Annotated in this window: 53 protein-coding genes, 1 pseudogene and 1 riboswitch; of the genes and pseudogenes, 32 read left to right on the forward strand and 22 right to left on the reverse strand. The window is 53.9% G+C overall.

Translation table 11 applies throughout. The features are described from left to right. From GXP58_01480 to napA, 6 genes are all read right to left on the reverse strand, one after another. Positions 1-745, reverse strand: a 745-nt coding sequence (locus GXP58_01480; protein NOY52274.1) for a hydroxylamine oxidoreductase, incomplete at its 3' end; no start/stop codon positions are given. Positions 746-776: 31 nt separating this feature from the next. Then, the gene (locus GXP58_01485) at positions 777-1,130 is read right to left on the reverse strand and encodes a chaperone NapD (GenBank protein NOY52275.1); all 354 of its coding nucleotides are present in this window, start codon (positions 1,128-1,130) and stop codon (positions 777-779) included. A gap of 95 nt (positions 1,131-1,225) precedes the next feature. Next, positions 1,226-1,588 carry a nitrate reductase gene (locus GXP58_01490; protein NOY52276.1) on the reverse strand — a complete coding sequence of 121 codons (363 nt, stop codon included), beginning with the start codon at positions 1,586-1,588 and terminating at the stop codon, positions 1,226-1,228. A gap of 113 nt (positions 1,589-1,701) precedes the next feature. Continuing rightward, complete coding sequence (gene napH, locus GXP58_01495; GenBank protein ID NOY52277.1) at positions 1,702-2,529, reverse strand: quinol dehydrogenase ferredoxin subunit NapH; 828 nt, start codon at positions 2,527-2,529, stop codon at positions 1,702-1,704. Further along, positions 2,522-3,343, reverse strand: a complete 822-nt coding sequence (gene napG / locus GXP58_01500) for a ferredoxin-type protein NapG (protein ID NOY52278.1) — start codon at positions 3,341-3,343, stop codon at positions 2,522-2,524. Before napG ends, napH begins: the two co-directional genes overlap by 8 nt. 56 nt (positions 3,344-3,399) lie before the next feature. Beyond that, entirely contained in the window at positions 3,400-6,189 is a 2,790-nt protein-coding gene (napA, locus tag GXP58_01505; protein NOY52279.1) for a nitrate reductase catalytic subunit NapA, read from the reverse strand. A gap of 376 nt (positions 6,190-6,565) precedes the next feature. Between napA and GXP58_01510 the strand changes: the two genes are divergently transcribed. Genes GXP58_01510 through GXP58_01530 form a run of 5 tightly spaced genes read left to right on the forward strand, consistent with a single transcriptional unit; the run spans position 6,566 to position 9,235 of the window. Beyond that, positions 6,566-6,796, forward strand: coding sequence for a hypothetical protein (locus GXP58_01510; protein ID NOY52280.1), 231 nt, complete (start codon positions 6,566-6,568; stop codon positions 6,794-6,796). A 17-nt stretch (positions 6,797-6,813) separates the two neighbouring features. Beyond that, positions 6,814-7,230, forward strand: coding sequence for a hypothetical protein (locus GXP58_01515; GenBank protein ID NOY52281.1), 417 nt, complete (start codon positions 6,814-6,816; stop codon positions 7,228-7,230). A 29-nt stretch (positions 7,231-7,259) separates the two neighbouring features. Further along, on the forward strand, positions 7,260-8,408 hold the full coding sequence (locus GXP58_01520; GenBank protein ID NOY52282.1) for an FAD-dependent oxidoreductase: 1,149 nt from the start codon (positions 7,260-7,262) through the stop codon (positions 8,406-8,408). Next, positions 8,405-8,629, forward strand: a complete 225-nt coding sequence (locus tag GXP58_01525; protein ID NOY52283.1) for a hypothetical protein — start codon at positions 8,405-8,407, stop codon at positions 8,627-8,629. Before GXP58_01520 ends, GXP58_01525 begins: the two co-directional genes overlap by 4 nt. A gap of 9 nt (positions 8,630-8,638) precedes the next feature. Next, the gene (locus GXP58_01530) at positions 8,639-9,235 is read left to right on the forward strand and encodes a hypothetical protein (GenBank protein ID NOY52284.1); all 597 of its coding nucleotides are present in this window, start codon (positions 8,639-8,641) and stop codon (positions 9,233-9,235) included. Between the two features lie 673 nt (positions 9,236-9,908). On the opposite strand, the pseudogene GXP58_01535 reads toward GXP58_01530, so the two are convergent. Both GXP58_01535 and GXP58_01540 read right to left on the reverse strand, forming a co-directional pair. Beyond that, a pseudogene (locus tag GXP58_01535) lies at positions 9,909-10,169 on the reverse strand (hypothetical protein). A gap of 148 nt (positions 10,170-10,317) precedes the next feature. Beyond that, positions 10,318-11,268: a nucleoid-structuring protein H-NS gene (locus GXP58_01540; protein NOY52285.1), complete on the reverse strand. Its 951-nt coding sequence runs from the start codon at positions 11,266-11,268 to the stop codon at positions 10,318-10,320. Positions 11,269-11,520: 252 nt separating this feature from the next. On the opposite strand from GXP58_01540, the gene GXP58_01545 reads away from it, so the two are divergent. The 12 genes from GXP58_01545 to GXP58_01600 all read left to right on the forward strand — a co-directional run bounded on the left by GXP58_01545 (position 11,521) and on the right by GXP58_01600 (position 26,344). Then, positions 11,521-13,071, forward strand: a complete 1,551-nt coding sequence (locus tag GXP58_01545; GenBank protein ID NOY52286.1) for a TrkH family potassium uptake protein — start codon at positions 11,521-11,523, stop codon at positions 13,069-13,071. 10 nt (positions 13,072-13,081) lie between these two features. Continuing rightward, positions 13,082-13,804: a TrkA family potassium uptake protein gene (locus GXP58_01550; protein ID NOY52287.1), complete on the forward strand. Its 723-nt coding sequence runs from the start codon at positions 13,082-13,084 to the stop codon at positions 13,802-13,804. Between the two features lie 170 nt (positions 13,805-13,974). Then, positions 13,975-15,528 (forward strand): DUF202 domain-containing protein, encoded by a 1,554-nt coding sequence (locus tag GXP58_01555; protein NOY52288.1) that lies wholly within the window; start codon positions 13,975-13,977, stop codon positions 15,526-15,528. Continuing rightward, positions 15,515-16,747, forward strand: a complete 1,233-nt coding sequence (locus GXP58_01560; GenBank protein NOY52289.1) for a DUF202 domain-containing protein — start codon at positions 15,515-15,517, stop codon at positions 16,745-16,747. The genes GXP58_01555 and GXP58_01560 overlap by 14 nt, the downstream gene beginning before the upstream one ends. A gap of 20 nt (positions 16,748-16,767) precedes the next feature. Beyond that, positions 16,768-17,148 carry a response regulator gene (locus tag GXP58_01565; protein NOY52290.1) on the forward strand — a complete coding sequence of 127 codons (381 nt, stop codon included), beginning with the start codon at positions 16,768-16,770 and terminating at the stop codon, positions 17,146-17,148. 96 nt (positions 17,149-17,244) lie between these two features. Further along, complete coding sequence (locus GXP58_01570; protein ID NOY52291.1) at positions 17,245-20,229, forward strand: PDZ domain-containing protein; 2,985 nt, start codon at positions 17,245-17,247, stop codon at positions 20,227-20,229. A 98-nt stretch (positions 20,230-20,327) separates the two neighbouring features. Then, positions 20,328-21,011, forward strand: a complete 684-nt coding sequence (locus GXP58_01575) for a hypothetical protein (protein ID NOY52292.1) — start codon at positions 20,328-20,330, stop codon at positions 21,009-21,011. A 282-nt stretch (positions 21,012-21,293) separates the two neighbouring features. Further along, the gene (locus GXP58_01580; protein NOY52293.1) at positions 21,294-23,159 is read left to right on the forward strand and encodes a tetratricopeptide repeat protein; all 1,866 of its coding nucleotides are present in this window, start codon (positions 21,294-21,296) and stop codon (positions 23,157-23,159) included. Positions 23,160-23,258: 99 nt separating this feature from the next. Next, positions 23,259-23,990, forward strand: coding sequence for a 2-C-methyl-D-erythritol 4-phosphate cytidylyltransferase (gene ispD / locus GXP58_01585; protein NOY52294.1), 732 nt, complete (start codon positions 23,259-23,261; stop codon positions 23,988-23,990). Continuing rightward, positions 23,968-24,444 carry a 2-C-methyl-D-erythritol 2,4-cyclodiphosphate synthase gene (locus GXP58_01590; protein ID NOY52295.1) on the forward strand — a complete coding sequence of 159 codons (477 nt, stop codon included), beginning with the start codon at positions 23,968-23,970 and terminating at the stop codon, positions 24,442-24,444. The genes ispD and GXP58_01590 overlap by 23 nt, the downstream gene beginning before the upstream one ends. Positions 24,445-24,477: 33 nt before the next feature. Further along, a complete protein-coding gene (gene cysE / locus GXP58_01595; protein NOY52296.1) occupies positions 24,478-25,134 on the forward strand; it encodes a serine O-acetyltransferase in 657 nt (218 codons plus the stop codon). Positions 25,135-25,141: 7 nt separating this feature from the next. Beyond that, a complete protein-coding gene (locus GXP58_01600) occupies positions 25,142-26,344 on the forward strand; it encodes a U32 family peptidase (protein ID NOY52297.1) in 1,203 nt (400 codons plus the stop codon). Between the two features lie 8 nt (positions 26,345-26,352). Here the strand turns inward: GXP58_01600 and GXP58_01605 are convergent, their stop codons facing one another. The 4 genes from GXP58_01605 to GXP58_01620 form a co-directional block, all read right to left on the reverse strand. Then, positions 26,353-26,829, reverse strand: coding sequence for a flavodoxin family protein (locus GXP58_01605; protein ID NOY52298.1), 477 nt, complete (start codon positions 26,827-26,829; stop codon positions 26,353-26,355). 136 nt (positions 26,830-26,965) lie between these two features. Continuing rightward, entirely contained in the window at positions 26,966-27,244 is a 279-nt protein-coding gene (locus GXP58_01610; protein ID NOY52299.1) for an integration host factor subunit beta, read from the reverse strand. Positions 27,245-27,464: 220 nt separating this feature from the next. After that, entirely contained in the window at positions 27,465-28,016 is a 552-nt protein-coding gene (locus tag GXP58_01615; GenBank protein NOY52300.1) for a TlpA family protein disulfide reductase, read from the reverse strand. 11 nt (positions 28,017-28,027) lie between these two features. Beyond that, positions 28,028-28,492: a YbhB/YbcL family Raf kinase inhibitor-like protein gene (locus GXP58_01620; protein NOY52301.1), complete on the reverse strand. Its 465-nt coding sequence runs from the start codon at positions 28,490-28,492 to the stop codon at positions 28,028-28,030. Positions 28,493-28,782: 290 nt separating this feature from the next. Between GXP58_01620 and GXP58_01625 the strand changes: the two genes are divergently transcribed. Continuing rightward, on the forward strand, positions 28,783-29,157 hold the full coding sequence (locus tag GXP58_01625; protein ID NOY52302.1) for a hypothetical protein: 375 nt from the start codon (positions 28,783-28,785) through the stop codon (positions 29,155-29,157). 146 nt (positions 29,158-29,303) lie between these two features. On the opposite strand, the gene GXP58_01630 is transcribed toward GXP58_01625, so the two are convergent. Beyond that, positions 29,304-30,626 carry a DegQ family serine endoprotease gene (locus GXP58_01630; protein NOY52303.1) on the reverse strand — a complete coding sequence of 441 codons (1,323 nt, stop codon included), beginning with the start codon at positions 30,624-30,626 and terminating at the stop codon, positions 29,304-29,306. A 435-nt stretch (positions 30,627-31,061) separates the two neighbouring features. Beyond that, positions 31,062-31,517, reverse strand: a complete 456-nt coding sequence (locus GXP58_01635; protein ID NOY52304.1) for a DUF4388 domain-containing protein — start codon at positions 31,515-31,517, stop codon at positions 31,062-31,064. Between the two features lie 224 nt (positions 31,518-31,741). On the opposite strand from GXP58_01635, the gene smc reads away from it, so the two are divergent. Together smc and GXP58_01645 are read left to right on the forward strand one after the other, a co-directional pair. Then, entirely contained in the window at positions 31,742-35,332 is a 3,591-nt protein-coding gene (smc, locus tag GXP58_01640) for a chromosome segregation protein SMC (GenBank protein NOY52305.1), read from the forward strand. Between the two features lie 58 nt (positions 35,333-35,390). Continuing rightward, positions 35,391-37,430, forward strand: coding sequence for a response regulator (locus GXP58_01645; GenBank protein NOY52306.1), 2,040 nt, complete (start codon positions 35,391-35,393; stop codon positions 37,428-37,430). Positions 37,431-37,486: 56 nt separating this feature from the next. Here the strand turns inward: GXP58_01645 and GXP58_01650 are convergent, their stop codons facing one another. The 3 genes from GXP58_01650 to GXP58_01660 all read right to left on the reverse strand — a co-directional run bounded on the left by GXP58_01650 (position 37,487) and on the right by GXP58_01660 (position 41,273). Further along, a complete protein-coding gene (locus GXP58_01650) occupies positions 37,487-38,857 on the reverse strand; it encodes a sodium:alanine symporter family protein (protein ID NOY52307.1) in 1,371 nt (456 codons plus the stop codon). A 31-nt stretch (positions 38,858-38,888) separates the two neighbouring features. Beyond that, positions 38,889-39,368: an ATPase P gene (locus tag GXP58_01655; protein ID NOY52308.1), complete on the reverse strand. Its 480-nt coding sequence runs from the start codon at positions 39,366-39,368 to the stop codon at positions 38,889-38,891. Between the two features lie 211 nt (positions 39,369-39,579). Further along, positions 39,580-39,665: riboswitch (cyclic di-GMP riboswitch) on the forward strand. 255 nt (positions 39,666-39,920) lie between these two features. Next, on the reverse strand, positions 39,921-41,273 hold the full coding sequence (locus GXP58_01660; GenBank protein NOY52309.1) for a hypothetical protein: 1,353 nt from the start codon (positions 41,271-41,273) through the stop codon (positions 39,921-39,923). Positions 41,274-41,582: 309 nt separating this feature from the next. Here GXP58_01660 and GXP58_01665 point away from each other — a divergent pair, with 309 nt between their 5' ends. From GXP58_01665 to nrfD, 8 genes are all read left to right on the forward strand, one after another. Then, on the forward strand, positions 41,583-42,374 hold the full coding sequence (locus GXP58_01665) for a hypothetical protein (protein ID NOY52310.1): 792 nt from the start codon (positions 41,583-41,585) through the stop codon (positions 42,372-42,374). 38 nt (positions 42,375-42,412) lie between these two features. Then, complete coding sequence (locus GXP58_01670; GenBank protein NOY52311.1) at positions 42,413-43,168, forward strand: hypothetical protein; 756 nt, start codon at positions 42,413-42,415, stop codon at positions 43,166-43,168. Positions 43,169-43,176: 8 nt separating this feature from the next. Continuing rightward, positions 43,177-43,491 (forward strand): hypothetical protein, encoded by a 315-nt coding sequence (locus GXP58_01675; protein NOY52312.1) that lies wholly within the window; start codon positions 43,177-43,179, stop codon positions 43,489-43,491. A gap of 191 nt (positions 43,492-43,682) precedes the next feature. Beyond that, entirely contained in the window at positions 43,683-45,623 is a 1,941-nt protein-coding gene (locus GXP58_01680; GenBank protein ID NOY52313.1) for a HAMP domain-containing protein, read from the forward strand. Between the two features lie 9 nt (positions 45,624-45,632). Then, positions 45,633-46,991 carry a sigma-54-dependent Fis family transcriptional regulator gene (locus tag GXP58_01685; protein ID NOY52314.1) on the forward strand — a complete coding sequence of 453 codons (1,359 nt, stop codon included), beginning with the start codon at positions 45,633-45,635 and terminating at the stop codon, positions 46,989-46,991. A gap of 289 nt (positions 46,992-47,280) precedes the next feature. Next, entirely contained in the window at positions 47,281-47,754 is a 474-nt protein-coding gene (locus tag GXP58_01690) for a hypothetical protein (protein ID NOY52315.1), read from the forward strand. A 34-nt stretch (positions 47,755-47,788) separates the two neighbouring features. Next, a complete protein-coding gene (locus GXP58_01695; protein ID NOY52316.1) occupies positions 47,789-48,712 on the forward strand; it encodes a 4Fe-4S dicluster domain-containing protein in 924 nt (307 codons plus the stop codon). 28 nt (positions 48,713-48,740) lie between these two features. After that, on the forward strand, positions 48,741-49,997 hold the full coding sequence (gene nrfD / locus GXP58_01700) for a polysulfide reductase NrfD (protein ID NOY52317.1): 1,257 nt from the start codon (positions 48,741-48,743) through the stop codon (positions 49,995-49,997). 107 nt (positions 49,998-50,104) lie between these two features. Here nrfD and GXP58_01705 read toward each other — a convergent pair whose 3' ends face one another. The 3 genes from GXP58_01705 to GXP58_01715 all read right to left on the reverse strand — a co-directional run bounded on the left by GXP58_01705 (position 50,105) and on the right by GXP58_01715 (position 51,671). Next, the gene (locus GXP58_01705) at positions 50,105-50,551 is read right to left on the reverse strand and encodes a DUF3106 domain-containing protein (GenBank protein ID NOY52318.1); all 447 of its coding nucleotides are present in this window, start codon (positions 50,549-50,551) and stop codon (positions 50,105-50,107) included. 122 nt (positions 50,552-50,673) lie between these two features. Continuing rightward, positions 50,674-51,108 carry a hypothetical protein gene (locus GXP58_01710; GenBank protein ID NOY52319.1) on the reverse strand — a complete coding sequence of 145 codons (435 nt, stop codon included), beginning with the start codon at positions 51,106-51,108 and terminating at the stop codon, positions 50,674-50,676. After that, a complete protein-coding gene (locus GXP58_01715; GenBank protein NOY52320.1) occupies positions 51,105-51,671 on the reverse strand; it encodes an RNA polymerase sigma factor in 567 nt (188 codons plus the stop codon). The genes GXP58_01710 and GXP58_01715 overlap by 4 nt, the downstream gene beginning before the upstream one ends. Positions 51,672-51,817: 146 nt before the next feature. On the opposite strand from GXP58_01715, the gene GXP58_01720 reads away from it, so the two are divergent. The 4 genes from GXP58_01720 to GXP58_01735 all read left to right on the forward strand — a co-directional run bounded on the left by GXP58_01720 (position 51,818) and on the right by GXP58_01735 (position 55,333). Continuing rightward, on the forward strand, positions 51,818-52,147 hold the full coding sequence (locus tag GXP58_01720) for a hypothetical protein (protein ID NOY52321.1): 330 nt from the start codon (positions 51,818-51,820) through the stop codon (positions 52,145-52,147). 265 nt (positions 52,148-52,412) lie between these two features. Next, positions 52,413-53,768: a TrpB-like pyridoxal phosphate-dependent enzyme gene (locus GXP58_01725; GenBank protein ID NOY52322.1), complete on the forward strand. Its 1,356-nt coding sequence runs from the start codon at positions 52,413-52,415 to the stop codon at positions 53,766-53,768. Between the two features lie 42 nt (positions 53,769-53,810). Then, positions 53,811-54,527 (forward strand): TIGR00730 family Rossman fold protein, encoded by a 717-nt coding sequence (locus tag GXP58_01730; protein NOY52323.1) that lies wholly within the window; start codon positions 53,811-53,813, stop codon positions 54,525-54,527. A 185-nt stretch (positions 54,528-54,712) separates the two neighbouring features. Beyond that, positions 54,713-55,333: a peroxiredoxin gene (locus GXP58_01735; protein ID NOY52324.1), complete on the forward strand. Its 621-nt coding sequence runs from the start codon at positions 54,713-54,715 to the stop codon at positions 55,331-55,333. A 2-nt stretch (positions 55,334-55,335) separates the two neighbouring features. Here the strand turns inward: GXP58_01735 and GXP58_01740 are convergent, their stop codons facing one another. Both GXP58_01740 and GXP58_01745 read right to left on the reverse strand, forming a co-directional pair. Further along, entirely contained in the window at positions 55,336-56,214 is an 879-nt protein-coding gene (locus tag GXP58_01740) for a zinc dependent phospholipase C family protein (protein NOY52325.1), read from the reverse strand. 94 nt (positions 56,215-56,308) lie between these two features. Continuing rightward, on the reverse strand, positions 56,309-57,661 hold the full coding sequence (locus GXP58_01745) for a PhoH family protein (GenBank protein NOY52326.1): 1,353 nt from the start codon (positions 57,659-57,661) through the stop codon (positions 56,309-56,311). Between the last annotated feature and the right edge of the window lie 10 nt (positions 57,662-57,671).

Here is a 57,671-nt window from a genome sequence, read left to right on the forward strand (position 1 = left end):
AGTAGTCTTCCCCGACCACCCATTTTGCGCTTTCCAGGTTCATCTTCGTCTTGTTGTCGAAATACGCGATGCCGTGCCGGCTCTCCTCATAGATCTCTTTCTGGGGGTGGTCCGGCCCGAGATGACACCGACCGCAGGTCTCGGGCTGTCGGGCCTGGGCGGCGGAAAAGGTGTGGCGGAAGTGACAGGCCGTGCAGGAACCGCGTGATCCATCAATATTGATTCGTCCGATCCCATCGTTCGGCCAGGTATCCGTGGTCGGTTGTCCATTCTTGATCTTGATGATCGATCCGTGACACTGTTTGCAGCCATTAACGAGCAGGGCGGATCTCCCCTGAAAAGCCTTGTTCCCCTCCACCACCTCGGCCAGTTCGTTGTCCAAAGATCCGAGAATCTCGGCGGCCTTGGCGTGGTGGCTGTTCTCAAACTGGGTGTACTCCGTGGCATGACACCGACCGCAGTTCTTGGGGGTCACAATCACATGAATTCTGAAATTATAATGCTTAAGCGCTTCACGATCCGTGGTCTGTGCGCCATGGCACTCATAACATCCGACGTTTCCGCGAAAGTGTTTGCTGTTCCCCCACTGCTGATAAAGCCCGGGGGTAGAATCCTTGTGACACTCCACACAGGCCCTGCTCTCCTTGGACAGATGTGGATAGAAAACCGGTTGCGCACCTGCTATGGAACACCACAGCAGTGTGATGAGAATCCCAGCGCATAAAGTCAGTCCGTATCTCTTCATTTCCCGCCTCCTTTAATCGACCGATCCCGAATCAGTGCATTTTTCTCTTCAGATCACCATGATAGACAATCTCTTCCGCACGAACGCTATCATCCTTCAGGACGTCCGGTACGTCACCTCCTCTCTTTTTAAATTTTTCCCTGGCCCGATCCAGTTCCTCCTCACTGTATGCATATGCCAGATTAACGGAGATCACATGCGGAATTCTCTCCAGTTGTAGTACCTTCCGGATCTCCTCTTCGGCATACTCTCCTTCAAGGGTCACGATGATCCGTCCCCGGGGATCATGAAAGAAGACATCACACAGTGACCCCTTCCGCAGGACCGAAATCACCTCGTCCACCCGACCTTTCTCTGCCTGAATAACAATACCGGACACATTCATTTTACCCTCCGCTCGTTCGGTTCAAGATCGGCGCTTTTCCCGGGGATCTCTGCGCCATACCGCCCTCGCCAATTCAGCTTTGTCCTGCATCCTCGCTAAAAACCGTTTTTGATGAGAGGTTTCAGTTCCGCCTGCGGAACATGACACTGGATGCAAAAATATCTTCCCTGATAAAGTTTCCCGCCCAGATTCCTCCCGGTTCTCAAATCCACGAGGTGCGAACGGGGAACGGGCGTTGCTCCCATCCCGACCGCTACGTCCGGCATGTGGCAAGAAATGCAGAGATTTTTTCCTCTCTTGATCGGCAGCATGTCGGAAATGTCGTGAGGGATCAAAGGAGGGGCATTTTCAAAGGAACGATCGATTCTCCGACTGGTCCCCGGCGCATTGGAAGGATAGCGGACAGCAGGTACTCGTGTACCGGCATCATCCATGAGGGGCGCGTATCGATACCCCATTTTCTCATCACCTTTCGCTGCATCATGTTGAGACGCTGCATGTGCCGCCACGAAGCAAAATAGAACGATCATGCAAACTGAGGATATCCCCGTTCCATATCGTGCATACCTGTTCATGTTTTCCTCCTTTTCAAGATCTTCCGGATTCCGAAACGAAGAGCGTTTTCTTCACAAACTTCCACACACCGTCCGCAGAGCACGCACTCCCCATGGGAGATGGTGCCGCTTTGTTTCCCGACCTCACTTAAGATCTCTTTTTCCGGACAGACCGCGATACATCGGTCACAGCGGGAACAAAGATCCGCCGTGTGCCGGACCTGAATTAGTCTGTTACGACCGATCAGAGAATAAAATCCTCCCAGGGGGCAGAGATGTCCGCACCAGCCGTTCCGCACCGCCAGGAGATCAAAAAGAAAAATCATCCCAACGGCCATCCACCCGAAACCAATGCCGAAGATCAGTCCCCTGTGCATCATGGAAACGGGACTGATAAACTCAAAGGCTGCAACCCCCAGGAGCATTGAAAGTATTAGGGAGATCCCGATCATCCAGTAGCGTACGTTCCGACTCAACCGGATGAACCCGTCCTCGTCCTCAAAATCCATCTTCAACCCGCGCCGGATTCCTCCCGCCGCGTCCGTGACCAGGTTCACCGGGCAGATCCAGCTACAAAAACTTCTTCCTCCTAAAAAAACATAAAAAAGAGCGACGATAAGCGCACCCACAGCAACGGTTTGTTTCACGGAGGCGCCAGCCGCAAAAACCTGGAGCAGAGCAAAGGGATCGGTCAGCGGAATCTTTTCGAAGAGTTCCGAAAAGGTCAGGTTGCCGGTGATGATCTTCCACCCCCACCGGTTTGCCCCGATCAGGAGGACAAGCAGGGTGATTTGGCTAATTCTCCTTAGGATCAGAAACCTGTGTGTGAAGAAAAATCTACTCATACAGAATTCCCTCATCATTCAGATAATCCTGTGCTTTGCGACGACTCCTTTCCGTTCGGATGGTGAAACGATCCGGGATATTTAACAGACGCCGTTCATCCCGTTTGTCCCACCCTTTGATATACCTGGGATCCGCTTTTCCCATCACCCGGTCCCTCGGAAAAATCCGGACCGACGCTTTTTGGGTGATACAGACATGTTCACACACTCCACAGCCCGTACACTGTTCACAATGCACCTTCGGTATGAGGAGGGCGTGTTCCCCAGTTCTTGCATTCCGCAGATAATCAATGGTAAGTGCCTTATCCATCAAAGGACAAGCACGGTAACACGCGTCGCACTGAATTCCCCAGTAGGCGAGGCAGGAAGATTCATCCAGGACCGCAACCCCCATCCTGGCCCGGGCAATGTCCGGAATCTCCATGTTGCCCCGGTTCTTGGAAACCCGGTCAAGATCCAGCGCACCGGTAGGACAGACCGGGACACAGGGGATGTCGGTACACATCCGGCAAGGTGTCTCCCGGGGAACAAAATAGGGGGTACCCAGGGGTTTTTGATCCCCGGGAGCTGCCAGTCTCAGGGTGTCATAGGGACATGCTTCAACACATTTTCCGCATTTGATACATTGCTTCAGAAAGTCCTCTTCCGGTGGAGCGCCCGGGGGACGGAGAATCAACGGATCCGCCTTATTCTCTTCCACATAGGCACCCCATGCCGTCCCGGTGATCCCGGCCATGCCCAGCGACCGGACCATCTGAAAAAGAAACTTTCTTCTCGAACTAACGGGTTTCGGTTTCTCATCCCTCTCATGCATCCCGAACCTCCCTGTCAGCAGTCAAACCGCATGGATCTTCCGGACTTCTCCCATGTTTAGGCCTTATAGATCCTGACGGCACACTTTTTATAATCAGTCTGTTTGGAAATCGGACAGGTTGCATCGAGTGTAACCTTGTTGATATAGACCCGTTCATCGAACCACGGGACAAAGACAAGCCCCTTGGGCGGGCGGTTCCGCCCACGCGTTATTACTCGGGACTTGACTTTTCCCCGTCGGCTCTCCACCCAAACCATTTCTCCATCCCGGACCCCCAGCTTTCGTGCGTCCTCCGGATGCATATAACAGAGCGCCTCAGGGACTGCTCTGTAAAGCTCCGGGACCCGCATGGTCATCGTGCCGGAGTGCCAATGCTCCAGCACGCGTCCGGTACAGAGCCAGAACGGATAGAGATCATTGGGAACTTCCGGGGGCTCCATGTAAGGCCGGAAGAAAATCTTGGCCTTGTTCTTCAAGCTGAACTTCTCGCGAGTCCCGGGGCCTCGCAAATCTCCTTTCGGCAGTTTTTTTAAGGCGGGTCCATAAAAGGCAAAATCTCCGGTTCCTGCAGCGCGTGCATAGGGATCATACTTCGCGTTGAACCGCCACGGTGTTTCCTTCCCGTTTACAACGGGCCACCGGAGACCCCGCGCTTTCTTATGATAGTCATCGAAATATGCCAGATCGTGGCCACGCCCAGCTCCGAATTTCCGGTATTCCTCCCAGAGGTATTTCTGCAGAAAAAATCCATACCCCCGGAACGGTTTTCCATCAGTTCCTATGACATTCCGCTTGTCCCCTTCCGCCTCCGTGTTCTGGAAGCCTTTTCCGACCGGATCGGGCCAGGGATAGCTTCTGGCCTCGGAATCGGCGAAGAGAACATCAAAGAGCGTATCATCAGGTTTGTAACCCATCTTTTTCGCTTGAGCCAGCACATCCGGAAGAGTCAATTTCTCATCGATCTTCCACGCCTTCCAGACATCTTTCAGCCGAAACCTCTTTGCGAATTCCGTGTACTGCCAGAGATCAGGCATGGCCTCTCCCACTGGAGTCACTTGCTGTCTCCAGTGTTGTGTGCGCCGATCTGCATTTCCGTAGGCACCCCACTTTTCAAAAATCATCGCGCTCGGCAGAACCAAGTCGGAGACCTTTGCTGAAATCCCGGGATAGGCATCCGAAACCACCAGGAAATTGTCCATCTCCCTGGCAGCCTTGATCCAGTGGTTGGCGTTCGCTGCATCCTGCCAGGGGTTGCAGACATGTGCCCAGGCGAAGCGGATCTTTCCGTCCTCCAGATCACGCATCATCTTGACGAAGTGACTGCCCACCCGGGGGTTGATGGTTCCCGGGGGTAGTTTCCAGATCGATTCTGCTATTTTCCGGTGTTTGGGGTTTTTGACGACCATATCCGCAGGAAGACGATGTGCAAAGGTACCGACCTCTCTTGCTGTGCCACATGCCGAGGGCTGTCCCGTCAGGCTGAAGGCGCCGTTTCCAGGCTGAGCCTGCTTTCCCAGAAGGAAATGGACCATGTAGGCCTGTTCGTTCACCCAAGTCCCTCGGGTATGCTGGTTCATCCCCATGGTCCAGAAGCTGACGACTTTCCGGTTTTTCTCCAGATAAAGATCCGCCAGGGCCTGAAGCTTTTCCTGAAAAACCTTTAAAGGCTCATCGGGATTGCCCCTGGCCAGCCGCGCCGTGTACTCCAGGGTATAGGGGGCCAGCCCCTTTTTGAACTCCTCGAAGGAGATCATCCAGTGTGCCCCGGCCTTCCGGGAATGTTTCATCTTCATCATCTCCTGCGGTTGGACGCCCAGGAACTTCAGTCCTTCGACCTCATCCTCCGTTAGCTTTTTCAATCGTTGTTTTGCGGTGGTATCCAGTTCGGATTCCCGATACTTCGGGTAATGAATATCTTCCCGCATCCCGTAACCGATATCCGGGAAACCAGTGGCGAAAACCATGTAACGGTCCACAAAATCCCGGTCGATCGACTCTGGATGATGATAGACGATCTCGTGGGCGATGTAATTCCAGATGGCCAGATCCGTATTGGGTTTGAAGATGATTTCGATATCAGCCAAATCCGAACACCGCTGCGTAAAAGTACTTAGGTTCACGACCTTTACACGGTTCGGACGGCTCAATTTGCGGTCGGTCACGCGTGACCACAGGATGGGATGCATCTCCGCCATGTTGGCGCCCCACGTAACAATCGTATCGGTGAATTCAGTATCATCATAGTTCCCCGCGGGCTCATCAATCCCGAAGGTCTGGATGAATCCGGCCACCGCCGAGGCCATGCAATGACGCGCATTCGGGTCGAGATTGTTGCTCCTGAATCCGGCTTTCACGAGCTTGCTGATGGCGTATCCCTCCTCGACTGTATACTGCCCCGATCCAAAAACACCGATCCCGGTCGGCCCCAGGGTGTAATAGGCACGCCTGAATTGCCTTTCCATCTCGTCAAAGGCCCGCTTCCAGGAAACCGGACGGAACTTTCCCTTCTTATCGAATTCCCCTTTCCGGTTTACCCGAAGCAACGGCCGCGTCAACCGGTCCTGCCCATACATGATTTTGGCATTGAAATATCCCTTGATACAATTGAGACCACGGTTGACCGGGGCCTTGGGATCCCCCTTCACCGCCACAATACGGTCATTCCGGGTAGCGACCATGATTCCACATCCCGTTCCGCAGAAACGACAGACCGCCTTATCCCATCGCCAACCCGTTTCAGCGGTTCGAGCCGCAGCCTGAATGTTACGAGGAAGATTCATCCCCACGGTACCTGCTGCCGCCGCCGCTGCAGCCGCTTTGATAAAATTCCGTCTTGAAAGCAACATCATCGCCACCTCCTCCTCATTAGATCAATCCTCTATGGTTCCCCATACAACCCGTGCATCATTGTAGCCGCTATATTGTAAATCCGTTGTAAAAGGATGTTAAGATTTTACAAAATGAGTGAAAAATTGCTCAGACCGGGATCCGTGACGGCACGATGCGCCGAGAGAGGCACTCTAACCGATTTAAGAGTTTTTGCGTGACAGCCATTGGCGATCAGGGAAAACTTGGCGCCTCTACTCTACCTATCGCAAGATTATTTTCTATTGCTGGATTTGGGGATTTCAGTTGGATTTGACAGGATCTTTGATATGTTGTAATTTGCTAAAACGTTCTCGACGTTTTTATGTTGCACGCACCCGTATCGGGAGTCCTCTTATGAATCGAGAGATCCATGACCTGGAGAAAATTCTCGAGGTCTACGCTATTGCAGAGCAGCGCGAACAGGCAGCTTACAACTTCTATGTGGACGCCGCCGACAAGATCTCCGAGGAAGCTGAGAAGAAGGTTCTTCTCGATCTGGCAAAATTTGAACTGCAACATCTCAAAATGATGAAAGAACGTTTCGAATCGACACGGGAACGAATTGAGAAGCTCCGCAATAAATAAGGACCGAGAAACTTTTTATGGCCTCCGTTAAAATCCACCCTCATCCGATTGCCGTCCATTTTTCCAACGGGCTGATCCCCGTTTCGATCTTTTTTCTTTTTCTGTTCTTTTTCACTCGTAACCCTCATATGGAGATTGTCGCCTTCTACACCCTGTGGGTGGGAACCCTCGGTTCCGCACTGGCCTTGGGGACGGGTCTTTTCGACTGGAAGAAGCATTACCGGGGCGCCTGGGTGCCAGTATTCAAAAAAAAGCTGACGGCCGGGGTTCTTGCGATCCTGGGAGGAGCCCTCGCCTGCTTGATCCGTTATCTCCATCCCGGCCTTCTTTTATCCCTCTCGGGCCTGTCCGTTTTTTATGTAATGCTGAACCTTTTCGTCCTCGCCTGTGTCGGCATCGCTGGATACCTGGGCGGCAAGTTGGTCTTTCAGTAATCCCTTCCTCTGCCGAATGGGATAAATTTATGAGCCGTACTACGAAACAGATGATCCTGGTCGGAGGCGGCCATGCACATATGACCGTTATGCTTCGCCTGGATGAATACCTTTCCCGGGGGCACCAGGTTACACTGATCAATCGTTCTCCCTTCCACTACTACTCCGGCATGGGGCCGGGGATGTTTTCCGGCATTTATCGCCCCGAGGAGATCCGCTTTCATGTAAGAAAGATGGTAGAAGACCGGGGCGGAGAGTTCATTGAGGGAGAGGTCGTTCGGGTTCATCCCCAGGCGAACAAACTCATTCTGGCCTCCGGTGACGAGGTCGGCTATGATGTTGCCTCCTTCAATACGGGAAGTTATGTGCCGTTGACTTCTCTGGAAGGCGTGACGGAAGAGATATTGACCGTCAAACCAATCCTGAATCTCCTCCGTGCGAAACAGCGAGTTTTGAATCAGCTCTCACAGGGTATTCCCCGTCTTGTCGTGGTGGGAGGAGGCGCTGCCGGTCTGGAAATCACGGGAAACCTGGAACGGCTGGTCCGGAAACAGAATGGAACCGCACAGATTACTCTCCTGGCCGGCCGGCGGTTCCTCCCTGCCTTTCCTGAGAAGGTCCGGAGACTCGCGCTCTCCTCGTTCGTGAAACGGAAGATCTCCGTTATGGAGGGGGCACGGGTTCGTACCTTCGAGAAGGGGGAAGCAGTCCTTGAGGATGAACGCCGATTCCCCTTCGACCTGGCCATCCTGGCCCTCGGTGTTCGCCCTTCTCCACTCTTCGCCGACTCCGGTCTTGCCGTCGGTCCGGACGGCGGCCTTCTGGTCAATAATTTTCTACAGTCCACCGATTATCCGGAACTGTTCGGCGGCGGCGACTGTATCTCTCTGGCCGGCCATCCCCTCGACAAGGTCGGGGTCTTTGCCGTTCGGCAGAACCCGGTCCTTCATCACAACCTCATGGCCGCCCTCGAGGGAGGAGAGATGCAACCTTTCGTCCCGCAGAAAAACTACCTCCTGATTTTCAATCTCGGGGACGGCCGGGGGATTTTCTATAAGGGGCGAAGGATTTTTGCCGGACGCACCGCCTTCTTTCTCAAAGATTGGATCGACCGGAAGTTCGTAAAATCCTTTCAGGTTTCCGGCGAACAAAACCGTTCACTGCAAAGAGATTTATGATGTCCGTTTTTGATTATTTCAAGCCGGTTTCCTCCTGGACTGCAGAAGATCTGAAGTCTTTTCTTGATCGTTCCGCCCCCGGAGAACTCCAGTTGATTGATGTCCGTCAGCCTAACGAATATAAAGGGGGACACCTTCCCGGTGCAATCCTGATTCCCCTCGGAGATCTTCCCGACCGACTTAATGAACTCGATCCTGCGAAGCCGACCCTCACCTATTGAACGGCAGGCGTGCGCAGCCGGTCGGCTGCGGGATTGCTCGAAGGGGCAGGATTTCAACAGGCCCATACCCTCACCGGGGGACTCCTCGCCTGGGATGGCCGTACTGCATCGGGTCCGCCCGAAACGGGGATGCTCATCTTCTCCGATGCCGATACGCCGCAGGCCCTGGGACAATTGGCTATGATGCTGGAGGAAGGTTCCCGTCGATTCTATTCCTCCATGGCGGATGCGGCCTCGAATCCCTCGGTCAAGGTCCTCTTTGATGAACTGGTCCTTGCCGAGACGCACCACCAAGAGAAACTTCTGAATTTCTGCCGGCGTCTATCGGCAAAAGATCCGACCTCTCCCCTTCCGCAGTCGGACTATCCCGATCTCATGGAGGGGGGAATCCCGCTGACGGAAGGACTGCAATGGTCGAAAGGGAAATCTGCGACGGAGATCCTTCAGTTTTCCATGGCCCTTGAGACCAACGCCTGCGATCTCTATCTAAGGATGATCACAAGAATGAAAGAGGACCCGGAAAGCACCGCCCTTTTTGAACATCTTGCCGGGGAGGAACAGCTCCATTTGAAACGGATGGCAAAACTCCTGGAAAAGAAAAATTAAGGGATCGCTTTGAGCAATGGAATGTGCAGGGGTATGACTGATGGAAAAGAAGCGGAAAGGTATCGACTGCTTCCGATGCAGGCATTTTTATGTAACCTGGGACAAGAAGTTTCCCCGGGGTTGCCGGACTATGGGGTTCAAAGGGAAGGAACTTCCCTGTCGAGTGGTCCTGGAAGCCTCGGGAAGAGAGTGCCTAAAATTTGAGAAGAAGAAAAGAAAGATGTTCTCCTAAAAAGTCACGAAGCCCTTCGACAGGCTCAGGGCGAACGATGTAAGTTATTGATATTCCGTTCGTGTGGTTCGGCGAGCTTCCGAGCATGGTGAGCTTGCCGAACCACATGCTCGGTAGCCTGTCGAACCATGAGCGGGACCCGGGGAATGACTTTTTACGACATCATAAAAGAGAACGGGATGAAAATTATGATTGATGGCCTCGTAAGTGGAGCGTTTCAACCTGGAGGATGAGGAACAAAGCCGCAGTTCCTGTAAATCCGCCGGGCTTTCGAGGTGAAGAGAAAATTGATAAACGACAGCCCGGCATCGGGATGAAGAGACTGCTTCAACGGCGTCACGGTGGAGATCATCCATCCTTTCGGGCGGAATGATCGGGAGCAGACGATTCGGGTTTGGATTTTTCATGGAAGGCATTCGTCAGGAGGAGCCCGGTAAAAACAAACTTCGAACGTTCTTCGCCTTTGACCTGCCGGTAAAACTCACAATCGGTGCACATCTTGATATTGTCCACCGAAGTCTCGGTCAGATCTTCGTTGCAGTCCGTACCCGGCACCACCCAGCAGGCTCGACCGGCATTCTTCCCGTCGTGCACTCCGTTGAGCCGTTCCGCCTCCGCAGCAGGACAGAGCCCCAATTCTCCGACCTTCTTCCCGCCGGGTTCACGACCGCACTGGAAATATTCCCAACAGTTCTGTTTCATCGGCACGTTTGACCATCAACTCTATGCAGTCCAATCACAACACGTTTTCCACTTTACCCGCAAATAATCCTGCTGTAAAGTCCGGGACGATAGATTACGGCAATCTCCGAAAAAAAAAGAGGCGGCATTCAGGGCAACAGGGAGAGATTCAGTCCACTTCCGCAGCATTGGTCATCTGATCGTAGAATTTCGTCACCTTGTTCTTTTCGTCGGAATCCATATGAGCCATGGCCGTCCGGGGATGCTGGTTCAAGACCCCCGTGACCATATAAGGGACAAAGTAGCCCCAGTCGATCTTTTCCCGCCAGGGGAGGATCTGTTTTTCAATTGCCTGAATCAGGGGACGGACCTTGAATTTCGGGTTTTTCAGAAAAGAAACGAGCAGTTCCAGGGGACAGTTCCCGGCCCCCCGTCCGATCCCATAGAGAGTAGCATCGAGGTAATTCGCCCCGGCAATAATCCCGGAGATGGTATTGGCAAAGGCAAGCTGCTGGTTGTTATGGCAATGAACCCCGATGGTTTTGCCCGGCAGCTGATCCCTGTATTTTTTTGCCAGTACATCGATATCCTCGGAATAGAAGGCACCGAAACTGTCAACAAGATAGATCACCGGTACCCGGCTTTTCGCCAGATCGCTTAACCCTTCGTCGAGGTCCCGCAAACCGACCGTGGAGACGGCCATCAGGTTGATCGTCGTTTCGTATCCCTTGTCAATACAATGATGCGCCAGGTCAATGGCGGCATCGATCTGATGAATATAGCAGGCCACCCTCACCATATCGAGCGAACTGTCCGACTTCATGGGGATATCCGCGTGATCGATCCGTCCGATGTCGGCCATGGCGGAGAGTTTCATCCGTTTTTCCTCTCCTCCGACCACCCGCTGCAGGTCCGGTTCGGCACAGAACTTCCAGGGACCGACTTCATCCCGGGAGAAGGCACTCTCCGAACTGAGATAACCGATCTCCATGTAATCAACGCCCGCAGCGTTCAAGGCCCGATAGACGGTGCAGACAAAATCATCGTCAAACTGCCATTTATTCATAAGTCCGCCATCGCGAACAGTGCAATCAATTACTTTGATCTCGGACCTGTACATTCGGTTCTCCTTCTTCCCGTAGTGAAATTTGAATAAAATCGAATTTTGTATATTATTCCTTCAAACCCTCTTTGTCAATAAATATTCTCAACTTGCCGGGAAGGATGACGCACTTCCATAAATCCACCCATTATTCTTTCGGCCGGCTTTTCCATAAGCGGATCGGCAGGGGGAAAAATCGATTTCTTTCTCAAGTGATTCCACTCGTTACCCGATAAGGAAATTAGTTCCCCTGCAACATAAAGGACAAGGATGAATCAGACACTTATTTCGCATCCACTGTTTCTGCGGAAACACTCGGTCGGGCTGTGGGCCAGAGAGCATCTCTTTATTCTGAATTACCTCGGTGCCCTGCTGACCGTCATGGGGCTCCTCCTCTGCCTGGCCCTGATCCCCTACGAATGGTACCATGAAGGGACAAGGGCGGGTGTGCCGGTCAGCGCCTTCGCCCTGCCGGCGGCACTCTCCATCCTCATCGGGTTGATCGCCCAGAAAGGGATTTCCACACGTGCGCCCACCGTTCGGGATGCGATGATCATCACCGGTCTCGGCTGGCTTGTCATCAGCCTCGTCAGCGCCGTTCCTTTCATGATCGGTCTCCACGAATCCTTCATTAACGCCTTTTTCGAGTCGGTCAGCGGCCTGACGACGACGGGGATTACCGTTTTGGAAGGACTCGATACCATGCCGAAAAGCATTCTCCTGTGGCGCTCCTTTATCCAGTGGATCGGAGGTCTGGGGATCCTGACCTTTTTCCTCGCCGTCGGATTCCGGGGAGGTTCCGCCGCAGCGAGCCTCTTCGGCGCCGAAGGGCACAAAATCAGCACATCCCGGCCCGTTCCGGGGATCTTCAATACCGTTAAAATCCTCTGGGGAATCTACATCGGGTTTACCATCGCTTCCTTTTTCTGTTATTTCTTCGGCGGGATGAACGGCTTCGACGCCCTGAACCACTGCCTGACAACCATCTCCACAGGAGGATTCTCAACACACGATGCAAGCATTGCATATTACGGAGCCCATCACTATGCCCACGCGCGATTCTTAGAGTACGCGGCAACCTTCTTTATGCTTGCCGGCGGGATTAACTTTCTCGTCCATTACCAGGTTTTCACCGGTAACATACGGGCTCTCTACAGGAATTTCGAGATGCGCTGGTTCTGGACCCTGACCTTGGGAGCCGCGGGGCTGATCCTGATCGACCACTTCCGGCAATTTCCCCTCACGGGCAATCCGCTGCACCAGATGGAAGGCGCATTTCGGGCCAGCCTTTTTCAGACGGCATCGATGATCTCCAGCACCGGCTATTCAACTCTCGATATCAACAACCCCTTCTTCCCGGCCCTGAGCAAACAGATCTTCCTCATTCTCATGCTCATCGGCGGCTGCGTCGGGTCGACGGCGGGGGGAATCAAAGTCCTTCGAATCGGAATCTTAAGCCGGATGTTTAAAACGCAGCTTTCCCGGATCGCCGGCCCTTCCCGCTCCATCTCTCCGGTCGTCGTCGCGGGGAAGACCATCCCGGACAGCGAGATCCAGCGGATTGCCGCCTTGGCGTGTGCCTGGATGATTCTGATCGCCGTCGGAGCGGGGATCACCGCCTCCTTTTCCGATCTGAACGCCTGGCAGTCACTGTCGGGGATGGCTTCGGCCGTGGGGAACATGGGGCCTTTCTATTTTTCCGTACACAAGATGGCTTCGTTGAGCGGAATCATCAAGATCACCTATATCGTCGGCATGCTGGCCGGACGGCTGGAGATTCTGCCGATCGCCGTGTTGTTTTATCGTTCCACCTGGAGATAGGAGAGACATTATGTACATTGTCATCGGAGGAGGCGGGATTGCCGGAGCTGCCCTGGCCGGAGAACTGGTAAACCGGAAGCATGATGTGGTCGTCATTGACATTAACAAGGAGACCTGCGAGATGGCCTTTGCCCAAACCGGGGCCGTGACCATCATCGGCAAAGCTACGGAGATCGGAACACTGCAAGAGGCAGGGATCGAGAAGGCCGACGTAGCGATTTCCGCTCTCTACCGGGACGAAGACAATCTGACCTTCGCCCTGCTGGCACACAGCTTCAACGTACCGAATATTTACGTCAAGATGCGAAACCCGGCCTACCGGGATGCTTACCGCGTCGCCGGCGTCACCGTCATCTGCGACATTGTTGGGATGTTCAAGAACAAGGTGATCGCCGAGTTGGAAAATCCCGACCTCAAGGTGATCACCCCCCTCGAAGAGAACGGGACAAAGCTGGTCATGTTCCGTCTCCCCGGGAGTTGGCCCTCGGAGGGGAGACTGATCTATGAGTTGGCCAAGGAGCCGGCCTTCTGCGGAGATTGTCTCTTTACCGGGATTCTCAATGAGAAACACAAGGGAATTATCGTCCCACACGGGAATGACCGTGTCTATCCCGGGGACCGAATCTTCGTGGTCGCAGGACCGAAAAGTCTGAAGGCAATCACAAAATATCTGGCCGGAATCCGGAAGAAAAAGCTGCCCCCTCCTCTCCGAACCACCCCTTTGCACGTCTGAGTCGATTTTCCCGAATTTGATTTATTGATTGCTACGGATTTCAGTAAGTGCTAATATATTAAGTTACGAATTATTCGGCGGACGACAGGAACGCCGAATCCTCGGGGAGAAATTGTCTTACTTCCCGGTGTTGAGTGACATGAGATTACAATCCGACATTGAATCCGTAAATGGAAAATATCGACCAGAATTCCCCGGCGGTGGGGATCGACAGATTAGCCGGACAGGCGGCGGAACAGGGATGCCGCTGGGTCCGATTCAGCGAGGACATCGTTGCCGACCTTGAGATCGTTACCCCTCTCGACCTGAAAAAGCTGCAAGAGGAAGGGTGGTTCCCATGGACCATCTCCGGGAAGACGGCCACGGTGATTACCTGCACTCCCTCCTCAGAAATGGACCGTCTCTGCCGGAAGGTCCTCGGCGTGGATCATATCGAATTCGTGCTGGCCGACCGCGATAATCTGACCCGGATCATCGAACACAATCAGGACATCAACCATCGGTTCTCCCCGGATGCAGGGAGGACGCCGCTTGCCCGTGTCCGGACCTATCTTGCCAATCGCCGTTCCATGCTTTCCCTCTGCCGCACACTGCTGGCCAAGAGTCGAACCCATCTGGCCGTGGTCCGAACCGGATGCGCATTCATCGCCATCGCCATCGTTTTCCTCCGCATCTTTACAAAGCTTCCGGGCAACGCCCTTCTCCCATTTCTGATCCTGGAGGTCCCCCTTCTCTCCTTCGGAATTTACATGATCCTTGCCCACATGCTGAAGTATATGCCGGCCCGGAAGGTAAATGACCTTCTCCCTTCCTGCAAAGCAACCACCCCCACGGGAGGGAGTACGGTACTCCAGGTTTCGGATGAAGAGAAATCTCCGACCTTCCAACGCTCGGATGTCGTCCCGGAAGCGGATACCCTCCGGCGGGACTGGACCCGGCTTTCGCCGGTGATGCGTCGCCGTTTCCTGGCATCCGACCGGACCGATTTCGCCGAAGAACGGACCACGCTTGCCTGCTTCAGGACCTGGATGGCGAACGTCCGTACCTGGCTGGCCTTCGTACGCACCGGCGGCGCCTTCGTCGGTCTCGGTTCCGGGCTGATACGGGCCTTCCCGAACAGTTCCTGGTTCTACTTTGACCTGAGCCTGGCCGGGATCGGCTTCCTGATGATCTGCGAGGGACTCTTCTGGTATTTCCGGGGCTACCATTCCGGCAAGATCAGCTTCAAATCGGTTCTCCGAATGAATGCCGGGGAAACGATCTGGGACACCTTCTTTCCGCACCGCCATGACGATTCTCCACCGAACCGTGTGGGGCTGCCTCTCGAAAAAGGGCAGGCCCCCGGAATCTGGGCAACCACCGGGCTTGCGCTTGAACGGACCGTGCTGGCGGACAGGCGCAATACCATGGCCCGGCTGCGTACAGTAATGGCACGGATGAGAACCGGTTACTCCTTCATTCGGACCGGCCGGACTTTTTTCTTTATCGGTGCTACATTTGCCGTCTATTTTCACAAGAGCAACTTCTTCTGGTACAGCTATGAGGCTGTCATGATGCTGGGCGGTCTTCTGCTGATCGTCGACGGTCTCCTCTGGGTCCTCCCTGCGAGCAGGGTCCGCAAACAGTTGCCCTACTGCACCGCGGATGTGAATATCAACATACCGGACTACGGCATTCCCTGCTGTGACTGGAAGAAGATCGAGCTTCGTCATGATACACACTAATTCACAAAGCCCGTTCCAGGGTCTGGTCAAACACGGGATTCTGGATGCGAAAACCCTGGCCGAGGCACTCGGGGTCGCCGAACGTCATGGCCTGCCGCCGGCCGAGATCCTTCTACGGGAGTACGACCTTCCCCGCGCAGCGCTCCAGCAGGCCCTTGCCGATCATTACCACTGCGGGGTCCTTGAATACGATGAACGGCTGCCGATTCCCCCCGAGCTCCTGTCCGGGCTGGAGACTGAAAAACTGCGGGAGGAAGGATGGTTTCCGGTCATCAAAAAGGCCGACGGTACGGTAGTCGTCGCTTGCACGAATCCCGCCGACCCCGCCCTTCCAGCAGAGGTGCAGGAAATCCTCGGAACCGGGCCATTTGAATTCAAGGTCTGCCTCCCGGACGACATCCGATGGTTCACTGAAGACTTTCTCCATGCAAAACCGGGCAAACTGGTGGGTACGGAGCGAACCGGCCTGGCCTATTGGCGTAATAACATGGCCCAGTGGCGGACTGCTCTCGCCTGCTACAGGACGGACATGGCCCGTGCCCGCACCGCCCTGGCGATCATGCGTGCCGGACTGGGACTGATCACCATTTCCTTTGCTCTCACCCGGGCACACTACCTCGCACTCCCCGAAGCAGCGACGATTCTTATTCTGGTCCTGGGTTGCGTCCTGGCCGTCGGCGCCGTACTCCCTTATCTCGAAGTCCGCCGCAGCCGCCTCCGTCCCCCCGGCGACACGACGCTGGTCGAGGTCACCGCCACGGAAGTAAGCTTTCTGAAGAACTATCTCAACCCGGAGAAATCCCCCGTCAAAGCACCGCACCGGGAGAAAATGCTGGCCCGGATCAGTGACCGGCTTCTGGAGTACTGCACCCTGCTCTATCCGCCCCCCGGAAGTCTGGAGCGGACACACCTTGCTCGGGAGCGAAACGTTCTGGCCGCCCAACGGACCATCGCCGCCTGCAACCGGACCATATACGCCCGGGCACGAACCGGGTTGGCATTCATCCGGACCGGGATCTCCTTCATCAGCATCGGGATCGGTTTAATCAAATACTTCGGCCCCGGCAGAAACACGATCTTTGACGCCCTGCTCATCCTGATCGGCCTTCTGCTGACGATCGACGGTGCCCGCTGGTATCGTCCGGCACACCGGTCGCAAACCGTTTTCTCGGAACTCGGCAGCCGATTCCGTCTCGAAAATTTTGTCAGCCGGTCATAGAGAACCAAAACAGAGGGTATATGACAAGAACAATTCCGAAGATGATGGTCATCGATGGTCAGGCGACCCTGCGCGAGGAGATCCGTCTTGCACTGAAACGGGAAGGGTATGAGGTGGAAACCTTTCGGGGCGGGGCATCTGCGCTGAACCGGATGAAGCGGAAGCAATTCAATGTGGTGATTACCGACCTGCGGATGCACGGGACCGACGGGATCGAGGTCCTCCGTACGGTGAAGAGTCTCTACCCGGAAACGTCCGTCATTATCATCACCGCCTATGCCAGCCTCGGCGTGGTCACCGACGCCTTACGGGAGGGGGTCCATGATTTCTTCACCAAGCCGATACGAATCAATGAACTGAAGGCATCGATCCTGAGGGCGCTGCCGGGACAGAATGCCTGAAGGGCGAGAGATCCGAATCCCTCCTGCGAAAAACGGGCAGGCTCTTCTTTTCAAAACAAATCGACTCTCGGAAAAGATGAAAAATCGGGAGGTCTTATGATAAGATCGCTAAAAGCATCATTGATGATACTGATGATCCTCATGACCTGGAACCCTGCATCCGCCGAAGAAATTCCTTTGTACCGATTGAACGTGAGATTACTGCCCGGCATCCACACCATCGAGGGGCACGGCATCATCTCCGTGACCAGTGGGAACCGGTTCGAGATCGACCCGGCTCCTTTTTCCATGACCGGGTGGCGGCTGGACGGCAAGAAGATTGATTCCTTCGAAGCAGTCAACCGGAGACTCGCAGCGGATCCCGGCCCCCACGTCCTGGAATTCGATTACCGAAAAGTTTTCTCCGGTGAGGACGGGGAAAACGCTCTTAACCCGAAAGGGGTGATACTCCTCAGTCGGTGGTACCCGACAATTTCTCTCCGGAGCCGCTACAGGTTGACGGTAACCCTGCCCCGCTCCATGACCGCCGTCTCGGAAACGGAGTCGGTAAAAGAGAGCCTCGGCGAGAAGACCCGGACCGTCCGTTTCGTTTTCCCCCACGCCATCGGGGGGATTACCCTCGCTGCCGGTCCCTACAAGATCCGTCAAGAGCGGATCCACGGCATTACCTTGCGGGTTCTCTTCTTCGCGGAGGACGACACACTCGCCGGGCGCTACCTCGATCGGGCACGCCGTTACATCGAACTCTACGAGAAGATGCTCGGTCCATTTCCCTATCCGATTTTCTCCATCGTCGAAAACCGTTACCCCACCGGCTCTTCATTCCCGACCTACACCCTTCTCGGCGCTGCGGTCATCCGACTTCCCTTCATCCTCCAGACCTCCCTCGGACACGAGATCCTGCATCAGTGGTTCGGCAACAGCCTCTTCGTGAACAACGCTGAAGGAAACTGGTCCGAAGGATTAACGACCTACCTTGCCGATCACTGGTATAAGGCACAGGCAGGAAAGGGGGCGGCCTACCGGAAAAAGATCCTGACCGACTACCGCAACTATGTGACCAGGAAGAATGATTTTCCTCTCAAGGATTTCCGGGAACGCACGAACCGGGCCACGCAGGCCATAGGCTACGGGAAGGGGGCCATGTTCTTTCACATGCTCCGCAGAAAGGTCGGGGACGAGAAGTTCTTTGCCGGCCTGAAGGAGACGATTGCCGCGGAGAAATTCAAACGGCTCTTATGGCATGACCTCGAAAAACATTTTTCCACCGCCGCCGGAGAAGATCTTGCCCCCTTCTTCACACAGTGGCTCGAACGGAAGGGGGTTCCGGAGTTCCGGGTGAAAAACCCGAGGCTCCTTTACCGCAACGGGGCCTACCGGCTGAGTTTCGACCTCCGCCAGGAAGGAAAACCCTGGCGGTTCAAACTTCCCGTAACGGTCGTCACACCGGACGGCCGCAAGACTTACACATTCCCTGTCGAAGGTGCGACAGAACATTGGTCGCATACCTTCACCGAGAAACCTTCCCGGCTCATCATCGATCCGAACTACGACGTCATGCGGAGCCTGACGAAGGAGGAGACCCCGCAGGTTCTCTCCGGATTCCTCGGACGGCCGGGCTCCCTGGTCATTCTTCCCGATGAAGATTCCGATCTCTACAGGGATGCTGCAGACCTCTTCCGGCGAAAGGGCTTCAAGGTCATTCAGGCCAAAGAGGTCACCGAAGAAGATCTCAGGAACCACTCCGCCTTGATCTTCTCAAGGAAAAACCGGATCTATCAGCGCCTCTTCGCCGGTACGTCACTCCCCCGAGGCGACCTGGTCCTGAAAGTGACGGCCAATCCGCTGAACACGGAATTGACCGACGTCCTTGCAGGAGGAGATCGGCCCGGTTCCAGCCTCCCCGCCCTGAGAAAGATCTTTCACTACGGGAACGACGCCGAACTGGTCTTCCGCGACGGGCACGTCATCTCGCGTAAGGCCGGTACGGCGGAACAGGGGATCGTTGTCGACCTGGACCTTCATGTAGAGGCCGTTGAGCCGAAGAAGGACCTCGACCTGGATGCCGTCGTCACAAAAATCCGGGATCGGCGTCTTATCTTCATCGGAGAATCGCATACCGCATACGCCCATCATGTCGTGCAGCGTGAGATCATCCGGCGCATCTTTAAGGCCCGGAGGAAACTCATCATCGGCATGGAGATGTTTCAACGTCCCTACCAGGAATATCTCAATCAGTATATTCAGGGCAAAATCGACGAAGCGGAGATGCTCCGGAAAACGGAATACTTTTCCCGCTGGAAATATGAATATAACCTCTACCGGGACATCCTGCAGTATGCCCGGGCGAAGAAGATTCCCGTCATCGCTCTCAACCTGCGGGCGGAAATCATCCGCAAAGTCTCCCGCAAAGGGATCTCTTCTCTGACGCCCGATGAGGCCGAGGCCCTGCCGCGGGATATCGACATGACCAACCAGACCTACCGGCAATACATGCAGGAGATCTTCAAGGAACACCCCGAGGGAAAGAGTCAGGCTGCGGGCAAAACGGGGGCGCTTTTTGCTGATTTCTTCCAGTCCCAGGTCCTCTGGGATGAGACCATGGCCCACACGATTGCAGAAACCCTGCGAAAACACCCCGATACGCCGATGGTCGTCCTTGCCGGAAATGGTCACCTGCAATATTCCTGGGGGATCCCCGACCGGGTGCACCGGATCACCGGCATACGGGGAACGGTGATTTTAAACGATATCAATGACACCATTCGAAGAGACCTGGCCGACTACATACTTTTTCCCGATCCGATGAAAACGCCGGAGAGTCCGAAACTGATGGTCATGCTGTCAAAAAACAAAAACGGCATCGAAGTCGTAAAGATGCTGCGAAACGGTCCGGCCGACAAGGGCGGCATGCGGGAGGGAGATCTTATCTTAAAGATCGGAAAAGAAAAAATCCGGAAGATCGACGATGTTAAAATCGCGCTCCTCGGCAAGAAAAAGGGAGAAACCATTAAGGTAAAGATCCGGAGGAAACATCTATTCCTGGGAAGGAAGGAGACCCAACTGAAGGTCCATCTTTAAAGATTGGTTGGTTTTTTCGTCAAATTCCGTTATGATATAATTTGATCTCTTTGCACTGGGTTCTCCCCTCTTTGCCGGGCACAACACAAGGAATGTCCATGGAGTTTCACATTGAAAACCTGTTGCTGATTCTCGAATCGGTTCTGCTGGTCTTCACAATCATCCTGCTGCTCTACAGCATTCGGGAAGGAAGACACCGAGATGCCCTGATCGCGGAAGTCGGCCGGGCGACACGGATACTGACTCGGCAGGAATATTTCATGAACCTCACCGATGCCATGCTCGGGGCGAAGGAGGAGGTGATCGGGGCAATTACCGGAAGAACTCCCCAGAAAGAAGATGTCAAGAAAATTCATTCCATCGTCGCCCACATTGAGAAACTAGTCGAAAAAGGCGTCCACGTCGCCTACCTGATTCCTAAATTTCCCGATCGGCTCTATGTCGGATCCCATTACACCCGGGCCGGGGCGGACGTACGATACAGCAGTTGCCTCATGGTCCAGGACCTCCGTTACACTCTAATTGATCATCATCAGATCCTCCTCGGAGTGCCGGAAGGGACCGGCAACCAGGAAGCAACCAAAAAAGGGTACAACATCCCCTCCGAAGGGTTGGCGGCCATGCTGGAAGAGAACTTCTACAACTGTTGGGAACAAAGTCCCACTTACGAAGAATATGTCCGAGAGGTCCTGCAGGAAACCGGGGCCGACCCGAAGCTGTTGGCCCGGGAATTCCAGATCGATGAAAAAGAGATCGAACGAATCTCACGGGCCGGATCTTAAAGCACTCTACGGAACTAAAAAAACTTGCCCTTCTCTACCGAAACAACGAATAAGGGCGCAACCATGTGACCTGCAACCCGGTCTAAGTCTCCTCCAACCTCATCGTGGAGTCATCCGGAACGTCAGGCGCTTGGCGCTGCCGCCGGGGCTTGCCGACCTTGATTTCCTCGATCGAGAAATTTCCTCCAAATCCGAAAAGAATTTCTATTGTCACACTTTCCACAACTGTACTATGATAACAAGGAGAGTCTTTCCCATCACACTGCAAAGAACGGACCGATCATGTCCTCAAAAAACGATCAGGGAATTTCTCTGACGCTTGCACACTTCTCCTCGCCGCAGGTGGATCGGGCCGGTGATTATGTTTACCGGATTGCACAGCCAAACCGGGCGCTGGGCCGCCTTCCAGGGATCGAGGTAGTCGAGTTCTCCACCCTTTCCCGGCACAGGCTGCGTCTTTTGCTGGAAGCCGATGTTCTGATCATCAACCTGGTGGGAGATCCGGACCTTCTGCCGATTATCGCTGAACGGAAGACGGCCCGGAAACTGACGATCTATGAAATCAATGATTACTTCCCCGGGTTTCAGCCCTGGAACCCGGTCTATTACTTTTTCAAAGACCCGGAAAACCGAGCGATAATTCTTCAGTTGATTGGAACGTGCGATGCCGTTCAGGTAACTTGCCGTGAACTGGCTCGGCGCTTTGAACGGTACAACCCCAACATCTCCGTTTTCGAGAATCAGATGGAGCGGATCGGCTCTCTCAAAAAACCGGACACCCCCTTTCTCGTCGGCTGGGGAGGTTCCCACGGACATCTCGAAGATATGAAACGGATCGCTCCCCATCTGATCGGCTGGTTCCGTAAACATCCGGAGGCATGCCTTTCCATCATGGGGTCCCGGGAGATCTTCGATCTCTTCTGCGACCTGGATGAGGGACAGAAGGCCTATACACCGCCGGGCACCCTGGACGATTTCTATCGTTTCATCCAGACCCTCCATGTAGGGCTTGCCCCGCTTCTTCCGACGGACTACAATCTCTGCCGGTCCGATGTGAAGTTCCTTGAATACGGCGCCTTCGGAGCCGTTCCGGTCTGTGCCGACCTGGAACCGTACCATCATGTCATCGATGGAGAAACGGGTTTTCTCTTCCGTACACCGGAGGAACTCCCCCCTCTTCTGGACCGAATCACAGAAGATCCGGATCTGCGCCGACGGGTTGCAGCCCGTGCTCACGACTACGTTCAATCGGAGCGGATGGAATCCCTTCATGCTGCGGAGCGGTTGTCCTTTTACGTGGAGGAAGGGAGGCGTCTTGATCCGGACGGACGTTCCGGTCACCGGATCGAGTGGATCGCAGAAATCCCGGAAGCCCGGCGTGAAGAGAAATCGGGTTATATCCCTCTCGGTTTCACAACGGTGGAAAAGGATCTCTACAACGGTCTGGTTCACCAGTTTCAACATCAAAAGGTTACGGAGGCCGTAAAGTGTTTCAAAAGCGCCCGGGCCGCAGCGCCCGGCTTCTACCTGCCGAACCTCTATCTGGGAAATGCCCTGGAAGACTCCTCCCCGGAAAAGGCTGAAGCGGCCTATCGGGAGGCACTTACCTGCAATCCCTCCTCCTGTTTCACCGCCGCTCTTCTGGGCCGGGTCCGGCAAAAGCAGGGAAAGCATAACGAAGCCCTTGAAGCTTTCAGAGAATCCGCCCGAATTGCTCCACGCTATGCCCGGGCCTGGATGTCTCTTGCCCTGGCAGTGCAGTCTACGGGAGATGTATCCGCTGCACTGGCCAATCTGCAGCATTCCCTGGAGGCCAATCCCTACTATTCCCCCTCCTATACCCACCTGGGGCTCCTGCTTCTGCAGCAGAAGCGTAGAGGAGATGCCAGGAAGGCCTTTGAGTGTGCCTTGGCTCTCCACCCGGAATCGGTGGCGGACAACTTTTACCTGGGCAACATCCTGCTGGACGACGGGGAGCTGGAAGCGGCGGAACGGCTCTACCATCAGGCCCTCACTCTCCACCCGGAACTGGCCGCAGCGTATGTTAATCTCAGCCGGATCTACCACGCCCAGGGACGATCGGACGAAGCGGAAGCGGCCCGGGCGGAAGCTCTCCGGCTACAACCCGACCTGATGGGAAAAATATAACGATGAAGCTGTTTTACGTCGTGCACGACGTTGCCCCTTTCAAATCTGCAACCAGGATTTCAATTTTACTTCCCCCGACGAATCTGATATGATTTTTTCATGATTTCATCCACAGAGGGGAAGTGTATTGCCATTGTTCCCGCCGCCGGCGCCGGGACCCGGATGGGCGGACCTACGAAAAAACAGTTCCTCCGGCTGGCTGGGAAACCTATTTTGACACACACTTTGGAGAGACTGGAAAGCTGTCCGGAGATCGACGGCGTGATCCTTGTGGTCCCGTCGGAGGAGGTTCTCTTCTGTCGGGAAGAGATTGTTCAACCCTTCGGTCTGCAAAAGATCCTGTCGGTTCTCGTTGGAGGACGTGAGCGGCAGGATTCGGTCCGGACAGGCTTGCAGGCCCTGCCGGAATCAACGACGGTTGTGGTGATCCACGACGGGGTTCGCCCCTTTGCGGAAGTTCCCCTCTTCCGGCAGTGTATCGAAACCGCCCGGAAAGGCGTCGGGGCTGTCGTCGGCCTTCCCGTCGTGGAGACGATCAAATCGGTGGGCCCCAAACGGAGGGTTCTGCAAACCGTACCCCGGGAGAGACTCTGGTCCATTCAGACCCCCCAGGCCTTTCCCGCTTCCCTGCTTCACGAAGCCTACGACCGGGCAGGCCGGGAAGGGTTTTACGGAACGGACGATGCCTCCCTCGTGGAACGGATCGGGTACCCCGTGGAAGTTCTCAGGGGCAGTGAAAGCAACATCAAAATCACCTCTCCCGGAGATCTTCTCATGGGGGAGGTCATTCTGAAGGAGAGAACAGACCATGCGCATCGGACAGGGATATGATGCCCATCGGTTGACGGATGGCCGCAAACTGGTACTGGGAGGCGTTACCCTGCCCTTTGAGAGGGGATTGCTGGGGCACTCCGATGCGGATGTCCTGGTTCACTCCATCTGCGATGCCCTCCTGGGGGCGGCGGCAATGGGCGATCTCGGGACCCATTTTCCCGACACCGACGATGAGTACCAGGGCATCAGCAGTCTCGACCTTCTCTCCCGGGTCAACGAGATGTTGGAACGCTGCGGGTATCGAATCGGGAATATCGATGCCACGATCATCGCCGAGCGGCCCCGAATGATCGAGTTCATCCCCGCCATGCGGGAGAATATCTCGATCACCCTCGGGATCTATCCCTCGGAGGTGAACATCAAGGCGACCACCACGGAGGGAATGGGCTATACCGGAAAAGGCGAGGGGATCGCATCCATCGCCTCGGCCCTGATTCAAAAAACGGAGTAACCTCCATCGGCAACGAAAGGAATTTTCTTTCTGATGAAACAAACGTGGGAAAAAATCAAATCCGATTTTGATGCCGTCTTCGAGATGGACCCCGCGGCGACCAGCAAACTGGAAGTCCTCCTGACTTACTCCGGTTTCCACGCCGTTCTGGCCTATCGCTTCGCCCATTGGATCCATACCCGCCATGTCCCTTTCTTCCCCCGTGCGATCTCCCAGCTGGCCAAGTTCCTCACCGGTGTGGAGATCCATCCGGCTGCCCGGATCGGGAAACGTTTCTTTATCGACCACGGCATGGGGGTCGTGATCGGGGAAACCACGGAAATCGGCGACAACGTCACCCTCTACCAGGGAGTCACTCTCGGCGGTACCGGGAAGGAACACAAGAAGCGACACCCCACCCTGGGCGACAACGTCGTCGTAGGGGCGGGCGCCAAAATTTTGGGGAGCATGACCCTGGGGGACAATGTCAAGGTCGGCGCCAATGCTGTCGTCCTGACGCCGGTTCCTTCAAACTCAACGGTCATCGGCGTCCCCGGCAGGATTGTGAAGGTCGAGGGGGAAAAGGTCCGAAGCAGTCTCGATCACATTCACCTGCCCGACCCGATCATGGAACGCTTCCGGAATATGGAAAAAGAAATCGGAGAACTCAAAGAGAAATTAAAGGAGAAAGAGGCTTCTGAACAATCCTGACCCCACCCTGCCGGAACTCCTTGCGCCCGCCGGAAATCTCGAAAAACTCCGTTTTGCCCTTCACTACGGCGCCGATGCCGTTTACCTCGGCGGTGAATTCTTTAACCTCCGGGATCGGGCGGGGAATTTCACCCTTGATGAGATGGCCGAAGGGACGGACCTGGCCCACGGTCTGGGAAAAAAGGTCTATCTGGCTCTGAACGTCTTTCCCCATCATGACGATCTGGAGGCAATGGCCGTCTATCTCCCCGGGGTCGCCGCAACGGGTATCGATGCCGTCATCGTGGCGGATCCGGGGGTCTTCCGGCTTGTACAGCGGGTCCTTCCCGGAATGCCGATTCACATCAGCACTCAGGCCAACCTCATCAACGGCGATGCCGTTGCTTTCTGGGAGGACCAGGGGGCCCGCCGTGCCGTCCTGGCCCGGGAGCTACCCCTTGATGAAATCCGCTGGATCCGTCAATCCACAAATCTGGAATTAGAGGTTTTTGTCCACGGGGCGATGTGTATGGCCTATTCCGGACGCTGCCTTCTCTCCTCCTTTCTCACCGGCCGGGACGCCAACCGGGGTGACTGCGCCCAACCCTGCCGGTGGGAATATACCCTCCGTGAGGAGAAACGACCCGGCCAATCCTTCCCCATTATTGAAGAGGGAGAAAAAACTTACCTCCTCAACTCAAAGGACCTGAACCTCATCCGCCGGCTGCCGGAATTGATTGCAGCCGGCGTCAACAGTTTCAAGATCGAGGGGAGGATGAAGAGCCTTTACTATGTGGCCGCCGTCACGCGAGTCTACCGCCGTGCGCTGGATAGCTACCGGAAAAATCCAGCCGCTTATTGTTTTCGGGAAGAGTGGGAGGAAGAGTTGCAGAAAGTCAGCCACCGGCCTTACACAACGGGTTTTCTTTTACCGAAAGAGGAGACACGGCGGCAATTCACAACAGGCGCCGATTATATTCAACCGTACGATTTTGTGGGGATCGTCACGAAGATCGACGGACGGGAAGCTATGATCGAGGCCCGGAACAAGATCCGCCCCGGCGACCGAATCGAATGGATCGGTCCTGAGATGAAAATGTTCGAAACCGAAATAAAGCGTATGCAGGAGATCGACGGGACCCCCCTCTCCTGCGCACAGCCTCAGCAGACATTTGTCACCACGCCAGTGCCGCCCGTAGCCCCATTCTTCCTGCTTCGAAGAAAACGGTAATGAATCAATTATGCAAGCTTCCGGCAGAGTTCCGCCACCCGTCCCCCTAACTTGAAGCCGTTCTCCGAGGTCTCCGGATCAGGCGCCCCGACACAGGCGGTACCGTAGTGACCTGTGGCACTCATGGGATCTCCCACGAGGATCATCCCATAGATCATCATGCACTGAAGGATGGAAAAGATCGTGGTTTCCTTTCCGCCCGAGGCATGGCCGGAGGTGGTAAAGGCGGCCCCCACCTTGTTCTCCATCTTTTTGCGGATGCCGACAAAATCATCAAAGACCTTCTTCAGTTCCCAGGCCATGACACCAAAATAGACGGGCGACCCGGCAATCACCCCGGCGGAAGCAAGAAAATCCTCTTTCGTCACCTCCTCTGCACTTTTCAACAGCGCCGTTACCCCGGCGGATTCTACGCCCCGGGCGACCTCTTCCGCCAGTTTCTTTGTATTGCCCCCTTTGGAATAGTACACGATAAGCACCTGCATTTTTCGGGCTCCTTTCTTCAACGCCGGTCCAAGTTCTCCCAAAACCTATACGCCTGCATTTACACAAGAAACAACAAAAAACCCGGCGAACGGTTCACCGGGTCCTGAATTGTCCTGTAGAGAGACAACAATCCTTTCAACTGTCTACGCGAATCTTCAGTTCTTTTCCCGCTTTAAAAAAAGGGACTCGTTTAGCCGGAACCGCCACCATCTCACCGGTCTTCGGATTTCTTCCCTCGCGGGATTGCCTCTGTCGTATCTTAAAACTGCCGAATCCCCGCAACTCCACCTTGTCCCCCCGGGCCAGGGCATCTTTGATGCTTTCAAAGATGGTATTAACAATGACTTCCGTCTGCTTCTTGGTCAATCCGTTGATGTTTTCCACAACGGTTTCGACCAACTCTGCCTTGGTCATCTTTTCCTCCTTACCCTCTGTAATGGAGAAACCATCATGAACCCCATGCATCTCAGTATTTCGGCATCCTGACTTGATTTCTTTTTATTAATAATAACTTAGCATAGGCCCTCTTTTCTGTCAAGAAAAAATAATCCCGTTTTCCCAAACAAAACGGCAGGTTGTATGTCACGGGATCTTGTTTTACTACAGGAAAATGATGCAACAGTACGCAGAATAGCTATAACTTGGGCAAGAGTTCCTGAAGATAGGCAAGGGGTTTCCCTGTTGACCACTCTTCCGGTCCGATAATTTTATTTAAGATTTTGCCTTCAGGACTGATAATAAACGTCTCCGGCACCCCCGTCGTCTGATAGAGTCTGGCCGCCTTTTGCTGATCGTCGATGAACATGGGAAAGGTATAGCCCCGGCTCTTGCGAAACCGCTCCACCACACCGGCATCGTTGTCGACACTAACGGCCAGGATATGGAAAGGTTTCCCTTGCATCAGTTTATAAAGACGCTCAATGGACGGCATTTCCTCACGGCAGGGGGGACACCAGGTCGCCCAGAAATTCAGGAAAACCAGGCTGCCGCGGAAATCCGAGAGGGAAACCTCCTTCCCCTCAAGGTCACGGACGGTAAAATCGGGGGCCTGTATCTCCGCAGACGCAGGACCTTTGCTGATCTGTCTCCTTTCGCCATGGCGGCCTCCCTCCTGAACCATATACGCAAGGACAAGCCCGGCAATGAAGAGCAATGGGATGATAATTTTCTTTCGAGTCAAAGCCATTGGATCCGTCCTTATCGTAAACGTTTATAACGGCCGATCAGGACCGTTTCTCCAAGTATGTGTCCTTCCATCGCATGTAACAACGCCGATCTGTTCGCGCCGGGAGGCAGATCGAGCCTGCTGTCCAGCGCATATAACTTGAAATAATAACGGTGCGTTCCGGCCGGCGGGCAGGGACCGCCGTAACCGACCCGTCTGAAATCGTTGATCCCCTCGCAGGTACCATCGGCAAGCTGTCCTTGTGCCGGAATCGCTTCCGGAAATCCCCTGCTTTTCGCCGGAATATTATAGACCACCCAGTGGACCCACATCCCGGCCGGAGCATCGGGGTCCTCACAGATCAGGGCATACGACTCGGTCCCCGGAGGCGGGGAACGCCATGACAAAACGGGAGAGATGTTTTCTCCGTCACAGGTATACCGGGGAGGAATCATCTTTTCCTGCTGAAAAACCGGGCTGGTGATCTCAAATGCCATGGCGGCACCTCCCCTCTCCCAAACGCCGGCGCCCGGAAAACAGAGGAGATAAAAGACCGCAAGAAAAAACCATTTTCTGTTCATTACGGCACCTCATCGCCCCTCCCCGGATTTTAACCGGTCGGGACGCTCATATATATACTTTAAATCAATCTTTCTGTCCATGAAAAATGATGGATTCTTTCCGGTCCCTTATGAATAAAAAGGCCGCTCCCTTCGTATGCCTTGATAGAGATAAGACGGGAACGCCGAAATCGTTGAGTAATGAACTATCGAAAGGAGGGGAAATTATGACACGAATTACATCCATTTTGATCATGGCGCTGTTCATCACAACCCTGGCCGTATCGCCGGCCACAGCAGGAAACAGGAGCCGGCATCGTTGGCAGGGAGTAGCGATCGGTGCCGCATCAATGTTTTTATTGAACCACCTGATCGGCGCCCCGCCCGCCTACGGCCGGCCAGCCTGCCGGACAACCGTCCGGTATGTGGAGGTCCCTCCCCCGCCGGGGCATTATGAAAAACGGTGGGTCCCACGGGAGCGTTGGGAACGGTTCTGGGTCCCCGGACACTATACACGCCGAGGCCGTTACATCGAAGGGCACTACGAACAGGAGTCTATCGATGACGGCGGATGGGAAAGCATCTGGGTCCCGGGATACTAAGGGGTCCTGTTCGCAAGTCCTGTGACGCACCGAGAGAGTTGCAGGACGGCCTCATCAAGGCGTGCGAGAAAGTACACCCCTGTGGTACGATGAGGGAGCACAACAAGAGGAGGCCGCCCTGCGGCACTCAAATGCCGTTATCATGATTATTTTTTCTCACCTCGGACGGCAAAGTAAAGTGTGTTCGCTCCCCGTTTGACCCAGAAGAGCGAGGGCTCACCCTTCTTCTTCAAGCTCAGAGCCTTCCGATAGTCCTGAATCGTTCGGACCGGTTTCTGATTCACCTCCTGAATGATATCTCCCCGCCGGATCCCGGCCTCCGCTCCCGGACTGTATCGCTCCACATCGACGACGACAACCCCTTCATTCGTCTGCAGATCAAAATAATCGGCCAGTTCCGGTGTGATTCCCTGGACCTTGATCCCCAGATCACCGACGCTTTCCACTGCCTGCTGCACGGTCTTTTTCTCCTGCAATTTTCCGATTTTTACGACAAGGGTCTTGCTTTTCCCTTTGCGCAGCAAAACAACCTCGACTTTTTTCCCGACGGGTGTGGAGGCAACCAGCGAAGGGAGATCCCGCATCTTGCCGATCTTTTTCCCATCGAACTTGATGATCACATCCCCTCGCTCCAATCCGGCTTTTTCCGCCGGTCCCCCTTTGACGATATTCGCAACAAGGGCACCGTCGATATTCTTCAGATTCATACTCTCGGCAAGATCGGGGGTGATGTGCTGAACCATCACACCCAGCCATCCCCGGGTCACACTCCCCTTCTCTTTCAATTGCGGCAGGATCTTCATGGCCACATTGATGGGGATGGCAAACCCGATCCCCTGTCCACCGGCCACGATGGCCGTGTTAATGCCGATCACCTCTCCATGGACGTTGAAAAGGGGACCCCCGCTGTTGCCGGGGTTGATGGAGGCATCGGTCTGGATAAAGTTATCATAAGGACCGGATCCGATGACACGCCCCTTGGCGCTGACGATACCGGCCGTCACGGTCTGTTCCAGGCCGAAGGGGTTGCCGATGGCCACCACCCATTCGCCGATCTGGAGCTTGTCGGAATCCCCGATATTCACCACCGGCAGATCATCTTTATCGTCGATCTTGATCAAGGCGATATCGGTCTTCGGGTCACGCCCGATCAATTTGGCTTTAAACTCCTTTTCATTGGAGAGCTTGACCGTAATCTCCGTCGCGTTTTCGATGACATGGTTGTTCGTCAGGATATATCCCGCCTTATCGATAATGAAACCGGAGCCTAAGCTTTTCGATTTAAACTCATGGGGCGGCTGATCCCCGAAAAATCTCCGGAAAAAATCATCGCCGAAAAAATCATCCAGCGGGTTCCGGCCCTGCCTCATCCGGGGGTGGTTAAAGCCCCCCTGTTTCACCACCTGCGTTGTACTGATATTCACCACAGCGGGCTTTTCCTTCTTGACCAGCTCGACGAAAGAGACCATCCCCGTCGACCGGACCGGGACCGGGTGGGAGATCAGGGGCTTCACCACGGTATTCGCCAAAGGAGGGGCCGCCTTGTGAGGCTTGAAAAAATCAAAGGCCGCACCGGCAGGTTTGATCCAGCCCGGATAAGCGGAGATCAACAATCCGCACAGAAAGGACAGAACAATAGCCGCAAGGAAGGTTGTCCTTTTTTGATTACCCATCGTATGGTACCTCCATGAGGATGTTAAAAGATCCGGCCTGCTCCCTGCTGCAATCAGGAATGAGGATGCCGGGGATGTTATGAAACTTTATGTAGATATCGCAAAATAGATCTTTTGACAATCTTTTTTTTCAACCCGCGTGGAAGGAAAACTCGGAAGCGAATAAAAAAAACTGCCCGCGAAAATTCACGGGCAGATCCTTTTTCAGACACAAACAATTATGGATGATCCCTAATCGACGGCCATCCGGTCGATAATATCGGTGAGGCTGACATGGATATCATCGGAGGCAACAACCTCTTTTTCCTGGAAGGTAAAACAGACGTTCTTCCAGGTACTGAAATCCTGGATGGCCGAAAAGATCTGCTCCTTGACCATGGTCTGGATACAATAATTATCGACTTTCCCGTTTTCGACAAAGATCTTGCCGATTTTGCCGCTTTCCGGGTTGGTCCTCTGCTTATGCAGAGAGTGTTCAACATCCTGTAACGTAACCATTCCTTTCAAAACGAGGAGATCTCCGATGGCCGTTGAACTCGGCGCATCGGAATCAACGATATTGCCGTTGAGAAACCGCAGCGTCCCCTTCCCCCGTTCCGTCTCCAAAGTCAGTTCGCCTGTTTTCTGTTGCAAAGAGGTGATCAAGAGTATATCTTCCAGTGTGTATCCGTCAGCGAAATGGGCCATCTTTCCCTCCTCCCGTTATCCTCAATCCCTAAAATCATTATTTCATCCTTTTTCGGATATGTCAAAATATTTATTTCAAAACAATGACATAAAGAATGAAAAAATCCAATACAAGATATTGTGGTATTTGCCATGATGGAATCATCTTGTTGTATTTTTATCTTTACTTTGCTCCGGCTTTTATGTTATAGATCCATGCAAAATCACAGACAGGGAGACCGGCCATGCGATTTAAAAGCATCGAGGTTACGGGTTTTAAATCCTTCGCGGAAAGGACGAAAGTCAATTTCCAGCGGGGGATTACCGCTATTGTCGGCCCCAACGGGTGCGGAAAGAGTAATGTTTCCGATGCAATCCGGTGGGTGCTGGGCGAACAAAGTGCCAAACAGATCCGCGGGGAGAAGATGGAGGATCTCATCTTCAGCGGCACCCGTTCCCGGGCCCCCATGGGAATGGCGGAAGTCAACCTCGTGGTCACGGATCTCGACCCGAACGCGACGAATGACTTCTCCGTCTTTGATGAGATCCAGATCACGCGGCGCTACTACCGATCCGGAGACAGCGAATACCTGATCAACCGGATCCCCTGCCGGCTGAGCGATATCCGGGAACTCTTCATGGATACCGGAATGGGAGCCAAGGCCTATTCGATTATCAGCCAGGAGAGCATCACCTCCATCCTGAATGCAAAACCGAAGGAACGGCGGTACCTCTTTGAAGAGGCCGCCGGCATCTCCAAATACAAGGCACGAAAAGATGAAGCCCTCCGCAAACTGGAACGGACACAGGACAACCTCTCCCGGGTCCGGGATATCATCGCGGAGGTTACCCGCCAGAGAAATTCCCTGAACCGTCAGGCGAAAAAGGCCGAACGGTACAAAAAATACAGAAAGGAAATCCGTGAAGTGGAACTTCACCTCTCCTCTCACGATTATGCCTCCCTGCAGGAAGAGTGGAACAACCTGGAAAAACAGTTTGCGGAAAACAAGCGGCAGGAAACGGAGCTGCTGACCCTCTCCACGGCCAAGGAGACACAGATTGAAGACCTGGAGCTGGACGTACTGGACCGGGAGAAAGCGTTGGGTGTGCTGCGGGATGAGGTTCGGGAGGTTGAGTCGAAGATTACCGCTGAAGAGAACCGAATCGAAGTATTAAACGGAAATATCGCGCACCTTTTCTCCACGACGGAAGGAGCAGAAAAAGAGATCCGTCGGTTGCAGGAAGAGATCATCGAGATAGAGAAAAACATCGCCCGCTTAGAGGACGAACGACGCGTCCTTGCCGCAAGAAACGCCGAGCAGGAAGAGACCCTCCGGGAAAAGCTGAATGCCTGTGATGCCCGCCGGGCCGTCCGTGATGAAAAGGAACAGGTCCTGGAAAACGAGAAAAACCGTCTCTTTGAATTAAAACAGCAGATCAGCGTTCTGCAAAACCGGATCGAAAACCTGATACAGCGGCAGGAGACGCTGATCGAGGAGCACCGCGGCTATGACCGGAACCGGACGGAACAGATGGAACTCCTCGCCGGGAATCGCCGGCGCCTTACCGAAAAAGAGGAGAACCTCCGGACGAAGAAAGACCGGATGGAAGCCGTACGCAGCGAATACGATGCCATTCTCCATCACCTTGAAGAAAAGCAGGAGTCTCTATCGGTCGTCATGGAAACCGTTTCCCGACTTCGGGAACAGATCGGCCAGGAGAACTCCCGGCTGGAGACCCTGCAGGAACTTCAGGAAAACATGGAGGACTATGATGACGGGATCCGGACTCTTGTCCGGGAGACATCGACGGCGGAAAACACTGATCTGCCCCACTTTCACTCCTTTGTGGCGGACCTCTTCGAGTCCGATCCGAAAGTGGAAACCGCCATCGAAGCCGCAATCAGTAACCGTTATCAGAGCCTTGTGATCGATGATCTGGACGATGCCCTCCGTTCCGTCGCCCACCTGAAGAAGCATCAGATCGGCCGGGGCTCCTTCATCCCGTTACAACCGAAGCTCAGGGAACGCGCTCCCTTCGTCCCCCGGGAAGGAGCGGGGATCGTCGGCGAGGCACTTCAACTGGTTCGGTTTGCTCCTGAATACCGCGGCGTCGCGGAGTACCTGCTGGGTGATGTCGTCGTTATGGAAAACCTGGATCAGGCGGTCTCCCTCTTCCGGACGAACGGTTTCCGCCGTACCCTGGTAACGCTGAACGGAGAGATCCTTGATCCGTCAGGTGCGATCGAAGGGGGGATCTCCCGACAGAAGGGGGGTGGTTTTATCCGTCGGAAACGGGAAATCCGGGAACTCACTCATTCCCTGGCGTCTCTGAAAACCCGGTTGCAACAGGCGGTTGAAGAACGGGACGGATTGCAGCAGGAAATTGCCGCAATCCGGCAACAAAAGGGAGAGCTTTTTGCAACCCTGGAAAAGATGGAACAAGCCGACCGGGAAGAAGAAAAAGAAATTGCCTCTCTCCATCATGAAGCGGAATATCTCGAACGCAAGATCGAGAGTCTCGCCCGGGAGGATGAAATAAGATCCCGGGAGATTGAATCGATCCGGGAACATCTTGCTCTCCTGCGGAGCGAAGGAGAAACATTGGAGGAGAAACAGAAACTGCTGGAATCCTCCACAGCGGCCCTGCTGCAAGAGATCGGAGAATTACGGGCCGGAATCGAAGAACAGCGGAAAACCATTACCGAGGCACGCATCAAAATCGCAGCGGACCGGGAACGAAATGCTTCTCTGGATTCCCATGCCGAGAACAGCCGCCGGAACCTTGAAAATCTTCGGAACCTGATCACTGCCCGTCGCCGGGAAATTGAAGAGGCTCAAAGGCGAATCGTCCAGGTCAAAGAGGAAAAGACGGCCACCGAAACGAAAATCCATCACCTCATCGACAAACAGGAAGAAGTCCGCACCCGCCTTGCAGCGGAACAGGATCTCTTCGAAAACAGACGGGACGAATTGCACGGAGAACAGGAGGCCTTCAAGGAGTTACGCCGCCGAACGGAAACGCTCACCCGGGACATCTATAACCTGGGTGTCCGCCGGACGGAACAGTCAATGAAAATGGAACAGTTGCACGCAAAGATTGAGGAACGATATCAGATCGACCTGGAAGAGATTTTCTCCTCTTATCAGGAAAAAGAACTCGATCGGCCCGTGGCCGCTGAACGGTTGGATGAATTAAACCGGAAGATCGACCAGATGGGTGCCGTCAACATCATGGCCATTGAGGAATTTAATGAGCTTCAGGAACGTTTTGATTTTCTGAGCGAACAGGAGACAGACCTGCAGGAATCGGTCAACAGCCTGATGGCCGCCATACGGAAGATCAACCGGACCTCGCGGCAACGTTTCCAGGAAGCCTTCGATGCCATCAACGAAAAATTCAAAACGGTTTTTACAACCCTGTTTCAGGGAGGGCAGGCGGAGCTGAAACTGGATGCCGGAGAAGATGTGCTGGATGCAGGAATTGACATTATCGTACAACCTCCCGGGAAAAAGCTGCAACAACTCTCCCTTCTTTCCGGCGGAGAAAAAGCATTGACCGCCGTGGCACTCATTTTTGCAGGTTTTCTCGTTAAACCGAGCCCTTTTTGTCTGCTGGATGAGGTTGATGCTCCCATGGATGACACCAATGTCAACCGGTACACGGAGATGATCAAGGAGATGAGCGAGAAGACCCAATTCATCGTTATTACCCATAACAAAAATACGATGGAACAAGCGGACGCTCTCTACGGTATTACCATGCAGGAACCCGGGGTCTCCAAGATGGTTTCCGTCCGGTTCAACGACGGGCACGAGGCACAGATGACTGCATAGTCGTGTTTTCTGTTGGGAGGCCCGCCATCCAGAAACCCTTTGGGAACTCCATACAACCATGGACTCCGGCAAGCATCTACACCGAGGCTCAAACCTTTCCGATCTTCAAAATCGTCTTTACGCCGAACAGGTAGAACAGATTGAGAAGGTCTTTCCCCTCGGACTGCTGGCAACCCTGATCAACGCCACGGTTCTCGTAGTTCTTTTCTGGGAAGTGACGTCCCACATCCGGTTACCTGTCTGGTTTTTCATGATTCTGGTCCTGACGATCCTGCGGCACCCGAAGATCTATCAGAAACACCCGCTCCTGTCGGGGCCCTCTTCCCTCCTCTTCCGCGGCAGAATTCTAATGATCGGCGCCGGACTCTCCGGGATCCTCTGGGGGTCCACGGCGATCTTTCTCTTCCCGGAAAACTCTCTGGTACACCAGACCTTTCTCGCCTTCATTCTGGGCGGCATGGTCGCGGGTGCAGCAGGGGCCTATTCCGTCCTGATGCCGGTATTCTTCTCTTTCAGTTTCCCGGCCCTGGTCCCCTTGATCATCCGGTTTTTTATTCTCGGCGGGAAATTCCATTTCTCCATGGGGGGAGTGCTCTTACTCTTTGCACTGATCATGTGGGGAACGGCGAAACGATACAATCAAACTTCCACGAACAATTTTGCCCTTCGTCTCCGGAACAGCGATCTCGTCACGGTCCTTGCGGAATCGAAGGACCGGGCGGAAAAGTTCAACGAGGAACTGCAACAGGAAATTCAGACGCGAAAAGTTGCGGAAGAGGAACTGAAAAAACAGGAAGAACAACTGGCCGACCTGGTGGAAGAGCGCACAGCAGAACTGGTTGAGGCTCACCGGGAACTACAAAAGGAATTTGACGAACGGAAACGGTTGGAACTGGAACTGATCAAATCAGCCAAACTGGAATCCCTCGGTGTGCTTGCGGGCGGCATTGCACACGATTTCAATAACCTTCTGACGGGGATTCAGGGGAACATCTCTCTGGCGACTCTCGACGCAGTTCCCGGCAGTCCGCAGGAATCGACGCTGAAGGAGGCGGACAAGGCCTGCACACGGGCCACGTCTCTGACCCATCAATTGCTGACCTTCTCCAAAGGAGGAAACCCGGTCAAGACCACTCTCCACATCAACGAAATCATCACGGAAACGGCCGGATTCGTCCTGCGGGGCTCCAACGTGAAGTGTGTCTATCATCTGCCCGAGGATCTCTGGAATGTGGAAGCCGATGAAGGGCAGATCGGGCAGGTCATCCAGAACCTGGTGATTAACGCCGATCATGCCATGCCGAAGGGAGGGACCCTGAACGTCCGGGGGGAAAACATCCATCTCGACCAGGAGAACCCAAACGGTCTGCCGGAAGGAAACTATATCCGGATCACCTTCCGGGATGAGGGATGTGGAATCGACGGGGAGGATCTATCCCGGATCTTCGATCCCTACTTTACGACCCGGGAAGGGGGAAATGGTCTCGGCCTCAGCTCCGCCTATTCAATTCTACAGAAACATGGCGGCAGCATCACCGTGAGATCCGAACCCGGAAAAGGCGCAACCTTTGCGATCCTGCTGCCGGCTTCCATGAAGAAGGAGCTTCCAACCCAGCCGGAACGAGGGAGTTTGTCCGTCGGTTCGGGACGGATACTGGTCATGGATGACGAAGAACTCATCCGCAAAACCTTAAGCCGGATGCTGGAAAAACTTGGATATAAAACGGACGGCGTCGGCAATGGAACGGAAGCTCTCGAATCCTACCGGAAGGCCCTGCAGGAGGGGAACCCCTACCGTGCCGTCATCATGGACCTCACCATCCCCGGCGGCATGGGCGGCAAGGAGGCCGTCCGGAAACTGCTCAAGATCGATCCCGGAGCAAAGGTCATCGTCTCCAGTGGTTATTCACAGGATGAGATCCTCGCAGAGTATCGTCGTTACGGTTTCTCCGGGATCATGACGAAGCCTTATGAGACCCGGAAACTGTCCGGAGTGCTCGAAAGGGTTCTGCAGGACTCCTCCGCTCCGGTCACCGCCGAACCTGAAGATCATCATCGTCAGTCGCAGTCTTTCCCGGATGATCCGTATCAGTCATGATTGCCCCCCCCGGCTTTTCATCGGGACTCAGCCGATCAATCCCCTGGATCAAGGAATCATCGGTACAACTCGGATTTCTTCGAGGCGGAAACCCGGGACGGATCGGAAAAATATTCCCGAGTACTTCGGGCAATCACGGGGCTGAGCAGGATCAGTCCCACCAGGTTGGGCCAGGCCATCAGGGCATTGCCGATATCGGAGATGGTCCAGACCAGTTCAAGCCGGACATAAGCGCCGACGGGAAGGAGAATGCAGTAAAGGACACGATACGGCATGACGAACTTTTCGCCGAAGAGATAATCGACACAGCGGTCTCCGTAATAGGACCAGCTGATGGCCGTGGAGAAGGCGAAGAAGACGAGACCGGTTGCAACAATATAACCACCGGAACCGCCCATTCCGAGTGTAAATGCCTTTGCCGTCAAATCGGCGCCGGTCAATCCCTCTTTGTATGCGCCCGTGAGAATGATCACCAGTCCCGTCATGGTGCAAATGACCAGGGTGTCGATAAAGGGGCCGAGCATAGCAACCAGCCCTTCCCGCACCGGCTCCCTTGTTCGGGCGGCCCCGTGGGCGATGGGCGCACTCCCCAGCCCCGCTTCGTTGGAAAAAACCCCGCGGGCGACACCGAAACGGATCGCCTGAGCCACGGCGGCACCGGCAAACCCGCCCGTGGCGGCCGTACCGGTGAAGGCTCCGGAGAAGATCTCGGCCAGGGCGGCGGGGATTCCGCCGAGATGGCGGAAGATTACAATGAGAGCACCCAGAACATAAAAGATCGACATGAAAGGTACCAGTCGTCCGGCGACCCGTCCGATCCGTCGAATGCCGCCGACGATCACCGCAAAGACCAACCCGCCGATGATAAGCCCCGTGACAATCTTGGGAATATGGAAGTAGGTATGAACCGGCTCCGCCACGGAATTGGCCTGGACCATGTTCCCGATCCCGAAAGAGGCGATCGTCGCGAAGAGAGCAAAGAGGATCCCCAGCCACTTCTGTCCGAGGCCCCGTTCCAGGTAGTACATGGGGCCGGCGCCGACGGTCCCGTCTTCATGGATCACCCGGTATCGCAGCGAAAGGAGACATTCCCCGTATTTGAGCCCCATACCGAAAAGGGCCGTGATCCACATCCAGAAAATCGCCCCCGGACCGCCGAGGGCCACGGCCGTTCCGACACCGGCGATGTTGCCGGTCCCGATCGTGGCGGAAAGGGCGGCGCTCAAAGCCTGAAAATGGGTAATCTCCCCCTCATCTTCAGGATTATCAAACTTCCCCGAGATGAGCTGACAGGCGTAGATAAATTTCCGTGTCTGAATACCCCGGACAAGGAGTGTGATAAAAATACCCGTTCCGACCAGAAGAATGATGGTAACCGGTCCCCAGACAATCCCGCTCAACCTGGACAAAAATGAATATGAAAAGATAAGACGTCTCCCTGCAATAACTTCCGATCCATTACCACCGCAAGGTTGCCAGCAACCGCTTCGGCTTCAGAAGAAGGTCAAGGGCCTGGTGGACATGATGGACGACGATGTCGGCGGCCTCCACGGCCCGGCGGGAAGCGCCCTCCTCTCCGATCACGCAGATTCCCACGCGGGCATTCCGGAGCATGACCACATCGTTGTTTCCGTTTCCCAATGTCACGGTCTTATCGCAACCGACCCTTTCAACGAAAGCGGACTTCTGTTCATCTTCCCTTCCGGGTTCGAGCCTTTCAACCCGCATGCCGAAATCGGTCGGCAGATCCTTCGCTCGTCCGTGGGTATCGGCCGTCAAGACGATCAGATCCAAGCTCTCCGAAAGTCTCCGTAACCGATCCACCGTCCCCGTATCGGGAACCCCCTCCGTCCCGAGTGTCCCATTCAGGTCCATCACCACCTGCCGGATCTCCACCCTCCCGAAACCGGGGATCTCCAGCTTTAGCATTCCTTTCATGACGGTCCCTCCTTTTCCTTCGCTTTTCCCTCTACCCGGACCCGGCAGGCCTGCTCATAAAAACGGTAAGGTACTGAGGGAGTACTCTACATGATTTTTCGGTGAATGAAAAGGGTGAATGGCAGGTGTGCGGATCGGGAAAATACGATTGTCATTTTTGATTTTTTTCCTAAAGTATTCCCGATTCCCGCCGATAAGGGGTTCAAATGCTCCTGGAGAAAGGCAAACTATCCGAAAGGGTAGGACGCAAAGCCACCTGCCGTAAGCTAAGGAAGACACGGTCGAGGGGTTGCCCGAAAGGGAATACTGAAAAGTATTAATCAAAGCGTCCACACCTTCGGGTTGGACGCTTTTTTTGTTGTCCTCCCGAGAGATGCCGTCACGAAGGGCTCGCTTGAGCCTGACGGCATCTCTCCCTCCTCATTTCTTCAGAACCAACAATTCAGACCTAATGACGAACAAATAAGATCAGGATCAGGATTCCATGATGCAGCATCGGAGGATTCGGACGGGGCGAATGAGGAAAACTACGATGATCAGGAAAAAAATTGCTTATTCCGAAAGGGGGTGTTGACCCATCTTGCCGAGAATCTTTGCCGCCTCTACGACGACCCGGTTGTCATTATCCTTCAGGGCTTTCATCAGGAGAGGGTGCAGACGAGCCTGATCGCTCACACTGTGGAGAGAAAGGACGGTCCGGAGACGAACATCGGGATCCTGATCATCCAGAGAGCGGAGGATGGAATCGAGATCATCGGCGAGCGGCCCCTGATCCAGAAGGCCGAAGAAATTCATCCCGTCGATCTCACTCAGATCAAGAGAAGGTCGGGCCTGGCGAACCTTCTCCGCCAACCCTTGCCCTTCGATAGAGGCCTGCGAAAGGAGGTTGACCACCCGGTCGGGGAAATTCATCTTCCCGATCATGCTGGAAAGCCGTGTCGGTCGCCCCTCTTCGAGTTCATAAATCCCGTTGTAGATAGCTGCACCCTTCGTCATCGTCTTGATGGAACTGTTCAGCTTTTCAAACATCTCCGCCGAACTGGCCTGGAGTACACTCCGGGGTGCGTAGAGGATTACGGCGATGACCGCTGCCGTCGTATAATCATAACCGGCCGCAAACAGGTCGCCCCCCTTCCAGATCTCTTTCAGCTGTTCCATCAGAAATCCGTCGCTGATCGGACCGGAGAGATTGAAGCTCCTGGAGCCGTAGATCATCAATCCCCGGGAAGAGAAGACCTTCCGAAAATCCTCACTGTCGAAACTCCGGAGACTCCGGATCTTGTAGGCATGGTCGGCACAGTTGAATTCGTCAAAGTTTTTAACGATTCGTTCGTTCGCCCGGGTGTAGTAATCGGCGATACTCACGCCGGGGAAAAGATCGAGAATCTTCTGATTGTCGATGAGGATGACACTGTTCAGGTTCTGCCGAAGAAGGGTATTGACCGCCTGGATGGCATTGACCTTGGTCAAGCTGCTTTCGCTCTCCGACGGCAGAGTCACCATCACGGAAGTCGGCACATTCAGCGGACGGAGGATCTCCGCCAGAGTCGGCAGGTTACTTCCCGTCCCGCCGCCCATCCCGGCAACAAGGATAAAAAGATCGACCGACTCCGCAGGCCCCTTCAAGGTACTCAGGATCCGGTCCCGGTTGCTAAGCAGGCTCTCCTTGCCAAGATCCAGGTCCCGGCCGGCACCGCTGCGCCCGTTGAGACCGACATGGAGACGGTGTTCCCGCGGCACTTCCTCCAGACTTTTCAGATCGGAAAAGGAGGTATTCAGGGCACAGGCCTGATACCCTTTCCGGGCAAACTCGGCGGCCAGGTTCCCGCCGCACTGCCCGAGTCCCACCACCCCGATCTTCAACCGTTTTCTGAAATCATGAATCTTTGTATCGGAAGGTTTCATGCCGCCGCCCCACCCTTCTGCCAATAATGAATTTTTCGTAATCCTATCAAATCATCAAGAACTTTGTCAAGAAAAGCCGCCCTTTTCCCAGTTCCTTGTTGAAATGCTCCACATTCCCACGCGGGTTGTGCCATTGCAACAGAACCCATCGCAAAAAGATGATAAGCCTATTGGATGGATCCCTCAAATCCGTACCTCCCAAAGCCGGCAAATGAAAATTTCCGGAAAAATATGTAATACAATTGACATATTCTAATTCTGTGATATTGTGAATGCCGTTAATCTCACATTGAAATGAAGGAGGAGATCATGAAAAACAAAGTCAAAGGACTGTTGATTCTTGTCCTGTTTTTGTGTTGCGCTTCACTGGCCTTTGCCGAAACTTATGGTGTCAAGAAGCGGGCGCCCCGCCCGGAGGAATACGGTAACTGCATAATCAACAACTTCTCCGAACAGAACAAGATGGCTCCGGTCGTCTTCAAACACTGGTTGCATCGGGCGAAGTATACCTGTCGTCTTTGTCATGTTGATCTTGGCTTCGCCATGCAGACAGGGGGAACCGGAATCCGGGAAAAAGATATCCGCAGGGGCCTTTACTGCGGCGTGTGCCACAATGGAAAGATCGCCTTTCGCTGGGAAGAGCGAACACCTTTCGGGAAACTGCAGAAGAACTGCGATCGATGTCACTCCTATGGAAAAGATGTAAAGTTCAAGTACGATTTTTACAAATTCACCAAAGAATGGCCGAAGGCACGATTCGGAAACCGGGTCGACTGGCTGAAGGCGGAAGAGATGGGATTGATCAAGCTGCAGGATGCCATCAAAGGAGTCACCATCAAGCGTCGTCCCCTCAAAATTCCTCTCAACACCGAGATTGAAGCAAAGGTACCCGAGATGCCGGACATCATCTTTTCTCACAAGAAGCATGCCGTCTGGAATGGCTGTGAACTCTGCCATCCCGATATCTTCGGAATCAAGAACGGAGCCACCAAATTCACCATGCAGGATATCTTTAACGGCAAATACTGTGGAGCCTGTCATGGGAAGGTCTCGTTCATGACCCTGGACTGCCAGCTTTGTCACTCAAAATCCATTAACTGAATTCTATTCCACTTCCTGACTTCCTAAAAGGAGGAGAGATGCTTCGTCCCATGATCACCGCCTGGATCCTGGCACTGCTGATCTTCCCCGTTGCGGGATGGGCGGATTCTTTCTGGAATCTGCCCCCTCTTCCCCCACCGGAAGAATATGGGAATATTCTGATCAACCGAACCTCGGAGACACACGGGCTCAAAGCAGTTACCTTCTCTCACTGGTCTCATCGGATAAGATACACCTGTCGGGTCTGTCATACTGAACTTGCCTTTGAGATGAAGGTCAATGCAACGGAGATTACGGAAAAAGCGAACCAGCACGGAAAATACTGCGGCGCCTGCCATAACGGCAAGACTGCATTTGGTCACACAAAAAAGAACTGCAACAAATGCCACAACGGTGACCGAAGTTACGGAAAAGAAAAATTCGCAAAGCTTGCCAAATTCCCCAGAGCCAAATTCGGTAACAAGATCAACTGGGATAAAGCCGTCAACGAGAAGCTGATCAACCCCAAGCTGACGATCTGGAAGCAAGCCTACACGCCCCTTCCCTACAACAAACTCCTCAAGCTGGAAGCAAAGTGGAACATCATCCCCGATGCTTTCTTTTCCCACGAGATACACAATCGATGGCTTGACTGCTCCAACTGCCATCCCGACCCCTTTAATATCAGGGAGAAAACAACCCGGCACTTCTCCATGAAGGCAATCCTGGACGGAAGGTTCTGCGGTGTTTGCCACCGCAGAGTCTCTTTCCCGATGGATGATTGCAACCGGTGCCATCCCGGCATCAAGAAATGAGGTGGACCGTGCGAAAAAGCATCCTTTTGCTCCTTCTACTTTTTCTTTCACTTTCTCTCGTGATCGGGGTCCCGGCGGAAACGTGGAAATCGGAATTTGAAAAGATCTGTGCAAACGTTCCCACCGCATCGTCCCTTTCGACGGAACGAATCCGGCAACTAATCAAAGAGAGCAACCAACTGACAAAAACGGTTGAAGCGGTTCAGGATCCGCAGAAGAAAGTCTATCTCTTCCGCCTTAAAAAATGCAGGAACTTCTTTCAGTTCATCCTGAACGGCCGGACCGACAGGAACCCGGATGGTGCGAAAGCCCCACCGAAGTGAGAAAGCCCCTTTCCTTTGTTCGTCTTTCTCTGCGACCTCTGCGTCTGAGGTGAACGTTCTTCTCCTTTGACCTTCCCCCCTCCCCCCCTTTTCCGCGAAAGGGGGGCACAAAGCTCGGGAAGCTTCGATCGATCTTCACCCTCGCCCCAACTCGTTGACTTTTTTCATATTTTTCGATATAAACAGTACTTATGGATTCCCAAAGGACCTTTCCCCATCTGAATATCCGGAGGAAGCTGATCGTTGCATTCCTCGGTATCGGGTTGATCCCGGTACTGATCCTTGGAAGCATCAACCTCCTGACCAACACGCAGGCACTGAAACATCGGACAATCACGGAAATCCACGCCACTCTGACGGCGAAGGCAGAGCGAATCCGGAATGCCCTTCGACATGCCGGAAAGGATCTGCGTCTCCTCAGTCACTCCCCCTCCCTGAACACATTCCTGGAATTCTACCCGGGGAACGTCATGGGGAAGAACAACCTGAACCGGATGCTCTACAACACCCTCAAAGATTTTGCACGGAAAAACCCGATCTATCACAGCATTCAGCTTTTCAACCTGAAGGGAAAACCGATCGTTAGCGTCACCAATGACGGAAAAACCATTCGGGCGGAAGGACCGGGTAAGACAGCCCCCGCCGGCGATACGGCTTTTTTCTGGAAAGCACTGGATCGGGATCAGGACCGGTTCGTTGTCACCCGGTCCATGACACCCGATGCAGGAGTCAAAAAAGAAAAACCGGCTCTCGTATTTTCAACGGCGATTCATGATCAGGGCCGACGCGTCAAAGGGGTTCTGGCCATCCAGCTTCTTTTGCGGGATCTGGCAAACCGGGCCCGGTCTGCTGAAAAACCGATGGGAAGTACTTATCTGATGGACCGGGAGGAAACCTTCCTGCTCCGCGTCGATAGCAGTAATGCCGAACCGGTGCGGGGAGGTTTTCCCGGTACACTGAAAAGAGAAACACTCCAGCGGATTCTCTCCGGCCGGGAGGGATTGATTACGAACGAGAAGAACCGGATCATTTCTTACATTCCCATCCAGGTGGGTGTCGACAGTCCTGCCGATGACTGGGTCCTCGCCGTCGATGTGGCCGAACCGGTGGTTTTGGCACCGGTACACCGATTTCTTTTTCTCTCCTTGATCATGGTTATTCTCCTGACCTTAATCGGGGTCATCCTCGGTGTAACGGCATCGAACCAGTTGACCCGGCCGATTCTGGAACTTCACCAGGGAGCACAGCGACTGGCAACGGGCGATTTTTCCCATCGGATTAACGTCAACAGTAATGACGAAATCGAAGAACTCGCTGAACAGTTCAATCGGATGGCGGAACGACTTCAGATCTCCCGGGAGCAGATGCAACGATCGAATGAGGAACTGCAGGCGGAGGTCCGGAAAAGAACGGAACAACTGGTTCAGGCGGAAAAGATGGCTGCACTGGGGAGACTTTCTGCCGGCATCGCCCATGAAATCGGGAATCCCCTGGCCGGGATGAAAGCCAACATTCAACTCCTGGTTGAAAAATTCGGTTCCGACAGTTCCCATCACAAATTCCTGGAACGGATCCTGCGGGAGATCAACCGGCTGGACCACTTTCTGCAAACCTTCTCCTCCTTTGCCCGGCCGGCAAAAGCACAGAGGACCGCCTGTGACATCCGGAAGATGATCCAGGATGTCATTTTCTTCGTTCGACCGGAAGGCGCAAAGCAGGGAGTGAAAATCCGGCAGATCTTCGACGAAGATCTGCCGAAGGTCATGGTCGATCATCAGCGGATGCAGCAGGTCTTCCTCAATCTTTGTCTGAATGCCTTGCAGGCGATGCCGGAAGGAGGCAAACTTACGATTCGAGCTTACGGAGGGAAAGAATTTCCGGAATCCACCGATACGGTCCAGGAGATCATCGTCGATGTCTCCGACTCCGGAACCGGGATCCCGGCGGAACACCTCCCGAAGATCTTCGACCCCTTCTTTACAACCAAGGCACAAGGGACCGGCCTCGGCCTTTCCATCGTCCATCAAATTGTGCGCGAAAACAACGGGACGATTGAGGCGGTTTCGAACGATGATACAGGAACCACCTTTCGTATTCGACTGAAAGGGGCTGCGCAATCCATCCTTTCCTGAGGAGGGAAGATGCCGAATCTGCTGATTGTGGAAGATGATGAATCGATGCTCGACACCCTGAGTGACGTTTTCCGGGAAAAGGGAGAAAATGTTGTCTCCGTCCCAACGGGTGACGCAGCCCTGAAGGAGTTCAGCCGGAATCAACCGGATCTGGTCCTTCTCGATATCCGTCTGCCGGACACGGACGGGCTGACACTACTGAAAAAAATGAAGGAAACAGCTCCGGACCTTCTCGTCGTGATCATGACCGCCTATCCCCAGGTACAAACCGCCATCCAGGCGATGAAGGCCGGTGCCTACGATTATATCAACAAGCCCTTTGATCTCGACGAGATGCGTCTCGTTGTGGAGAAGGCCCTGGAAACGCGCCTCCTCAAGGATGAAGTCAACCGGTTCCGAAGAGAAAAGGCCTCCACGGCAAAGGCGACGAAAATCCTAGGGGAGAGTCCCGCCACGCAACAGATGCGGACACTGCTTCGAATGGTCGCCGATACGCCGCGGACCCCGGTCCTGTTGACGGGCGAATCGGGAACCGGGAAGGAACTGGCCGCCAACGCCATTCACTATGGGAGTCACCGGGCGCAGAAAGCGCTGGTGAAGGTCAACTGCAGTGCTCTGCCCGACAACCTGCTGGAGGACGAGCTTTTCGGACACGAACGGGGGGCCTTCACCGATGCGAAAGAGACCCGGAAGGGGCTGTTTGAAATGGCAGACGGCGGGAGTCTGTTCCTGGATGAAATTGCTGAAATGTCCCCTGCCCTGCAGCCGAAACTCCTGCGAATCCTGGAAGGAGAGCCGTTTCGACGTGTGGGCGGAACTCGGGAGATCCGGTCGGACGTCCGTATTATCGCAGCCACCAATCGTGATCTTACAACCATGGTCAAGGCCGGAAGCTTCCGCAAGGACCTTTATTATCGGCTCAAAGTCATGGAGATGCGGTTACCGACGTTAAAACAAAGGAGAGAGGATATCCCCCTGCTTGTAGAGCATTTCATTGCACTTCACAGCCGGGAGATGGGAAAGTCGGCGGTTACTCTGAGCGACCAGGCCGCACAAATGCTGATGAACTACTCCTGGCCGGGCAACGTCCGGGAACTTAAAAATGTAATAGAACGAGCCGTGATCCTGTCGAACGGAGAGACCATCGAACGCAAACATCTCCCGCTGGAACTCTGCAAAGCCGTCGCAAACGAATGTTTCGAGAACAACCCTCCCGCAGCCCTGGATCTCACACTGGAAGACCTTGAACGGGAATACATCCTCCGGATACTGAGAAAGCTCGGGGGGAACCGGACCGCTGCAGCAAAAAAACTCGGGATTTCCCGGTCCACTCTTTTGGAAAGACTCAAACGTTATAATGCCCGATAGTTTCCTCTTCATCTACCGTAAACAAGCGTTGTGCCGTTTCAGACCTCCTTCCTTTTTTATAATGCTGAATGATTTCCAGAGGTCGAATCCTTTTTTCGGAAATAAAATAAAAAAAAGTCTTGAAATTCAGAACTCATTTCCATATAGTCATATGATAATTTTAGAATTTACATACTTCATTAAAAGCATGGGAGGTACGATGATCATTCAACAGAGAACCGTCTTTCTCCTCTTTTTGTGCTTCACCGGAGCGTTTCTGATTTCTCCATCAAGGTCTTTCAGCTCCGACATGGATTCGGAAGCAGCATTAGCGCAGTCCCCTCAGGTCCAGGAACATAAGATTCCCAAGTATATTACTCCGCCGCCCCCCTTCTCGGAGGGGATCTTCCCCTGCTCCGACTGCCATAAAGACTTAAAACCGAACCCCAAACGCCGCAAACTGGAACTCATGCACACCGATATTCACCTGAAACATGCGGGCGGAGAACAATGGTGCCTGGACTGTCATGACCTGAACAATCGCGACAAGCTGCACCTGATCAATGGGAAACTGATCGATTTCGAGGAGGTCTATTATCTCTGTGGACAATGCCACGGGACGATCTTCCGGGACTGGAAGGCCGGCGTCCATGGAAAACGGACGGGAGAATGGAATGGGAAGAAGGTCTACCGTCTTTGTACCAACTGCCACAATCCCCATCAGCCTCACTTCAAGCCGTTAAAACCAAAACGTCCACCGGAACGGCCGAGTGATATCAAATAAACTTTTCTACTACTTGAAAATCCGGGAGATCGATATGTCTAAAAAACAGAGAAAAAATCCGTTATCGCTCAAACTTGACCGGCGCAATTTCCTGAAAGGCTCGGCCCTCGGATTGGCTGCATCGGCCCTGCCCCTGGAGAATGCCGATGCCTCTTTTATTGAAGCTTTTTTTCAGAAACACTTCCGGGAGATGAACAAGAAGGAAATCCAGGAGGTTCTGAACCGGTTGGAAAAGGAGTATTCCGAACAATACAAAAAACACGTCACGGTGAAGGCAACGAAAGCCATGCCGGGCGTCCAATTCGGATACGGCCTTGATTTATCCAGATGCATCGGCTGCCGCCGTTGTGTTTACGCCTGTATCGGGGAAAACAACCAGTCCCGTGACCCACAAATTCCATGGATCCAGGTCCTGAGCTTCAGGAAGGGCGACAAATGGACGGATCTGGAAGAAGCGGACAAGTATTACAATCCTGCCACGGTCCCGGAACCGGAGCACTGGTACATGCCGGTACAGTGCCAGCAGTGCCGCCATCCTGCCTGTACCCGGGCCTGCCCCACCCAGGCGACCTGGAAAGAACCGGATGGAATCGTCGTTGTTGATTACAACTGGTGCATCGGCTGCCGCTACTGTATGGCGGCCTGCCCCTACGGCGCTCGTCATTTCAACTGGGGAGAGCCTCACATTCCGGACGATGAGCTGAATCCGGTCACCCATTACCTGGGTAATCGTCCCCGGTACAAGGGGGTTGTGGAAAAATGCACCTTCTGTATTCAACGAACCCGTGAAGGCAGGTATCCTGCTTGCGTGGAGATCTGCCCCGTTGGTGCACGAAAATTTGGAAATCTCCTCGATCCGTCCAGTGAGATTCGATACTGCATTGAGAACAAGCGGGTCTTTCGTCTCAAGGAAGAACTGAATACACAACCGAAGTTCTATTACTTCTACGCAACGTAATATCGATAGGGGAGAAAAGATGATTGAGATGATACGGAACTTTTTCAAGGCGATGAAGCAGATTCTGATCGGTGATCGGAACTACTATCTATGGATTGCATTCCTGAGTTTCTTCGTGATTGCAGGGATGGCCGCCTATGCAGAGCAGATTCATGACGGTCTGATTGTCACCGCAATGCGGGATCCTGTCTCCTGGGGGTTGTACATCTCCAATTTTACATACCTCGTCGGAGTGGCGGCCGCCGCCGTTGTACTCGTCGTCCCCGCGTACATCTACAACTTCAAGGCCATCAAGGAAATTACCCTCCTGGGCGAGATGCTGGCCGTCACGGCGGTCATTCTCTGCATTCTCTTCGTTATGGTCGACATGGGACATCCGGAACGGCTCTGGCATCTTCTTCCCTTCGTGGGGGCCATGAACTTTCCCAGCTCCCTCCTGGCTTGGGATGTCATCGTTCTATCCGGCTATCTCTTCATCAATGCGACGATTGTCCTGTATGTTCTGTACAAGCTTTCTCTCGGAAAAGAATATAACCTTCAATTCATCAAACCGTTGATCATTCTCTCTATTCCCTGGGCGGTCGGGATCCACACCGTCACCGCATTTCTCTACAACGGTCTTCCCTCTCGCCCCTTCTGGAATGCCTCAATCCTGGCTCCGCGCTTTCTCGCCTCGGCCTTCTGCTCCGGTCCGGCCCTGATGCTGATTCTTTTTCAGATCATCCGCAAGGTCTCACGCATTGAAGTCAAGGATAAAGCCATTTTCAAAATTGCCGAACTGATCGCCTATGCCATGTGCATTAATCTCTTTCTCGAAATTGCGGAACTCTTCAAGGAGTTTTACTCCGGGACCGTAGACGTTGCTTCGATTCAGTATCTCTATTTCGGTTTAAAAGGAAACAACGGGCTTGTTCCATGGATCTGGTGGGCAACCATTCTGAATGTCATCGCATTGATTCTATTCTTGAATCCGAAAACCCGGGAAAATATGCTGACACTCAACGCAGGATGCGTTTTCATCATCATCGGGATTTATATTGAGAAGGGGATGGGACTTGTCATCCCGGGATTTGTCCCCGGAACCTTAGGGGAAATATATAACTACTCCCCAACCCACATAGAAATTCTCATTACCGTAGGCATCTGGGCCTTCGGTGCTCTCCTCTATACATTGATGTTGAAATTTGCGATCCCGATCTATACGGGCCAGTTGCGTTTCAGCTCTACAAAAAAAACCGATGGCGAAAAGACCTCTTCAGTTGACCTGGAACCAATAGCAGAGTAGATGGAAAAGCTTCGCATGATCATCACACGAAAAAAAGCCGTCCTTCTGAAAAGGACGGCTTTTTTTCTTTTTGCAATCTCCGCGGGAACCACTTCCCGCCGTTGATTTTATTTCCCGGCCTTCTGCCGAATGCGCTCCCGGAAGATCCGCCTCTCCTCCGGAGAGAGACGCTGCCACCGGCGAAAAAGTTGCCGCAGATGCCGCCGACGCTCCGGAGGGAGCGCCCGGAATCGTTTCAGGTTTGCCAGGATCCGCCGTTTCTCCGGACCGGAAAGCTTTTGGAATTGCCGAAACCGTCTCACAAGCTTCCGCCGCTGCTCCGGTGAAAGTTTTTTAAATCGCCGGTAGTTGTTCCGAATAAACCGTTTCTCCTCGGGAGAAAGTTTCTTCCACACCCGGTAGCGTTCCCGGATGACCTTCCGTTCGGCAGGAGAGATCTGTTCCCACCGCTCCAGCAGTTCGGAAGGCCCTTTTTTTTCATCAGCATGAGCCGATATCGTCATTATCAGAAAAACCCCCATGAGAATGACCAGTCCCAGTCTAAACTTTTTCATCGATTCTCTCCATCCCGCTGTTCTTCCGGAGAAGAATGCTGAGGCAATTTTTCCGGCAGCGACGACCGCCTCCCCTCTCGTGAGGAATCCCACGGCAAGGAGTATAACAATCATGAGAAACTTCACAAATTCTCCACCTCTTTCAGAGACCGGAGGAGATCGAAATCTTCCAACAGATCGAGTTTGCTGATCAGCTCATAGTTCTGAAACAACATGATGCGGTCCTGCCGTCCACGATAATAGTGGAACCCCGCCGTTGCCACGGCAAGCAACACCATCACCGCCATGACTCCCTGCAGAAGGGGACGGGAAAAGAGGAAGGAGCGTCGAAAGGAGTTCCCAATCTTCCTTCGAACAGATCTTCGATACTCCTGCCAATATCCCTCGGGTATCTCCGGCGGATCACAACGTAGCCCATCCAGTTTGTTTTTCAACCGCCCCCAGGCGGCACTGCATCTTTCACAGTTCTGCAGATGGCTTTCGATCCGCCTCTTTTCCGCCTCGTCCAATTCCCCGTAGTAATAAAGGGGCAACCTCTTTCCCGTCCTGCACTTCATTCTTTTTCCTCCAGTTCCTTCTTGACACGATGTACGGCCCGGAAGAGGTGGGCTTTCACCGTCCCCTCGGCACAGGTGAGGATCTCTGCGATCTCCCGGATCTTCAATCCCTGAAAATGGCGTAGAACAAAAACCTCCCGCTGTTTCGACGGAAGGCCTTCCAATACCGCCAGGGCCGCCCGTCCCGTTTCGACCGCAACAAGGCGACTTTCGGGGGTTACCTCCGTCCGGGGTTCGATCTCCTTCTCCTCATCTCCCCGGGAAAAGGAAAGAGCAGCCCGAAGCCGCTGCCTCCGGTCGTGGCGCCGGCAAAGGTTGAGAACGATCCGGTAGAGCCAGGTGGAAAACCGGCTCTCTCCCCGAAAGGTCGAGAGTTTCCGAAAGACCACGATGAAGGCCTCCTGAGAAAGATCCTCGGCGTCCTCTACGCTGCCTGTCATACGGTAGGCCAGAGCAAAAGCATCTTTAGCATGCCGCTCGACCAGAAGAGTAAAGGCGGACTCATCACCGGACCGGCACCGATCGAGAATTGTGACATCGGGAATTTTTTCCGCCTGCGCCATGCCCACGTCCATATATGAATTAGAGCCCCATCGCAGGAAAAGGTTTACAGGAAGGAGAAGAAAAAGCAACTTTTTTTTACCGTAAACCTTTTTGCTGCCGCAGGACTCTAACCTGTTAAAGAGCAACCATTCACAAGGAGGTCACCATGCAAAGAACGATCAAGCTCTCCATCAGCACATCCCTTGCAGCGCTTCTCATCACCGGGACCGCCTTTGCCGGAAGCATACACGATCCCGGCGTCAACAAACGGCAGCGGCGTCAGCAGCACCGGATCATGAGCGGCGCCAAAAGCGGCGCCCTGACACCACGGGAGACGATCAGCCTGGAGCGGCAGCAGGTCCGGATCCGGAAAGAAGAACATCGGATGAAGTCGGACGGTGTTCTGACAAAAAAGGAACGATGCAAACTCCATCACGACCTGAACCGTTCCAACCGGGGGATCTATCGGCAAAAACATGATCATCAGCACAGATAGAAAAGGATCGAAAACCGTCATTCCCGAAGAGGGGCCCTCCCTTTTCGGGAATGACACCCCCTCCGGCTTCACCACAAAACCACTCAAACAGGGCAATGTTCCAGTTACGATCCCTCATCGACAAGTTTGTTTGACTTTTTTCCCCTGACTTGTTAGTTTATATTTATAGTACCTTCCACGATTTATCATCCGACGCCAATGCCCGCTCTTGGAAAGTCCTTTTAGCGGCATTCGGATACAACCTTTTCTCCAGGGGAGAATGACCATGGAAAAACAGATCATCCTCAAGGCAAGTGACGCCCCGAAACAGTGGTACAACGTCATCCCCGATCTCCCGGGACCGCCGACACCCGTACTCCACCCGGCTACGCTGCAACCGGTCACTCCCGACGACCTAACGCCCCTGTTCCCGATGAGTCTTATCGGACAGGAGGTCAGCTCCGAACGCTGGATCGATATCCCCGAGGAAGTTCGGGAAATCTATACTCTCTGGCGGCCGTCACCCCTGGTTCGGGCCACCCGGCTGGAAAAGGTCCTCGATACCCCGGCTCATATCTACTTCAAGAACGAAAGTGTCTCCCCCGCCGGCAGTCACAAACCAAATACCGCCGTTCCCCAGGCCTACTACAACAAAATGGAGGGGACCAAACGGATCGTCACCGAAACGGGCGCCGGGCAATGGGGCTCAGCCCTCTCCATGGCCTGCAACTTCTTTAATGTCGAACTTCAGGTCTTTATGGTCAAGGTAAGTTACCAGCAGAAACCTTATCGCAGGTCGCTGATCCAAACCTGGGGCGCCAAGGTCTTTGCCAGTCCCTCGGACCAGACCAACTACGGCAGGCAGCTTCTTGAAAAGGACCCGGACAATCCGGGTTCTCTCGGTATCGCCATCAGCGAAGCCGTGGAGCGTGCCGCCACCGACCCCGAAGCCCATTATGCCTTGGGGAGTGTTCTGAATCACGTCTGCCTGCACCAGACCATCCTCGGCCTGGAGGCTAAAAAACAGATGGAAATCGCCGGAGAATATCCCGACGTGGTGATCGGCTGTGTGGGAGGAGGTTCCAATTTTGCGGGGATGTCTTTCCCCTTTGTCGCAGACAAAGCCGCAGGAAAGAAGGTCCGGCTCTTGGGCGCCGAACCATCAAGCTGCCCCACCCTTACCAAAGGTCCTTATACCTTCGATTACGGCGATACGGCCCGCATGGCACCGGTGGTGAAGATGCATACTCTGGGACACGATTTTGTTCCTCCGGGGATCCATGCAGGTGGCCTTCGCTATCACGGAGATTCGCCTCTCCTCTGCCAGCTCGTCGATGCCGGGGTTATCGAGGCCAAAGCCTATCCCCAGACGGCCTGCTTCGAGGCGGCGATCACTTTTGCCCGCTCCGAAGGGATCGTCCCGGCCCCCGAGACTTCCCACGCTATCCGGGCTGCCATGGATGAAGCCTTGGATGCAAAAAAGACGGGAGAGAAGAAGGTCATCCTCTTCAACTTTTCCGGTCACGGCCATTTCGACATGAGCGCCTATGACAACTACTTCTCCGGAAAGCTGGTCGACTTTGAATACCCGGAGGCAAAAATCAAGGCGGCCCTGGCCAACCTGCCAAAGGTGAACATGTAATCCGGGCACAAAAGTCTCTTCAAGATATTGATTGGGGAACCCATGAAAAAAAAGAGCAAAAAACTGATCCATGAGGATCTCGAACTTCTCCGAACCCCGGGCAGGAAGGAACGGCCCGACTTTACCGCCAAAGATCCCTGGCGGGCCCTCCGGATTCTGGGAGAAGTCGTGGAAGGGTTCGACTCTCTTCACGACATCCACGGTTCCGTCTCCTTTTTCGGTTCAGCGCGAACCCCGGAGAAAGACCCCTACTATCAGGCAGCTCGGGAGACAGCCCGGCTCATGGCGGAAAACGGATTTCCGATTATTACCGGGGGCGGTCCCGGAATCATGGAAGCGGCCAACCGGGGCGCCCAGGAAGGAAAAGGGGTTTCCGTGGGATGCAACATCCAGCTTCCCTTCGAGCAAACGGCGAACCCCTACCAGGATATTACTCTTGACTTCCGTTACTTCTTCGTCCGGAAGCTGATGTTCATCAAGTACTCCACCGCCTTTGTCATCTTTCCCGGCGGTTTTGGAACCCTGGATGAACTTTTCGAAGCCCTCACCCTCGTCCAGACCGACAAAATCGAGCAATTTCCCATCGTCCTCTACAACGATGACTACTGGGAGTCCATGATCCGGTTCTTTCACGACAAACTCCTGAAGGAAGAAAACATCTCCGGAAAGGATATGACTCTCATCAAGGTATGCAATTCCCCGCAGGAGATTGTGGATCACGTCGTCGAATATTGCATGAAAAACCATACCTCCAGCTGAAAAAGTCTTTTCCTCGATAGCAGTCTTTTGCCGTTTTGCCGCCTTTTCGGGTGGGATGAAACCTGTCTTATTTTTTCTTACAATATTTCCCTCCATTTGCCAAAAGAACAAGTTGCGTCTATACTGGTTTCGGACCAGGGAAGAGTCATCCATCCGATAATGTAAAAAAGTAAGGAGGAAATACCATGGAAGGAAGCGATTGCTGCGGATTGCAGTTAGGGCAGAACGTACCGGATTTTCAGATGGAGACCTTTGAACCGGGAAAACTCAGTTTCGGAACAACCTCATTAGACGCCCAGAAGAAGGCAGGAAAGTGGACGGTTCTCTTCTTTTACCCTGCTGATTTTACCTTCGTCTGAGCCACGGAGATGGCCGATCTGGCAGATCGGCACGAGCAGTTTCAGGAAGCAGGCACCGAGCTGATCACCGTCAGTACCGATACTCAGTTCGTTCACCTCGCCTGGCAGCGGGATGAAAAACTCCTGGAAAAAGCAAAATTCACCATGGCGGCCGACCCTACGGGAACCGTTTCCCGGCTGTTCGGCGTCTATGATGCATCAAAGGGGCTCGCTCTGCGAGGCACCTTCATCATCAACCCCGACGGGGTTCTCCTCGCCTCGGAGATCAACTACTTCAACATCGGACGGAACGTCGATGAATTGTTACGGAAGCTGAAGGCCAACATCTACGCTTCGAAACATTCCGATGAGGCCTGCCCGGCCCGCTGGACCGAAGGGGAAAAAACGCTGAAGCCGGGGGCGGAGATGGTGGGAAAGGTTTACGAGGCCCTGCAAGAGAAACGATAAAATCAGTAGAGGGGGGGCACCTGGACCGGTAATTGCCGAACCACCGCATGGTAGGTCTCTTCATTCAACCGGCTGCGGGGTGCAATACGGCGCAGGCTTTTCCGGAGTTCACGGGCTCGCTTGAAGTTGGCTCGTCCCGTGGGATCCAGTTTGTAACATTCGGCGTCCTGCATCGAGATCAGAAGATCAAGGATGGACAGTTTGGAAAGGTGATGATACTTTTCAATATCCTCAAGTCCCAGTACCCACCGGGAACGGGCACCGATCTTCCGGACCATCCTGCGCCAATGCTTGAAGCGGTGAATCATGAGAATACTGTTGAAGATAGTCTTGTTCACTTCAAAGGAGAAAAGTGTTCGTTCAATGATATTTCGAATCAGGGGATCATGTCTTTGCTGCACCTTCTTACTGATCCGCCCTCCTTCCTGCCAGTATTTTTGCCCCACCAGGCTGTCCGCCCGGATCTCCCAGTAGGTATGCCCCATCGGCTTTTTCGAATAAGAACGGATCATCCGGCCGGGGACAAAAAAGTTATGCGCAACCGTATCGGCGGCAAGATGGCTCAGGTAACCGAGGGCGAAAGCCTTTTGCGACAGGTCATGGGCTTCGTGTAAAATCCGGAAACCGACATTCCAGTTATGGCAGTGCTTGCGGTATTCCACATACTTCTTGCCCACGGTAATGTCGGCGCTGATACAGCCGTAGAGAAAATCATACGGAAATTCCTTCAGGATCGAGGCCACCACGGGAGAAAGGACAGAGAGATCCTTCAGAACTTCCATCCCGTAATAGATATGAGTTGCCGGCCCCCAGGCATAAGCGTACTCGGGAATCAGCAGAACAAAGAGACCAACGAAGGAAATGACAAGAAAAGAAACCATATATTAATCAAAATGCCCAATAAGGCCAAAAATGCCGAACTCCATCTTTTTCAGTATAGAGAAAAGCCCCTGATAAATCAAGAAAAAAACCTTCTCATAGAACTTTTGCCGCCAATTCCGCCAGTTCCGATCTCTCCCCTTTCATCAGGGTCACGTGACCTGCCAGAGGCACGTTTTTGAACCGTTCCACCGCATAGGTCAGGCCATTACTGGAAGAGTCGACATAGGGATTGTCGATCTGGTATGGGTCCCCGGTGAGAATGACCTTGGTGCCGTGTCCGGCCCGACTCACCACGGTCTTGATCTCATGCGGAGTCAGGTTCTGGGCCTCATCGACAATGAGGTACTGATGATGGAGACTCCGGCCCCGGATATAGGTCAATGGTTCCATCTGCAGGAGATCCCTTTCCTGCAACTCCTTGAGATTCCACTTCAGATCTTCATCGGGACTGCCGGAAGAGCTCATCAGGAGTTCCATGTTGTCGAAGATCGGCTGCATCCAGGGACGCAGTTTCTCTTCGATATCTCCCGGCAGATAACCTAGGTCCCGGCCCATCGGAAGGACGGGACGGCAGGCAACCAGCCGCTGGTAGGCATCCTGCTCCAGGGTTTGCTCCAGCCCGGCGGCCAGGGCCAGGAGGGTCTTGCCGGTGCCGGCGATGCCGATGAGGCTCACCAATCGTACGGATGGATCCATCAGGAGTTCAAGAGCAAACTTCTGCTCCTTGTTCAGAGGACGGATCCCCCACACCCCGCCCGGATATCTTCGCAACGGTTTCAAAACGTTTTTGTCGGAATGAAACCGGGCAAGAGCGGAATGAGAAGGAGAACTCTGATCCAGAAGATGAACAAACTCGTTGGGTGACAGTCTATCCGCCTCCCAGGCAATCTCCTTTTCTCGGAACAGGGAATCGATCACCTCCGTCGTCACTTCATGACGAGCGCAACCAGTAAAGACTTCGCTGATCTCGATCTTATTTGTGGTATAGTCCTCCGCACGGATTCCGAAAGCGTTTGCCTTGATCCGCATGTTCGTATCCTTGGTGACAAGAACCACCTCCTGTTTGTTGTCCGCCTGTTTGAGGGACAGGGCCACGGAGAGAATCCGGTTATCCGCTTTGGAAATATGGAGTTCCGGCGGCAGCAGGTCGAATACCTTTTTCTCGACATAGACACGGAGCATCCCGCCCCCCTCGAGCTGCACCCCCTGGGAAAGCCCCTTGTGCATCCTGAGCTCATCTAATTTCCGGGAGACCATCCGGGCGTTCCGCCCCGTTTCATTGAGATCTTTCTTGAAGTTGTCCATCTCCTCGATCACCACCACCGGAATGACCACATCGTTCTCTTGAAAGGAGAAGAGGGATGCCGGATCGTAAAGCAGAACATTGGTATCGAGAACGTAGACCTTCCGTTCCGGGGCCGGGAGTTGATCGTCAGGTTCCGTCATCGTGCGATTC

It is taken from the genome of Deltaproteobacteria bacterium (genome assembly GCA_013151235.1).
In the GTDB taxonomy this organism is placed as follows: Bacteria; CG2-30-53-67; CG2-30-53-67; order CG2-30-53-67; family CG2-30-53-67; genus JAADIO01.

What these genes read in the sequence shown, in the direction of transcription:
- GXP58_01560 (NOY52289.1), top strand. Translation starts at nt 15,515, where the DNA reads ATGATACACACTAATTCACAAAGCCCGTTCCAGGGTCTGGTCAAACAC.
- GXP58_01745 (NOY52326.1), bottom strand. Translation starts at nt 57,661, where the DNA reads ATGACGGAACCTGACGATCAACTCCCGGCCCCGGAACGGAAGGTCTAC.
- GXP58_01685 (NOY52314.1), top strand. Translation starts at nt 45,633, where the DNA reads ATGCCGAATCTGCTGATTGTGGAAGATGATGAATCGATGCTCGACACC.
- GXP58_01710 (NOY52319.1), bottom strand. Translation starts at nt 51,108, where the DNA reads ATGAAGTGCAGGACGGGAAAGAGGTTGCCCCTTTATTACTACGGGGAA.
- GXP58_01635 (NOY52304.1), bottom strand. Translation starts at nt 31,517, where the DNA reads ATGGCCCATTTCGCTGACGGATACACACTGGAAGATATACTCTTGATC.
- GXP58_01555 (NOY52288.1), top strand. Translation starts at nt 13,975, where the DNA reads ATGGAAAATATCGACCAGAATTCCCCGGCGGTGGGGATCGACAGATTA.
- GXP58_01580 (NOY52293.1), top strand. Translation starts at nt 21,294, where the DNA reads ATGTCCTCAAAAAACGATCAGGGAATTTCTCTGACGCTTGCACACTTC.
- GXP58_01680 (NOY52313.1), top strand. Translation starts at nt 43,683, where the DNA reads ATGGATTCCCAAAGGACCTTTCCCCATCTGAATATCCGGAGGAAGCTG.
- GXP58_01620 (NOY52301.1), bottom strand. Translation starts at nt 28,492, where the DNA reads ATGGCATTTGAGATCACCAGCCCGGTTTTTCAGCAGGAAAAGATGATT.
- GXP58_01695 (NOY52316.1), top strand. Translation starts at nt 47,789, where the DNA reads ATGTCTAAAAAACAGAGAAAAAATCCGTTATCGCTCAAACTTGACCGG.
- smc (NOY52305.1), top strand. Translation starts at nt 31,742, where the DNA reads ATGCGATTTAAAAGCATCGAGGTTACGGGTTTTAAATCCTTCGCGGAA.
- cysE (NOY52296.1), top strand. Translation starts at nt 24,478, where the DNA reads ATGAAACAAACGTGGGAAAAAATCAAATCCGATTTTGATGCCGTCTTC.
- GXP58_01665 (NOY52310.1), top strand. Translation starts at nt 41,583, where the DNA reads ATGAAAAACAAAGTCAAAGGACTGTTGATTCTTGTCCTGTTTTTGTGT.
- GXP58_01550 (NOY52287.1), top strand. Translation starts at nt 13,082, where the DNA reads ATGTACATTGTCATCGGAGGAGGCGGGATTGCCGGAGCTGCCCTGGCC.
- GXP58_01540 (NOY52285.1), bottom strand. Translation starts at nt 11,268, where the DNA reads ATGTACAGGTCCGAGATCAAAGTAATTGATTGCACTGTTCGCGATGGC.
- GXP58_01490 (NOY52276.1), bottom strand. Translation starts at nt 1,588, where the DNA reads ATGGGGTATCGATACGCGCCCCTCATGGATGATGCCGGTACACGAGTA.
- GXP58_01590 (NOY52295.1), top strand. Translation starts at nt 23,968, where the DNA reads ATGCGCATCGGACAGGGATATGATGCCCATCGGTTGACGGATGGCCGC.
- GXP58_01655 (NOY52308.1), bottom strand. Translation starts at nt 39,368, where the DNA reads ATGAAAGGAATGCTAAAGCTGGAGATCCCCGGTTTCGGGAGGGTGGAG.
- napG (NOY52278.1), bottom strand. Translation starts at nt 3,343, where the DNA reads ATGCATGAGAGGGATGAGAAACCGAAACCCGTTAGTTCGAGAAGAAAG.
- GXP58_01575 (NOY52292.1), top strand. Translation starts at nt 20,328, where the DNA reads ATGGAGTTTCACATTGAAAACCTGTTGCTGATTCTCGAATCGGTTCTG.
- GXP58_01690 (NOY52315.1), top strand. Translation starts at nt 47,281, where the DNA reads ATGGATTCGGAAGCAGCATTAGCGCAGTCCCCTCAGGTCCAGGAACAT.
- napH (NOY52277.1), bottom strand. Translation starts at nt 2,529, where the DNA reads ATGAGTAGATTTTTCTTCACACACAGGTTTCTGATCCTAAGGAGAATT.
- GXP58_01610 (NOY52299.1), bottom strand. Translation starts at nt 27,244, where the DNA reads ATGACCAAGGCAGAGTTGGTCGAAACCGTTGTGGAAAACATCAACGGA.
- GXP58_01615 (NOY52300.1), bottom strand. Translation starts at nt 28,016, where the DNA reads ATGGCTTTGACTCGAAAGAAAATTATCATCCCATTGCTCTTCATTGCC.
- GXP58_01740 (NOY52325.1), bottom strand. Translation starts at nt 56,214, where the DNA reads ATGGTTTCTTTTCTTGTCATTTCCTTCGTTGGTCTCTTTGTTCTGCTG.
- GXP58_01525 (NOY52283.1), top strand. Translation starts at nt 8,405, where the DNA reads ATGATGTCCGTTTTTGATTATTTCAAGCCGGTTTCCTCCTGGACTGCA.
- GXP58_01545 (NOY52286.1), top strand. Translation starts at nt 11,521, where the DNA reads ATGAATCAGACACTTATTTCGCATCCACTGTTTCTGCGGAAACACTCG.
- GXP58_01645 (NOY52306.1), top strand. Translation starts at nt 35,391, where the DNA reads ATGGACTCCGGCAAGCATCTACACCGAGGCTCAAACCTTTCCGATCTT.
- ispD (NOY52294.1), top strand. Translation starts at nt 23,259, where the DNA reads ATGATTTCATCCACAGAGGGGAAGTGTATTGCCATTGTTCCCGCCGCC.
- napA (NOY52279.1), bottom strand. Translation starts at nt 6,189, where the DNA reads ATGTTGCTTTCAAGACGGAATTTTATCAAAGCGGCTGCAGCGGCGGCG.
- GXP58_01705 (NOY52318.1), bottom strand. Translation starts at nt 50,551, where the DNA reads ATGAAAAAGTTTAGACTGGGACTGGTCATTCTCATGGGGGTTTTTCTG.
- GXP58_01670 (NOY52311.1), top strand. Translation starts at nt 42,413, where the DNA reads ATGCTTCGTCCCATGATCACCGCCTGGATCCTGGCACTGCTGATCTTC.
- GXP58_01515 (NOY52281.1), top strand. Translation starts at nt 6,814, where the DNA reads ATGGCCTCCGTTAAAATCCACCCTCATCCGATTGCCGTCCATTTTTCC.
- GXP58_01625 (NOY52302.1), top strand. Translation starts at nt 28,783, where the DNA reads ATGACACGAATTACATCCATTTTGATCATGGCGCTGTTCATCACAACC.
- GXP58_01730 (NOY52323.1), top strand. Translation starts at nt 53,811, where the DNA reads ATGAAAAAAAAGAGCAAAAAACTGATCCATGAGGATCTCGAACTTCTC.
- GXP58_01510 (NOY52280.1), top strand. Translation starts at nt 6,566, where the DNA reads ATGAATCGAGAGATCCATGACCTGGAGAAAATTCTCGAGGTCTACGCT.
- GXP58_01605 (NOY52298.1), bottom strand. Translation starts at nt 26,829, where the DNA reads ATGCAGGTGCTTATCGTGTACTATTCCAAAGGGGGCAATACAAAGAAA.
- GXP58_01485 (NOY52275.1), bottom strand. Translation starts at nt 1,130, where the DNA reads ATGAATGTGTCCGGTATTGTTATTCAGGCAGAGAAAGGTCGGGTGGAC.
- GXP58_01630 (NOY52303.1), bottom strand. Translation starts at nt 30,626, where the DNA reads ATGGTCTCTTTCGTCGAGCTGGTCAAGAAGGAAAAGCCCGCTGTGGTG.
- GXP58_01720 (NOY52321.1), top strand. Translation starts at nt 51,818, where the DNA reads ATGCAAAGAACGATCAAGCTCTCCATCAGCACATCCCTTGCAGCGCTT.
- nrfD (NOY52317.1), top strand. Translation starts at nt 48,741, where the DNA reads ATGATACGGAACTTTTTCAAGGCGATGAAGCAGATTCTGATCGGTGAT.
- GXP58_01725 (NOY52322.1), top strand. Translation starts at nt 52,413, where the DNA reads ATGGAAAAACAGATCATCCTCAAGGCAAGTGACGCCCCGAAACAGTGG.
- GXP58_01715 (NOY52320.1), bottom strand. Translation starts at nt 51,671, where the DNA reads ATGGCGCAGGCGGAAAAAATTCCCGATGTCACAATTCTCGATCGGTGC.
- GXP58_01565 (NOY52290.1), top strand. Translation starts at nt 16,768, where the DNA reads ATGACAAGAACAATTCCGAAGATGATGGTCATCGATGGTCAGGCGACC.
- GXP58_01570 (NOY52291.1), top strand. Translation starts at nt 17,245, where the DNA reads ATGATAAGATCGCTAAAAGCATCATTGATGATACTGATGATCCTCATG.
- GXP58_01660 (NOY52309.1), bottom strand. Translation starts at nt 41,273, where the DNA reads ATGAAACCTTCCGATACAAAGATTCATGATTTCAGAAAACGGTTGAAG.
- GXP58_01520 (NOY52282.1), top strand. Translation starts at nt 7,260, where the DNA reads ATGAGCCGTACTACGAAACAGATGATCCTGGTCGGAGGCGGCCATGCA.